The following is a 55,710-nucleotide window of genomic DNA, read 5'->3' as shown; positions in this document are numbered from 1 at the left end:
TTCGGGCGGGTGGCATTCTGAGAGAACCTCATGTTTGCCGATATCATCAGACCGATCAGCTTGAGTTTTTCGCTGCTGCGGCGGTTCTGGCCGCAGCTCGTCGTGCTGGTGCTGGCCGGTGTTCTGGCCGGCGATCTCTTGCTGCAACTGGCGGCCAAGGTGGCGCTCGCAAATCATTTCGCCGGGCTCGCCATGCTGACGCTGGTGGCACTGGCGCAACTGGTGGTGACGGTGGCGATGTTCCATGTGCTGCGTCCCGGCTTGCCCCATGTGCTGGCCGCGCAGCGTGGCGCGGAAAAGGCCACGGTCGCCGAGGGGCAGGGAACCGCGGACCGGCGCGGTTCGCGGCTGGTGCGCATGATCACCATCGCGCTGTTACCCTTCTTCGCCTATTACGCGGCCTGGGGGTTCCTCGGCGACATCGTGCGGCAATATTCGCGCGAAACGCTCGACCAGGCCGGCTTCGGCCAGAGCGCCAATGTTCTGGACGTGCTGGATTCGCGCTGGCTGCTGGTCTCGGTGGCGGTGTCCTGGCTGGTGCGCCGGCTGGCCAAGTTCATGCAGGCGAAAACGGGCGCCGCCTCGTTCTGGCAGATCGTGGTGGTGATCTGCGAGACCAACTGGATCTTCGTCGGCCTCTACGTCATCAGCCGCTGGAAGGACAGCGCGCTGCAATGGCTGATGAGCCGCAATTTCTGGTCGGTTCTGCAGGCGTCGGCCGACGGGCTGGCGAGCCCGGTGCCGGCGGCGACGGCCGCGCCGATGGTGCCGGTCGAGATCACCTCGATCGCGCCCTCGACGATCGCCGTCAACCTGTTCTTCTACATGCTCTTGCCGCTGATCTGGCTGGTGATGGCGGCGCTGATCTATGGCTATGATGTGCGCGACGACACGGCACTGATGCGCGTGCACGGCCGGCTGGAACGCGTCGGCAAGCGCTATGCCGGCCTGCCGAAATTCCTGCGCGATTTCGTCGAGCATTTCGTCGCCGGCTACCGCTCGCGCTATCTGCCGATCGCCAATGGCGTGCGGCTGACGGTGAGTTCCAGCCTCGTATTGCTGTGTACGCTGATCGTCGGCTATCGCCTGCTCGACTGGGGCGCGGCCTGGCTGTGGCTCGGCGCGACGCGGCTGATCGGCCCGCACGAGCTCGACGTCTGGCAGATCCTGTCGCATGGCGTGACGCTGTTGTTCGGCAGCCCGTTCCAGGATTCCTCCACCGGCATCCTCATCGAGCCGCTGCGCATCTGCTTCCTCGCCGCCGTCCTGGAGACGGCGTTCTCGCTTTCCAAGGGGACGGGTGAGGCGGGCGGTCGTTCCCGGTAGCGACGGGAACGGCCGTAGCGTATCCTTGTCGCGCCTTGCCATGTACGTGTGATGGGGCGAAAGTGCGATCTTTCCTGGTCTCGTAAACAGACCGCCTGTTTGCACTCGCAAGATCGAAGAGAATGGCATGACTTACTTCTTCCGCCGTCGAAGTGAGGCAATGACCTTCGGCCTGCCTGTGGTCTGCTGCGCGCTGGCGTTGATATTGCAATCGAACATAGAGCCGATCGAAGATCGGACGGCGATTGTGGTGATCGTTGCCGGCATATCGATCATCCTTACCTTGGCAACCGTCTTTGCCGTGGTGCGACATGCGGAGGCGATAGCCCGACGTGTCGGACAGCCGTACGGCACCCTAGTTCTTACCTTGGCTGTAACGACCATCGAAGTGTCGATTATCGTTTCGATGATGCGGCATGGCGCCAACAATCCGACCTTGGCGCGAGAGTCCGTGTTCTCCACGGTCATGATCGTTTGCACCGGCATCGTGGGGCTGTGCCTGACACTTGGCGGGTGGCGGCACCGCCACCAGGACATCCGAAGGCAAGGGACAAGTTCCTTTCTCTCGGTGCTGACCGCGATCACGGTGCTGACGATGGTGCTGCCGAACTACACGCTTGCCACCAGCCCCGGGACATTTTCTCCCACGCAACTGGCCTTCGTCGCACTGCTGTCGCTCTTGCTCTACGGCAGTTTCGTTTTCGCCCAGAGCTACAGCCAGAAAGAGGACTTCCTAGAGGTGCAGGTGCGTGAAAGCGCTCCGGAAAGCCATTCTCCGCAGGTCCACGGCGTGCCAACGCATTTCGTCTTCCTGCTTCTGGGACTGGTCGGGATCGTCCTGCTGACCGAACGGGTCGCGGCTGGCGTTGAAGATGGCCTTACCTACCTGCAGATCCCGCAATCGGATGCGATCGTCGGCGCGATGATTGCGTTTGTCGTGCTGCTCCCCGAGGCGATCTCCGCCATCAAGGCATCGTGGGGGAATGAGCTCCAGCGCGCATTGAACGTCGCTTTGGGCTCGGCGTGCGCGACCATCGGACTGACGATCCCGGCAGTGGCGGCGGCCAGCCTCATCACCGGAAAGTCGCTCAACCTCGGTCTCGGTCCGAGCGACGTGATTTTGCTGGTTCTGGCCCTTGCGGTGAGTGTCGTAAGTTTCAGTACCGGACGCACGACGGTTCTCACCGGACTTGCTCACCTCGTCGTCTTTGTTGCCTACGTCCTGTTGATCGCCGTGCCGTGACTCCGGACTGCCGGCGCTGTCGCTACTTCGGCGGCCGTTGAAACCGCAGGTACCACGGCCGCCCGCTTCCCAGCCCAATGGCGGGACGGATGGTCTTGATGGCATCCTCCGGCACGATGAAGGTGTCGCCGATGGTGATGACGTCGCCTGTCTTGGCGCCGGAGAAGATCGCCGAGGTGCAGTTCATCACGCCGTCCGGCAGTCTGACGCCCGAAATCATGTCGGGGAGCCAGCGGCGGCCGGCGGCATCGGTCAGCATCAGCCTGCAGCCCAGCCATTGCTTCTGCAAGTCGGGATCGCCGACGGTGACGGAGAAGGTGGCGATGACGGCGAAGGCCTGATCGGGCAAGCGGCCGGCCTTGCCGCCGCGCAGGTCCGCCAGCTTCCAGTCGCTGCCGCCGAAGTGCGCGGACTGGCCAAACTCGACATCCCTGGCGATGAGGTCTTCGCCGCCCAGCCATTCGCGCAAGCTGTCATGGCTGGTTTCTGCCAGCGCCAGCGGCAGCAGGATGACAAGCGCCGCCAGGCTGCGCCTGCGCCATTTTTTCTCGACCTGCCGCTCGGCGGCCGGCCCCATGTCGGTCGCGACGGCGCTCATGGCTTGCCCTGCGGTGTCTGGCCCGGAGAAGTCTGGCCCGGTGGTGCATCCAGATCGTATTGCGGCAGGATGCCGGCCGGTTGTCCATCGGCGCCGGCAGACAACCCGTCGAAGCTGATGCGGGCCTGCGCGTCGAGCGCGCCGAATTGGCGTTCCGAGACCAGCAGCCTGGCGCCGCCGATCTGGTCGGGCGGTACTTCGAAGACGAACAGGCCGCGTTTTTGCAAGCCGGGATCGACGCCGTGCGGCGGCATGTCCTGGCGATAGCCCAGCCGCTCCGTCTGGCGGTAGCGCAGACCGGTCGGACCTTGCCAGGTGCCGTCCGCGACCGTGATGGAGGCGTCGGTCGCGGTGAGGCTGGTCGTCACCACCGCCCACACGCCGCTCGTCGTCAAAAGCTTTTGCTGCCCGAACTGGTTGGTCTTCAGCGCGCGGGCAAAGACAACCTCGTCAAGCCGCACGTCGAAGCTGCGTGCCCGCACCGTGTCGTGCATGGCGCCGTCGACCGGGATGGGCGCGGTGAGGTCGGCATAATGCGGCTTGGAAAGCTGCATACCGTAGCTCAGCGCCACGGTGGCGGCGAGAATCGCGAGATTGCCGAGGACCCGCATCCTCATGAGCCGGCTCCCGGCGTGTCCGTTGCCGGCATATCGGCGAGCGGCAAGGTCACGGTGCCGAGACGGTAGGGATTGTACCAGCCGGGCGTGCCGTAGAGATTGTCGCGCGGCTTGAAGATCTCCGCGGTGACGCCGAAGGCGAGCGTCGGCGGCACGGCGGCGTCGCCGGCCAGCGGCCAGACATAGGCCAGGCGCTCGGTCATGCCGGGGTGCAGTTCCGGCGCCAGGGTCGAATCGCGTATCAGGGCGATCATCGGCATCGAGTCCGGCAGGGTGATTCCCTCCGGCTTGAAGACAGCGAAGTAGGCCTTGTTGGATTCGGCCGTGCGGTTGGTCATGTCGGCCTCCAGCACCAGTGCCTTCTGGCCCGGTTTCAGCGGCACGCCATGGATGTCGGCATGGCTGACATAGGCACGCACCGGTTTGATGCGCCAGCGGCCGGCATCGATGGCGGCATCGGACGGCAGTTGCGGCGGAGGGTGAGCGGGCAGGGCGCCAAAGGCGCCCATGAGGCCGGCCGCCAACAGCGCGGCGATGGTTCCCGCGCCTGCCGTCATCCAGGCCTGGACTCTTGAACGGGCAGTCTTGAACATTCCCTGATATGCACGTCGAACGATCAGCCACCCGCAGGCAATCTAGGAAGAAAACGCGCGGATGGGAACCCGCAAATGGCGGCATTGCCCAGTCCTTCTCGTGGCTGCGTCTCTCTCGTGGCGCAGTGTGGTCGCCGACGGCTTAGCGAGCCCGCCTATGCCGCCTGCAAGGCCCAAATGCGGTGGCCGTAGCGGCGAAAGAAGCGCGCCAGCAGGCGTTGTTGCCTCGCCCTGGCGAGGTCCGCCAGGCGCCGTTCCTGGCGCCAGCGCGGCATGTTGCGCCAGAAGGAGATGAAGCGGGCGGCGTCCTCGATGGCTTCCTGTGCCGATAGCGCCGGGCCGATCGCCGCCAGGAAAAGCGCTTCCGATTGTTTCAGCGCGTCGACGACCACCTTGCGCCTGAAATGGCCGAGGCGCGCCTGGCGGATGCCGTGTTCGCGGATTCTCGCGAAGGCCTCGATGAGAGCGTGACTGTCGCCGCCATAGCCGCAGGCATGAGCGAAATCGGCGGCAAGGGCGTCCATCGTCTCTCCCGGGGTGCTGCACGCGCGCCGACTCGGCTTTGCAAGCGATATAGAAGCATAACTCAAAAATTGGCGAAAGAGAAACTTTTGCGGAGCCCTGAAAGATGCGACTCGACTCTCGTTTCAAAACACAGGAATATGCGAACAAACAAGGAACAAAGAGGCGAGCCGCGATGGCATTGACGGGCAAGGGATCAGTGATTGCGGATGTCGTTTCGATATCGGTCGAATGCGCCGATTGCGGCCGCAACAGGTGGTGGAAGCCCGATCAGCTGCGGCGCTTCGGCGTGACTGGCAATACGCCGCTGGCAGCGCTTTCGGGCCGGCTGGTCTGCTCGGCCTGCCGCGCCGACGGGCTGCCGGGCACGGCGATCCAGATCCGGGCGGCGTTTATCGACGAGCGCCAGCGCGTGCGCAGCGAGGCGCTGATGCTGAGCGAGCGCGAGATGCCGCTGGAGGGATCGGGGCGGGCGTGAGGGTGGCATCGACGCTGGGTTTTGCCTGCTCTCCTTGTGGGAGGAAGAATTGCCCCGTCGCCCTCAATAGCCCAGCAATTCCTTCAACGGAATGACCCGCCAGACCTGCTTGATGGCGTAGCGGTTGAAGGTCAACGTCTTCGGCGGATTGTACTGTTCGACCACCAGTTCGGCGGCGGTGCGCTTGACCAATTTCTTGATGAAGGCCTTGCCGTTGCGTTCGTTCTCTTCCGGGAAGGTTTCGATCACCACGTGATCGCCCGGGACGGCATCGCGGCCGCCGCAATAGATCAGGTCTCCGGGCTCGTAACGGGGTACCATGGAATCCGAGAGCACATGCAGCGCGAACACCTTGGCCAGGTTGCGGATGCCGGGTGGGCGCTGGACGTAGCCGGCGGGCTCGCCGTTGAAGGTGAAATCGCCGTCGTCGCCGCCAACGGCGGCGCCCAGCACCTGGATGTCCATCGGCCCGGCGGGGGGCGGCCCGGCGTCGGTGACGATCTCGGCGTCGTTGACCGGTCCGGCATCGTCGAGGAAAACCACCTCGCCCTTGCCGAGCGCCACCGGGTCGACACGCAGAAAGGCGGCAGTCTTCAGGAGGTTTTCCGTCTTGGGCAGGTTGCGACCGGTTTCCCAATTGCCGACGGCGGCGACGTCGGTGTCGTTGTGCTCGGCGATGTGGCGCATGACCAGGCCGCGCTGCTTGCGCGCCTGGCGGATTGCCGCCCCGACCTTGATCGACAGTTGCGTTTTCACCATGGCGCCCATGTGACCAACAAGCGCTGCTTTCGTCCATGAAAGAATGGCTTGCATAAACTTTTGAGTTATGCTTATATCCATTCATGCAAAAGCTCAACCCCTTCCGAGTCGAAAGCGCCCTCAGGCCAGCTTCACGCGAGCCGGCCAGCGCTCATTCCCTTTCGCCCCGGCTGTCCTCCTCCCCGGCCAGGGCGAAGCGTGAGGCTGATTGCCCCGATGCATCAGCCGCACGTCCGGTCCGCCCGTCACCGGCGGCCGGAACGGCCGGAGCCGCCGCTCCCCGCGGCTCCGGCCCCCAATTCAGCGCGGTGCGGATCCGCTCCCTGATCCGCACCGAGGACGGCACCGTGATCCTGCTTGACAGGCTGACGGGCAGGGCGGTTTCCGCACCCGACCGGGTGACGGCAGAGACGCGGCTGGCGCGCCTCGCCGCGCTGGACGGCCGGCCGGGCTGAGGCCGCCAATCCAACGGCCGACAGGCCGGATCGAACCCGACAATGCCCACCGCCTGCGGCGGGCCGACACTCGCCGGCCGCGTCGCGCGCTGCCGCGGCCGCGCAATGGACGGAGACCAGGACATGGCACTTTACGGCGACAAGGAATTGCAGGCGATCGCCGGCTGGCTGACGGACGGACTTTCCGCCTCGCGCATCGCGGCTCGGTTCAGCGCGTCGCGAGGCAGCCCGGTGTCGCGCGACGCCATCATCGGCATCGTTCACCGCAACGCCATGCTGAGTTCTATCGGCTTTGCCAACAGCAAGCGGATCGCGGCAGCCGAGAGGGCGAATGACAAAGCCGCGGACCGCGCCGCCAAGGCCGGACACAAGCGCGTGCCGAAGGGTGAAGGTGCGGAACGCCTCGCAGCGCGCGAGGCCGGCGTGCTGATCGCGGACGGGCAAGCCTACCGCCTCGAGGTACCGGTGCCGCACCGAAGCCCGATCGGCCGCCAGCCGCATGGCGTGGCAATGCGCTTCGTCGACTGCCTGTTCGGCCGCTGCCGCGCTCCGCTCGACCTGGCGCTGGAGCAAAATCCGGAAAACGACGCGCCCGGCGGCCGGCCGGGCGTCCACATGCTGTGCTGCGGCATGCGCACAAGGGCGATGAAAAGCTACTGCACCTATCACCAGGCGCGCTTCCGCCGGCGTGTCTGCGAGGCGGGGTGAGCTTCCTCCCGTTCTGGAGAGAAGCTAACGGCAGGCGGGCGGCGCCGGGTGCAGGATTGGGAACGGCATGAATTCGGGAGGGAGATTGGGTCAGATGCAAGGTATCGAAACGGTGGCGCCGCCCCTCATTGCCCTGCCGGGCATTTCTCCCCGTAAAACGGGGAGAAAGAGACTAGCTGCAACGCTGGCTTTTCTTCTGCAATGGTGGCGATCTGGCGGGAACGGCGGCCACGCAACGCCTTTATTTTGGCAGATCGTGGCCCTGCTTTGGCATTCGCACGCTCATTGCATCAGGCATCGCTGGCCGGCCGTCGTCGCCGGCCAATATACGGGTAACCCGGGCGAAGCCGGTGAACGCTTTCATCGCGTCGGCGTGCGAAATCTGCGCCGCGATGGCTGCGCTGCACGCGTTGAGCGCACTGCGGTAGACATGACCACGCCGTTCAATCGGCCAGCGCTGCAGGAAGTCGGCTGCCTCAGCGACGCCGTCGATCACCTCGACATGCCCGTCCAGGCATACTTTGAGCGGAGATCCTGTTTTCATGGTACCCACGGCGGTTACCTTGGCGTTGCGCGCGGCTCGGAAGCCAGCCCCTATCAACGTGCAAGGCGGCGGCGCGGTTGCATCACGTTTTCAGCCGCCTCACGGGCCCGCGGCGGCGTCGAGCCACTCATGGGCGCGGCTACGCGGCTTCGCCACCAGCAGCCCCTGCTGTCCGGCCGCCTTGGTGAAAGCCTCGAAGGCGACGCGCTGGCGGCAGCTGCCGTCGATGGCAAGCCTGACCAGCCTTGCCGCATCCAGATAGGCGGTGGCCGTCTTGTCAGGCCATTGCCGGCGAAGCGCGGTCGCCGCCTGGGCGATAGAGCCCACCAGCATGGTCTTGTTGTCGCAGAAGCGCAAGGTCACCGGCATGAAGGCGGTCATGGGCATACCTCCTGTTGGTTTGGTGCGGCACAACGCCCAGCCTCGCCGCTGGTTCCGGCGCACGCAGCCAATTTCGCCAGGGATCGCTGCCGCGCCAGCCAGCACCTCAATCCACTCCCCACAAGGACGCAGCCATGAGCAAGAAAGCCGCCAGATCAGCTAAACCGCAGACGCCGAAGCTGCCGAAGGGCGAGGCCGAGCAGGTGCGCATCCGCCGCGAGGTCGGCCATGATTTCGCGTTGCGGGACGATGAGTTCGGCCGCAAGCGGCTCGCAACCGGCACGTCGGAGGCGCGGCGCGTCTATGAGGTGTCCAATGACGGCCATACCTCCACCGGTGGTATCGTGCGGGTGCGCAGCATCGATCCGCTGCTGGGCATCACCTCGCTGTCGCGCCAGCAGCGCGAGGCCGGTCTGCGCTACCGCGAGGATTTCCGCGCCAGCCAGCAGGCTGATATCAAGCCGATGCGCTGGAGCGAACGCGTCGACGGCGACAGGATAAGCGGCGGCATCACCGACAGCGTGCTCAATGCCGGACGGTCGCACGCCGCAGCGACCCGCGCGCTCGGCCATTGGGAGGTGGTCGACGTGGTGCGGAAGATCGTGTGCCTGGAGCAGTCGGTCAGAGGCGTGGCGGGAGAGATGAGCGAGGGCAGGGACGTGGCGGCAAAGCTGTTGAGAATCGGGCTCGATCTGCTGGCGATGCACTACGGGATGATGATGCGAAAATAGTAGCCGGATGACAGGCGTAGCGCGCACGGCAGTGGCGCCATTCCTGGGCATGGGCTGGGCACGACAATCCGGCCGGCGCGATGCCGGCCGGATTGTTGTCAGGTCAACGCCTGCAGACGCGGACTCTCTCGATGACCCGATGGTGATGACGCCAGTGCTTGATCACCTCGGTGTGGCAGCGACGATGACCGTAATAACGCGGACGGTAGCTCTCGTCATACATGCTGTAGCGGCGATAGTAGCCGTCATCGTCGGAATAATCGCGATAGTGGTGACGATATCTGGGAACATAATAATCGTCGTCATAGCCGTTGCCGATGCCAAGGGTGATGCTGGCGGCATTTGCCGGGGCGATCACGGCCACCGCCGAAGCGACGGCAATCACGGATGCGAGCAAGAGTTTCTTCATGGCAACCTCCTCTTTAAGGCTCATCTAATAAACGCTGCCCTCGCGGCCCTGTTCCCATAAAGCCGGTAAACCAATGTTTCGTGCCCGCGCGCGCTGTGAGGGGGCGGCGCCTTGGCAGCGCGCCTTTGAAGAAGGGACGCTAACCCCTTCTAAAACAGCGCTTTCTCCAGCGGCTTCTCCAGCGTCTCGGCGAAAGCGGTCGCCAGATGGTGGCGGTCGCGGAAGGCGATCTTGCCGCCGATGAAGACATGGCAGGTGGTCTGGTTGCAGAACTGGTCGGTCATATCGACATAGCGGGCGTTCGGAATGCTGCGCACGACGTCGCGCTCCACCGCGGCCATGGCGTCGTTGGCGGCATAGGCGCGCGTCTGATCACAGAGCGAGGGCGTGTCGCCGCGCCACAGCGCACGCGCCACGCAGGTGTCGACCTGCTCGTCGTTGAAGGGCACGTCGCGGATGAAGGCGACTTTCAGCCCGGCCTTGCTGAACGTCTCCAGTGTCGAACGCAGGCCAGCCTTCCACTCCGCGTCCTGACTGTCGGGCTCATCCTTGCCGGCGGCCATCTTGCGCGAACTGGTCAGGGCGATTTCCGAGATCACCACCAGGGCCGGCCTCAGCGCCAGGATCTCCTTGATCGACTGCTCGCGCCACTGGTCGCATTCGGCGTAGTCGCGCTTCAGCTTGCTCGACCATGTCGACAGCCGGGACGCCCGGCACGAGGATTTGAGCCAGGTAACCACCCGGTAATCGCGCTTTTCGGCCGCCTCGATCAGCGGCGTCGACCAGTGGTCGGCATGTGAATCGCCGAACAGCGCGATCGTGCCTTTCGCATCCTTGGCGCCAAACACGCAGGGCTTCGGAGTGACGGTCTCGTAGTCGAGCACGCAGCCGCCCCTGGCACGCGCGGTGGACGGACGCGCCGCACTTTGGGCGATGACGCGCTGCTCCGGATCGAGTTCGTGAACGGCAAACTTGGCATTGGCGTAGGCCGCGACCACGCCGGCGCCGGTCAGCAGCGCCGCGGGCACGAGCGCGCGGGCGGCGCTTGCCATCAGCCAGCCGTTGCGGCGCACGGGGTTTTCGATGACGTGATAGGTGAAGATGGAGAGCATCAGCGTCAGTGCCAGGCAGGCAAACCTGTCCAGCCCGGAAAGCTCCGCGGTGACCATTCCCGCATAGACGATGACCGGCCAGTGCCAGAGATAGAGCGAATAGGAGAGCCTGCCAATCGATTGCATGGGCGGCAGCGACAGGACAGCCGTGGGGCCGCCGGCCAGCTTGCCACCCGCTTGGCGCTCGCCTGCCCCGCTGACCAGCAGCAGCACCGTGCCGACGACCGGCAGCAGCGCCAGCAGGCCGGGGAAGGGCAGCGCCTCGTCCAGCAGCAGATAGGCGGGCACGATCAGCGCCAGGCCGAGCCAGCCTTGCGCGGCGCGCAGCCGCGGGTGGTACTGGAGGAAATTCGCCGGCACCATCGTAGCAAGCCCGCCGGCGGCGAACTCCCAGGCCCTCAGCGGCGAGAAATAGAAAGCCCAGGGCGGCGAAACGCTGGTCAGCCAGGCGCAGGCCACGAACGAAACCAGGCCGGTGACGCCGATGACCACGATAGCCGCGCGCCGTCCCGGCCGCAGCCATGCGGCGAGAACAAGCAGCGCCGGCCATGCGAGGTAGAACTGCTCCTCCACCGACAGCGACCAGAAATGGATGAACGGGTTGTTGGCGGCATCGGAGGCGAAATAGTCGAACGACCAGCGGATCAGCCACAGATTGATCATATAGGCCGAGGCAAACATCGCGCCCTTCGAATAGAGCGCCTGTTCCTCCGGCGACAGGATGAAGGCGCCGGCCAGCAGCGTGGCGAGGATGACGAACAGCGAGGCCGGCAGCAACCGCCGGGCGCGGCGGGCATAGAAGCGCCACAGGTTCAGCCGGCCGCTCTCGCCGATCTCCTGCAAAAGGTGTCTTGTGATGAGATAACCGGAGAGAACGAAGAAGATGTCGACCCCGGCAAAGCCGCCGGGCAGGGCGGCGAGGCCGAAATGATAGGCGACGACGCCTGCTACCGCCAGTGCGCGCATTCCCTCGATATCGGGTCGGAACGATGCTGCCACGACAAATCCTTCGTGCAAGCCCAACCCGCGACCATTGTTAGTCGGGGCGGATCGTATCGCAATGCAACAAATCTTTCGCAACGCAACATGGCAGGAAAAAGGACAGCGGCAGAAACGGAGATGACGGTGACGCGAGGCATGGATGACGCCTGCCGCCGGACGCCTCACATCTTATGTTTCCGGTAAATGGTGCCCGCCCTATTTACGACTAACATGTTAGCGTGATATCACTACCTGCGAACTGCTCTTTTGGAGGCTCGCTGGTGACATCGCGTTTTGGTCTTTCGGTTGCTCTGGCCACGCCTTTCGATGCGTCGGGGCAAATCCTCATTCCACCCATGGTGACGTGGGCCCGAAGCTGCCTGGCGCAGGGCTGCACCAGTGTGACGCTTTTCGGCACCACCGGGGAGGGCGCTTCGGTCGGCACCGAGGAGCGGCGGGCTGTCACCGAGGCGATGCTGGCGGCCGGCATCGCGCCGCATCAGCTTGTCGCAGGCGTGCTGGTCGATGCGGCCGAGGATGCAGCCGAGCAGGCTCGGCATGCCTTGCAGCGCGGCGCCCGCAACATCCTCCTTGCCCCTCCCAGCTATTTCAAGAATATCGGCGACGATGGCCTTTTCGGCTGGTTTTCCGCTGTCTTTGCCGCTCTCGGTCCGCTGGCCCGCGGCGTGCTGCTCTACAACATTCCCTCGGTCACCACGGTGCAGCTTTCGCTGGGGCTGATCGGCCGGCTGCGCCAGGCGTTTCCGGACGTGGTCGCCGGCGTCAAGGATTCCGGCGGCGACTGGACCTATAGCGAGGCGCTGCTCGGCGCCCATGGCGATCTGGTGATCCTGATCGGTGACGAGCGGCATCTGGCGCGGGCGGTCAGGATCGGTGGCCAGGGCGCGATTTCGGGCATGGCCAATTTCGCCGCCGGCGAGGTCCTCGCCATGGCGCAGATGGGGCAGGACGATGCGCGGGTCGAGCGTTTCGTGCTCGAGCTGCTCAAGCACCCGGTCATTCCGGCGGTCAAGGTGATGGTGGCGCGCAAAACCGGCGACGAGCGCTGGCTGGCGGTGCGGCCGCCGCTCGAGCCGATCGCGGCGCCGGGGCGCCAGCAGCTTGGCGCTGCCTACGACACTCTTTTCGCGGCCGCGGCGGCCTGACGGGAAGGGAAGCGCTGAAATGGCCAATGGCGGCGACCAGACAAATCTGCGGGAGCAGGCCTATGCCAGCTTCACGCGGCATTTGCTGGCACGCGACCTCAAGCCGGGCCAGTTCGTGTCGCAGCGCGAACTCGTCGCCTTCACCGGCCTGCCGCTTGGCGCCATCCGCGAGATCGTGCCGCGCCTGGAAGCCGAGGGGCTGCTGACGACGATCCCGCAGCGCGGCATGCAGATTGCGCATATCGACATCAGCCTGATCCGCGAGGCCTTCCAGTTCCGCCTGTTCATGGAGCGCGAGGCGGTGGCGCTGTTCACCGTCAGCGCCTCCGACGACGAACTCGCGCGCTTGCGCCGCGAGCATGAGGACATGCTTGCGCAGGCGCTGGCGCAGACCCCGACGCCGGAGATGGAGGCCAGGGCTCAGACCATCGACTGGGCCATGCACGATACTTTCATCGATGCGCTCGGCAACGAGATCATTGCCAAGGCCTATCTGGTCAATTCGGTGAAGATCCGCCTGATCCACCAGGAACGGTTCCGCATCGACGGGCGCGTGGTGCCGGTGATGCGCGAGCATCTGAGCGTGATCGAAGCCCTCGAAAGCCGCAATCCACAAAAGGCGGTAGAGGCGATCAGCCAGCATATCGACAATGCGCGCCGGCTGGCGCTCCATATCTGAGGAAGCAGGCCGCGCCGTGCCTGTCGCGGCGCAATCGACAACGACAGCAACCGGGAGGAAGAAATGCCGTCCAATCCATTCAACCCAACCAGAAGGCAGCTCCTTGCGGGCGCCGCCATGCTCGCCGGCGCCGGCCTTGCCGGTATCCGCCCGAGCCTTGCCGCCGGCGTCGACTGGAAGCGCTTCGCGGGCACGACGCTCGACGTCAATCTGGTGAAAAGCCCGCGCAGCGACACGCTGATCAAATATCTCGCCGAGTTCGAGGATCTGACGGGCATCAAGGTCAATGCCGAGGCGACGCCCGAGCAGCAGCAGCGCCAGAAGACGGTGATCGAGCTCAGCTCCGGCAAACCCAGCTTCGACGTCGTGCATCTGAGCTACCATGTGCAGAAGCGGCAGTTCGAGAAGGGCGGCTGGCTGGCCGACATATCGGGCTACCTTGCCGACCCGACGCTGACCGATCCGAGCCTGGTCGAAAAGGACTTTGCCGATGCCGGCATGCTGTTCGCCAAGGACGGCCAGGGCGTGCTGCGCTCGCTGCCGTTCTCGGTCGACTACTGGATAATCTACTGGAACAAGGAGCTGTTCGAGGCCAAGGGCCTCAAATACCCCGAAACCTTCGATCAGCTCGTTTCAGCCGCGGAGGCTCTGACCGACCCGTCGACCAACACCTACGGTTTCGTCGCGCGCGGCCTCAAGAACGCCAACACGCCGGTCTGGACCTCGCTGATGCTCGGCTACGACATGACGCCGCTCGACGACAAGGGCAAGCTGCGCACCACCGCGCCCGAGGCGGTGGAGGCGGCCGCCCTCTACCAGCGGCTGATGACCAAATCCGCGCCGCCCGGCGTCACCGGATTCAACTGGGCCGAAGCGCAATCCGCCTTCCTGCAAGGCAAGATCGGCATGTGGTTCGACGGCGTCGGTTTCGCGCCGCCGATGGAAAATCCGGAGAAGTCGAGGGTGGTCGGCAAGGTCGGCTACGGCGTCATGCCCAAGGGCCCCAAGGCGCATGCCTCGGGTACGTTCGGCGACGGGCTCGGCGTGACAACGGCCAGCGAGAAGAAGGAAGCCGCCTATCTCTTCTGCCAATGGGCGGTGTCGGCCGGCATGGGCGCGCGGCTGCTGCAGGCAGGTGCCGGCGTGCCGTTCCGCAAATCGGTGCTGGAAGACCCCAAGGTGCGCGAAGGCGTGACCATGCCGGCGAGTTGGCTCGATGCCGTGGTCGGCTCCGGCAATGTCAGCCGGCTGGCGCTGCCGGTCATCATCCCGGTCACCGAATTCCGCGACATCTACGGCGTGGCGCTCAGCAACCTGCTCGCCGGGGCCGACCCGGCGGAGGAACTGAAGAAGGCGACGGAACAGTTCCAGCCGGTCCTCGACAGGAGCGAGCAAGGCTGATGTCCGCAACTGCCCCAGAGCGCGCCGAGGCGACGACGAGTCGCGCCGGGGCGACGACGGATCGCGCCGGGGCGACGACCGATCGTACCGGGGTGACGAAACAGGCAAGCGAGGGGGGCCGGCCCGTCAAGCTGGCTCCCAGCTACTGGCCCTTCGTCGTCCCCGCGCTGGTCGTCGTCGGCGCCGTCATCGTCTTTCCCTGGGCCTTCACGCTGTGGATGAGCGTCAACCGCTGGACGCTTGGCCAGTCGCGAAGCTTCGCGGGGATGGAGAACTATCTGCGACTGGTCGGCGATGGGCGGTTCTGGGAATCGCTCGCGCACACTTTGTCCTACACTTTCCTCTCGGTGGCCGCGCCGATGCTGCTCGGCACGGTCGCGGCGCTGATCTTCGATGCCCGGTTCCCGCTGCGCGGCGTGCTGCGCGGTATTTTCGTGATGCCGATGATGGCCACGCCCGTCGCCGTGGCGCTGGTCTGGACGATGATGTTCCATCCGCAACTCGGCGTGCTCAACTACCTTCTGTCGCTGGTCGGCATTCCGGCGCAGGAATGGATATTCAACGCCAGGACGGTCATCCCCTCGCTGGTCGCTGTCGAGACCTGGCAGTGGACGCCGCTGGTGATGCTGATCGTGCTGGGCGGGCTGGCCTCGGTGCCGCGCGAACCCTTCGAGAGCGCCGAGATCGACGGCGCCAATGCCTGGCAGCAGTTCCGGTACCTGACCTTGCCGATGATCGCGCCGTTCCTGATGATCGCGGTGATCATCCGCACGATCGACGCGCTGAAGAGCTTCGACATCATCTATGCGATGACCCAGGGTGGACCGGGCACGGCCTCCGAGACCATCAACATCTATCTCTACAACATCGCCTTCTCCTATTACGACGTCGGCTACGGCTCGGCCATGGCGGTGGTGTTCTTCGTTCTTATCGTAGCGCTGTCCTTCGTCCTGCTGATGCTGCGCCAGCGCAGCCGCTGGACCGACGCGGAGGGCAAATAGATGCGTTCGCGACTGCTCAACCGGATCGGCCTGTTCTTCGCCGCCCTGGTCTTCGTCTCGCCGGCGATCCTGTTCTTCCTCTGGATGATCTCGCTGTCCCTGAAATTCGAGATCGACAACGGCGCCTCGCCGCCGGTCTTCATCCCCGAGCACGTGGCCTGGTCGAACTATGCCAAGGTGTTCGAGGAGAACAATTTCCTGCTCTACTTCTGGAACTCGGTGCTGGTGACCGGCACGGCGACGCTCTTGGCGCTGCTGATCGGCGTGCCTGCCGGCTACGGCATAGCGCGGCTCAAGGCCGAACGGTCGGCGGTCGTCATCATGATCGCGCGCATGACGCCGGGGCTGTCCTATCTCATCCCGCTGTTCCTGCTGTTCCAGTGGGCGGGCATATTGGGCACGCTGTGGCCGCAGATCATCATCCATCTCGTGGTCACGGTGCCGATCGTGGTCTGGGTGATGATCGGCTATTTCGAAACCACGCCGATGGAGCTGGAGGAGGCCGCCAGCATGGACGGCGCCTCCTCATGGCAGGTGTTCCGGCTGGTCGCGTTGCCCATCGCCCGGCCAGGCATCGTGGTGGCCTTCATCCTGTCCATCATCTTCTCCTGGAACAATTTCGTCTTTGGCGTGGTGCTGGCCAGCCGCGAGACGCGGACCTTGCCGGTCGCGGTCTACAACATGCTCTCCTACGAGCAGGTGAGCTGGGGGCCGTTGGCCGCCGCCGCACTGGTGGTGACGCTGCCGGTGCTGGTGCTGACCATGTTCGCGCAAAGGCAGATCGTCGCCGGGCTGACCGCCGGCGCGGTCAAGGGCGGCTGAAGCCGACGACACTCTTTCCAGGTGAGGACATGAAATGGCAGCGGTGACCATCAACAATGTGCAGAAGGCATTCGGAGCGACCAGGATCATTCACGACGTCAGCGTCGACATCGCCGATGGCGAGTTCGTGATCCTGGTCGGACCTTCGGGCTGCGGAAAGTCGACGCTGCTGCGCATGATCGCGGGGCTGGAGACGATCTCGGCCGGCAGGATCGCCATCGGCGAGCGGGTCGTCAACGATCTCAGGGCGCGAGACCGCAACATCGCCATGGTGTTCCAGAACTACGCGCTCTACCCGCATATGACGGTGGCCGACAATATGGGTTTCGCGCTCAAGATCAAGAAAGCCGATCCGGCCGATACCGCCGGCCGCGTCAACAGGGCGGCGAGTATCCTCGGCCTGGAAAAGCTGCTCGACCGCTTCCCGCGCCAGCTTTCGGGCGGCCAGCGCCAGCGTGTCGCCATGGGGCGCGCCATCGTGCGCGACCCGCAAGTCTTCCTGTTCGACGAACCGCTCTCCAACCTGGACGCCAAGCTGCGCGTGCAGATGCGAGGCGAGATCAAGGCGCTGCACCAGCGGCTGGGCACCACCACCATCTATGTCACGCATGACCAGATCGAGGCCATGACCATGGCCGACAAGATCGTGGTGCTGCATGACGGCCTGGTCGAGCAGGTCGGCGCGCCGCTCGACCTCTACGACCAGCCGGCCAATCTCTTCGTCGCCGGCTTCATCGGTTCGCCCGCCATGAATTTCATTCGCGGCCGCATCGAGGAAGGCGTCTTCCGCAGCGCAGGCGGGCTGACCTTGCCGCTGCCGGCGCCGCTTCATCCGGCACAGGTCCCGGGCGGAGAGCTGGTCTACGGCATCCGCCCCGAACACATCCGCGCCAGCAGCCAAGGCATACCCGGCAGCGTCACGCTGCTGGAAGCCACCGGTTCGGAGATCTTCGCCAAGGTCGACTGCGGCGGCGAGGAGATAGACTGCCTTTTCCGCGAGCGGCTGGCGCTCAAGCAGGGCCAGCTGGTGCGCATCGAGGTCGACCGCGCCTGCGCGCATCTGTTCGACGCCGAAACCGGCCGGCGCGTCGGCGCATGACAACAGCCCCGCGGGACGGGGCTGTCTTCAGGGTGCGGGCTACAAAAGCCTGCTTCTAGGCCGGTCTATTTGCTGCCGCCATTCGCCTTGACGCTGCTGCAGAATTCTGGATGGCTGTTGGCGGCGTTGGCGTCCTTGGCCTCGTCGTCGCAGGCCGTCATCATCATCTTCTGGTCTTCCGGAGTGAGCGCTTTCCACGCTTTCGTGAACTCGTCGCTGCTGCGCATCTTCTTCATGCTGGAGTCGGTGTAGAAGGGCTGCATCTTGGCCGGGTCGTCGAGTGCCGACGTGCCCTTGTTCGCGGCGGCGAGGGCCGAGCCCGCGAGCATCGAAAGCGTCATCGCGCCGACGCAGATCATCTTGATGTTCATGATAGGATCCTTCCCTGTTGCTCTTCGACCGTCGAAGCAACGATCTTCAAAGAAACGGAAGGTTTGGAGGAAAGTTCCGGTTCGCCATGTCAGCTGAGGCCCGGTCTGAACAAATATATTGTTCAACGGCGGCGAAACTTTCCGCTTTTTTCTTCGTTTGGCTGCATCGTTAGATTTGCAGCGGGGGCACATCGCACGGGATAGCGCCTTCCTCTTCACCCTAGCGCGGCTGGACCAGAGTCCGCGCCGCCTCCGCTCCCGCCGTCAGCATGCGATCGGACAATTCAGTTCCCTCCACCGCGCGGGACAGTTGAAGGGCACCGATGAGCGCCGCGAAAACGCCCAATGCAACGCCCTCCGGATCACGGGTTGCAGGCGGCAATTGCGCCGATAGCTGGCGCACCAGAGTCATTAATCGTTCGGTGTAGAGCGCGCGGGTCTCGGATGGCTGACGCGCGATTTCGGGCAACAGCGCCGCCGAAGCACAGCCGGTCTCCGGATGATCCCGGTGCTCGGGCGACAGATACATCGCGAGGGCCAACTCCAACCCTCCCGAGGCCAACGCCTCCTGCAATTGCTGCGACTGAGCCTCCAGTGCCGCGACCATGCTCTCGCGGACGAGTTCGGCCTTGGATTGAAAGTGTGGATAGAAGGCGCCGTTCGTCATGCCGGCGTCGCTCATGATGCTTGCCAGTCCGGACGCGGCGATGCCGTCACCGCGAAACCGTTCGGCGGCGACCTCCATGATCCGGCTGCGTGATGCGTCCTTCCGGCCTTTTTCGTAGCGCATGGCGCTCCTTCCGCTTCCCTATTGCATTACACCCGTAATGTGATATTACGATCATAATTCAATCATCGCCGAGAGGCAAGACCTCTCGAGTTCGGAGTCACCAGATGAACCGGAATTCAGGAAAGACGGCGATCGTGACCGGCGCCTCCTCCGGCATCGGCCGCGCCAGCGCGGAGGCTTTGGCGCGGGCGGGTTTCACCGTCTTCGGCACCAGCCGCAAAATATCAGGCCAGGGCTCGGACGGGATATCGATGCTGGTTTGTGACGTGACCGATGACGCGTCGGTCGCAGCTCTGGTTTCAGATGTCCTCGCCAGGACCGGCCGGATAGACCTTCTGGTCAACAATGCCGGCGTCGGGCTGCTGGGAGGCGCGGAGGAATCCTCGGTTTCCCAGTCCAAGGCCCTGTTCGATGTCAATCTGTTCGGCGTCATGCGGATGATCAACGCGGTGCTGCCGTCGATGCGGCGGCGCGGCGAGGGGCGCATCGTCAATATCGGCTCGATCCTGGGATTGGTCCCCGCGCCGTACTCGGCCCACTATTCCGCCGTCAAGCACGCGCTCGAAGGCTATTCGGAATCGCTCGACCACGAGGTTCGCGCTTTCAACATCCGGGTTTCGGTCATCGAACCTGCCTTCGTGCGCACCGTGTTCGACCAGAACGGGCTCGAGCCCGATTCCGTCATGAAGGAATACGATCAGGCCCGCGCCGGTATCGACGCATTGCTTCGCGACGTGATGCCGAAAGCAGACCCTCCGGAAGCGGTGGCGAATGTGGTACTCAGGGCCGCCACCGAGAAGCGTCAGCGCCGACGCTACACCGCCGGCAAGACAGCCCGGCTGGTCAGCACGCTGCGGCGGTTCGCGCCCGCCGCGACGTTCGACAAGACCTTGCGCAAGCAGTTCCGCCTGCCTGCCTGAACGGAGCGTGCCAAGTCGGTGCCCGCACAAGCAGTTTCGCTGCCCCGAAAGCCCAGCCTGTCCGATATCGGGATTCATTTCAAGAAAGCGAATATGATGAAAGCCTTTGTCGTCGACAAATATCAGAAGAAGGGCGCCCTGCGGCTTGCAGAGATGCCTGAGCCGGAACCGCGCGACAACGATGTCCTGATCGAGGTCCACGCCGCTGGCGTAAACCTTCTCGATTCCAAACTCCGGGACGGGGAGTTCAAACTCATATTGCCTTACCGCCCGCCATTCATCCTTGGCCATGACGTGGCTGGCATCGTCATTCGCGTCGGGTCGAAAGTACGCAAATTCAAGACCGGCGACGAAGTCTATGCGCGGGCGCGCGACGGACGGATCGGGACATTCGCCGAATTCATCGCCGTCGAAGAAGCCGACGTGGCCTTGAAGCCCGACAGTCTCAGCATGGAGGAGGCGGCCTCCATTCCGCTGGTCGGCCTGACCGCCTGGCAGGTGCTCGTCGACAGGGCAGGGCTGAAGAAAGGGCAGAGGGTGTTCATCCAGGCCGGCTCGGGCGGTGTGGGGACATTCGCCATCCAACTGGCAAAACATCTCGGCGCCACCGCGGCGACGACGGCCAGTGCCGCGAGCGCCGATCTGGTGAGACGTCTCGGAGCCGATGTCGTCATCGACTACAAGAAGGAGGACTTCGAGAAGGTCCTGCACGGCTACGACGTCGTCCTGAACAGCCAGGACGCCAAGACGCTCGAGAAATCCCTGCATGTGCTGAAGCCGGGTGGAAAGCTCATCTCCATCTCCGGTCCACCGGATCCCGAATTCGCCAGGGACAAAGGCCTCAACATTGTCCTGAAACTGGTCCTGCGCCTGCTGAGCCGCGGCATACGCGGCAGGGCCAGACGCGCCGGGGTCGGATATTCGTTCCTGTTCATGTGGGCGCAGGGCGATCAGCTGAACAGGATCACGTCACTTATCCAATCCGGCGTCATACACCCTGTCATGGATCAGGTATTCCCATTCGAAAAGACCAACGAGGCGCTGGCCTATGTCGAGACGGGGCGCGCCAAGGGCAAGGTGGTCGTGAAGGTGAGATAGAAGGCGCCGGCGCCGCTCGGCCTGTTATCAGTCTTGCGCCTTTTAGCCAGGGCGGTCTCAGCCGCTCTCGATCTCCTGGAGATAGAACGCCTTGCTGGGCTGCAAATGGTCGACGCAGAGCTGCGCCAGCACCCAATTGTCCCGGCGCTTCAGCGCCTCGATCATCATCGCGTGGTGCTGGCGCGAGATGTCGAGCTTTTCCCTGTCGGCCAGCGAGTTAGCCCGCACCGGCAGGCTGAGGCGCATGTAATGCTCGATCGAGGCCACCAGATAGGCATTGCCGCAGGCCGAGAACATGGTGAGATGGAAACGATCATTGGCCTCGTGGATGCCGCGCAGGTAGCCGCTCTCGACATGGCCGTTATAGATGCGGAGGATCTGCGTCAGCTCTTCGATCAGCGCATCGCTCGCCGGCAGGCGGATCATCAGCGCCGCCTGGCGCTGCAGCATCTCGCGCACCTCGTAGATCTGCCGTACCTCGTCGGGCGACAGCCGCCGCACCATGGCGCCCTTGTTGCGCTCGCGCGTGACGACGCCTAGCCTTTCGAGCTGATAGAGCGCCTGTCGAATGGTATGGCGCGACACCGGGAAGCGGGCGAGCAGCACGTCCTCGACCAGGCGCGCGCCGGGCGCCAGCCTGCCGAAGATGATGTCTTCCTCCAGCGCGTGGACGATATCGGCTTCCTTGCCGCCATAATCGATCGTGTTGAGCATCGCGCTCCGTCGCGTTTTCGACAGCCTCATGGCGAGGGCCGCTCTTGCCGCCTTGCCATGGCGAAAAAAGAGAACCGGACCGCTTGGCCGGCCGGACCGATTGGCCTTGAGCCCGCCAGCTGCGCCATTACCGCCGACGGTCCCTGCCGCTTGCCGAGCCCCCAGATGGGCCGGGCGAGGGTCGTCGCTGGCCATGCTTTTGTCAAGCGACGCGAGGGACGTCGCCGCCCTGTCAGTTCCTGTCCACCGGCTTTGAGCGCATGCGCGAGACCGTTTCGCGCTCGGCGCGCTTGGAGCGCAGCGGCGGCAGGCCGCGGTCGATCAGGTCCATGTCCTCCAGCACCATGTCGCCCATGCGCTTGAAGGCGATGTCGAGCGCCCCGGCGCGGTGGGCCGAGCGCAGGAAGCCGGGCAAGGCGCGCACCGGGTGGTCCCGCGCCAGCGGCTCCTCGGGGAAGACGTCGCTGGCGGCGAGGATGTGGCCGCCCTTCACCGCCGCCATCAAAGCGGGGAAGTCGACCACGCCGGCGCGGCTGAGCAGGATGAAGGCCGCGCCTTTGCGCATCCTGGCGAAGGCGTCGGCGCCGAGGAAGCCCTGGTTCTCGCTGGTCACCGAGGCGACGACGAAGACGAAGTCGCTGGCGGACAGCACCTCGTCCATCGAGGCCGGCTCGACGCCATTGTCGATCAGGATCGACGGCGGCAGCCAGGGATCGAAGACTTTTGTCCTGGTGCGGAAACCCGACAGCAGCCGGTTCAGCGCGCGGCCGAGATCGCCGAAGCCGATGATGCCGACATCGGCGCCTGACAACAGCCGCGCCGTCCGGTTGCCGTCGCCGCCCCACAATTCCTCGCCCTTGCGGAAGGCAAGGTCGGCATCGACGATGCCGCGGGCGAGGTTGAGCGCCATGGCAAGGCCGAGCTCGGCCACCGGCTCGGCGAAGACCAGGCCCGTTGTGACGACATGGATGCCGCGCGCGAACAGCGTTTCATAGGGCATGTTGTCGATGAGGTTGCTCTCGACATTGAAGACGCAGCGCAGCGCCTTCATCTTCTCCAGCGTCTCGGCCGCGATCGGCGGCTGGCCGACGATGTAGCGGGCCTCGGCCAGCACATCGGCCGGCAGTTTCGCCACGCCGTCCGGCGTCGTCTCGACGATGCGATATTTCGCCTTGAAGCGCGCCAGCTGCGGCGGCGTGAAGATGAGGTCGAGCGTGCGCGGTTCGGGCGCGCTGATGACCAGCGGCAGGGCGCTGTCGGACATGGCGAATTCCTCCCGGCGCGATCGTTTTGGCGCCCTTCTGGATCCAATCTATCCCGGATTAAACGACTTACAACATGCATACGGAGGAGGAAAATTTCGCGACAAGAAAGGCGGGATTGCGGCTGGGGCGAGGGGCCGTTCTTGCACAAGGGCCCAAAAAAGGGAAAGGGAATGCGCTTCTGGCGCCGCAACCAACCACCGCTCCATACGTTGATCCATGCCGGACCGATTCCGGCTTACTCCAGAGCCTCACCCCGCCGGCCATGACTGGCGGGGGCTTTTTGCCGGAGGGCCGTATCGACCTTATGCGCAGGCCGTCGTCAGCGCCCGCCGCTCGTTTGCTTCCAGCGCGGCGCGATCGCGGAACCGTCGATGAATTCAAGGCCGCCCGCCTCGTTGAGCGTGTGCAGCTTGCGCCCGCTCCATAACGCGCCAGGCGTCAAGATGGTCTCGACAACCTGGCTCATGCCGTCCAAGTCCAGGTGAACAATGCGTGCGATGCCGAGCGCCGCGCCATAGCTCCTGCGGCAGTCCTGCACGGGGCGCAGCAATTGGCCCTCCCGTTCTACCATGCGGCCCGCCGGTCGCGCCGAGGCGATGTCGATCAGGACGGGGTTTTTGGGGTGCGGCGTCCACGGTCCGCGAAAGTCCGGCGCCGACCACAGATGCAGCGCGTCGGAAAAGGCGCCGCCGCCGTCCCTGACGGTGGCGAACAGCCACCATCGTCCGCCATGCTCGACCAGGGTGGCGTCGCTGGCGACGATGTCTGACAGCAGCGTCGCTTCCTTGACCCAGCCGCCAGGGAAGGCGGTGGCGCGGTAGAGGTCGACCGTGCGGTTGGCGCAGCTCTCCGGCACCATCCAGACTTCGCCGTCGCGCTCGAAGACGAACGGATAGGACAGGTGATAGGGCAGGTCGAGCACCGGTTCCGGGCGGCCGATCGGCCCCGACGGGCCGAACGGCACGGCGGAGATGATGGCCCGGCCCAGACGGTGGATATAGTCCTCGACGAACAGGGTCACCTTGCCCTGATACAGGATCGGGAATGGGTCGGCGTAGAAGCGGCTGCCGTCGTCGGGAAGCACCTGCCAGCCCGTTGCCGGATGCGCCCGCAGGTCGAGCAGGTCCTGCCCCTGCGTTTGCCGCCAGCCGACCTTCCAGTGCGGGGCGTTGTAGCAGAGATGGTAGATCTTCTGGACGATGCGCCGCGCCAGCGCCTTGCCGGCCCTGACGCCAAGCTTGGCGGAGGACGGCAGGGCGGGCGCGGCATTGCCGTGCGCCGGCTCCGGCAGGACGGAGAGGGCGTGCCGCGCGGCGCCGGTCATCGCCGCCAGGATCAGGCTCGCGGTGCGCGCCAGCATATCCTGGAACGAGGCAAGCGCGATGCCGCCATATTCGGTGCCCAAGCGGCCTTCGGCGAGGTACGCACCGTTTTCCTCTATACGGGCGATCGGCGTTCGCCCATCGAGGATCAGCGCCAGCAGGGCTGCTTCGCCCGCCGCGCCGTCATAGGTCACGCGCCAGACCCGCGTTTCTTCGCGCTGCACGTCGCCGCAGAGGTCGATCACCAGATCGGGCGCTGCCGGCGGCCGCGCTTGATAGGGCGCCAGCGCCGAAAGCGGCAGGCGTTTCGCCAGCCCGTTCGCGGACAGGCCATGGATGGCCGTTTCCAGCTGAAACAGCGCCGCGGCGCTGGGTGGTATGCCGCCCTCGGCCGGCCTGAGATCGACAGAGACCTCGACATGCGCCAGCGCCGCCAGGCGCTCCAGCAGCGTCAGGTGAAAGGCACGCGGGCATTCGCTGTCCAGGCGCAGGCTCACCTGCATGTCGCATCCTCATCGTTGTGATGTTCGGTATTGGGCCGGTGTTTGGACGCGGGAAACGGCCGGACGGATGAAGTGTTGCCCCATTCCATGTCATTCCCCCGTTGCCCGCGCCGTATCAACACCCGCGCCTCTTCTAGGCAAACCCCGTGCCAAAATTCACAAGAGCTCTCAATATAATTAACAGTGTTTTAACAGTTGGAAGCATAGCTAAGACAAAGCCGCAATTCGATCTTTGCAGGCGCATGGAGTGTTGTCGGAGCGACCCTTGCAATCATCCCTGCTCTCGTTGCCGCAACAATACGCTCCGGAGGCGATGCAATACGCGCCCGAAGCGGTGCCGTTGGCGCCATCCTACCCGGCCTCGACCGTCGAGCTCGGCGACGTGAAGCGCATATTGATGCGCCGCCGTTCCCTCATCTTTGCCATCACCGCGCTGCTGACCCTCGGCGCCCTGCTCTATGGGCTTTTGACGCCGGCGCTCTACAGCTCGGCGGCGGAAATCATCATCGATCCGCAAGACCTGCAGGTGGTCAGCAACGACGTCAATCCGAGCCAGGTGCCGCCCGACGGCGGCATAACCCGTGTGGAAAGCCAGGTCAGCGTCGTCCAGTCGACGGGGGTGCTGCTCAGGGCCATCAAGGCGACCAACCTGACCGAGGATCCTGAATTCAACGGGCAGGGCATGCTGGGACGCTTACTCGGCGGATTGCTGGGTTCGGGGTCGGGCGAAGCCGACAAGACTGCCAAGACGCTCGATGCGTTGCGCGCACGCCTGGCGGTGCGGCGAGCGGACAAAGTGCTGGTCATCGAGGTGATCATCACCACCAAGAACGCCGAGAAGTCGGCGATGCTGGCCAATGCGATCGCGCAGGCCTATCTGGCGGATCAGGCGAGCTCACGCGCGCGGATGGCCAAGGACGCTTCGGACGCCATCGCCGCGCGACTGGATGAGCAGCGCAAGCGCGTCCAGCAGGCCGAGAATGCCGTCGAGGCCTACAGGTCCGCCAACAACATGGTGATGGCGGCAGGCAATCTGGTCAGCGACCAGGAACTGACCGAGCTGAATACGCAGCTTTCGGCAGCGCAAAGCCGCACCGCGGCGCTGAAGGCGCAGGTCGACCAGTTGCGCAGGTCGGGCGGGGCGCCGGACGCGACCTCGGAAGCGATGCGCTCCTCGGTGATTTCGAGCCTCAGGGCGCAGGAGGCGACGCTTGTCGACAAGGTATCGCAGTTCGGCACGGAACTTGGGCCACGCCATCCCTCGATGATCGCGGCGCAGCAGCAGCTGCGCGACACGCGTGCGCTGATCGGGCGCGAGCTCGGCCGCATCGGGGCGGCTGCCGAGACCGACTACGAGCGAGCGCTGGCCAACCAGCAGGCGCTGGAGGCCAAGGTCGCCGGCATGAAGACCAAGTCGCTCGATACGGACCAGGCTTCGGTCAAGCTGCGCGAGTTGCAGCGCGATCTCGAGGCCGTCCGCTCCGTCTATGCCAACTATCTGCAGCGTGTGCAGGAGACGCGCGAGCAGATCAACGTCGACAGCACCAATGCGCGGATCATCTCCAGCGCCATGCCGGCCCTGAAGAAGAGCTGGCCGCCGCTGTCGCTGCTTGTCCTGGGCGCGCTCTTCGGGGGCCTGGGGCTCGGCACCGGCCTGGCGCTGATCGCGGAATATTCCTCGCCCACGGTGCTTTCCAGCGCGCAGATGCAATCGGCCATCGACGCGCCGGTGCTTGGCGTGGTGCCGGCAAAATCGGGCAACACCCGTCGCTGGTGGCCTTTCGGCGCCGCGGCCGCCGCGGCCAGCCAGAAGACGGACGCGGTCGTCGGGCTGGCGCTGAGGCGCATGTTCTCGTCGGGCCGGCGTCCGCCGGACTGGCCGCTGGTGCCGTCCATACTGGTGACGTCGCCGCCCGAGGACGCCGCGCATCGCGGCAGGGTGGCGCGCTTGCTGGCCAATGCCGCGGCCGCCCGGGGCGGCCGTATCCTGTTCATCGATACCAATGCCGGCGGCGGCCAGAAAGATCAGCAGCCGGGCGTGCTCGACGTGCTTCGCGGTGAGTACGGTATCGAGGCGTTGAGCCAGTATACGCCCGGCAGCAATGTCGCGCTTTTGGGCAGGGGCCGGTCAAAGGCCGTCTTCCAGGAAGCGCAGGGCGTCTATTTTGCCCAGCAGATGTTGGCCCAGGCGGGCCGCAACTTCGAACTCGTCGTCATCGATGGCGGCGCGCTGGCCGACAACCTCAATGCCTCGCCGCTGGTAGCGATGGCCGACGAAATCCTGCTCGTCGCCACGCTGAACTCGACGCCGATGCGCGATGTCGCGGCGGCCTCGCAGGCCATTTCCGTCATGGGGCGGTTGCCGACCGGCGCCTTGCTGGTCGACGAGGCGGCCTGACATGGCCGCCGTCCGGCCCGCCAGCCCGGCAGCCGGCTGGGCCGCGCCGGGTCAAGCCGCCGCCGCATCCCGCGCCGGCAATTCCATCGACTGGGTGACCCGCTTCGGCCTGGTCGTCACGGTGGCGGTGCTGTTCGCCGTTTCCGGCGGCATGCTATGGCTGGTGGGCTACAATTACGACGGCCTGCTCGGCAGTCCGGCCACCAAGATCCATCCGTCGACCTATCTCCTGGTGCTGGTGTTTGCCTGGCGTTCATGCACGTTCGGCAATCCGGTCGGCTATATGGCTGCCGTTGCCGACCGGCGGCCGGCCAGCGCGCTGATGGCGGTCATCTCGGTCGTGCTCCTGGTGGTGGTCGTCGTCAGGCATCGCCCGGGCATGGCGGGCATGGTCGATACGTTCGTGACGGCGGCGCTGCTGGTGCTGATGCTGGCCGAGGACGACGACCGGACCTTCGCGCGGCTGCAGACGGTCGTTCACGCGGTGATGTCGGCGAATGCGGTGCTGGCGCTGTTCGAGTTCGCGACCAAGACGCTGGTGTTTCCCTACCGGCTCGACGGCGAGGTGTTCACGGACCTGCGCTCGACCGCGCTTCAGGGCCATCCGCTGGCCAATGCCACGATCACCGCGGTCTATGTGCTGGCGCTGCTCTCCGGCTCACGGTCGCTGTCGATGCCGCTGCGGCTTTCGCTGATCGGCCTGCAAACCGCGGCGCTGGTCGCCTTCGGCGGACGTTCGGCGATGGTGATCACGCTCGCGCTCGGCGGCATCTATCTGCTTTTCAGGGGCGTGGCCTATCTGCGGCATGGACGCGTCAGCCTGCTGGGCGCGGCCCTTGCGGTCCTGCTCGCCACGCTGCTGCCGGTGGCGGTCGCCCTTCTCTTTTCCTATGGCTTCTTCGACGCGCTGCTGGAACGCTTCGTGTCCGACAGCGGCAGCGCCAATGCCCGCGTCGAAATGTTCGACCTCTTCAAGAATCTAGGGCTGGGCGACCTGATCGTGGGGCCTGATATCGATCTGATCGAAAGCATGCGCCGCATCAACGGCTTGGAACAAGGCATCGAGAACCCGATCATACGCATGGTGCTCTATCAGGGCGCCTTCTTTACCCTGCTGATGCTGTTCGGCTTCGTGCTGTTCATGCATGAGGTGGCACGCCGCTGCCATCCCGGCATCTGGCTGCCCATGCTGGGCTGGCTGATCCTGCTCAACACCTCCGAGACCCTCGCCTCCAAGACGACGCTGTTGACCAAATTCGTGGTGCTGGCGCTGGTGCTGTACCGGCCGGCGCGGGCCGTGGCGCGGCAAGAGGCGCAAGCAGTGCGCGCAATTGGAGACGACCGGCGAAGAGCGCAGCCTCTCCGCCGTTAGCGGCTGATCCCCTGTGTTTCGCAAAGACGGATCGCATGTGACATGGGGCTCAGCCATGACGCCGGGAAAGCGCTTCTTAGGACTTTCCACGCCCGAAAGCGGGCACGGTCGTCACCTGCCAATATAGGCAGCCAGTTCGTCGGGCGTCCCGTTTGGGAAGGCCTGTTTTAGAAAGTCCATGAACGCCGACACTCGCGCGCTGAGCAGCCGTCGAGAGGGGTAGAGCGTCCATAGAGCGATCTCGGGGCCGTCGATCTCCCCCCAACTTACCAGTGTGCCGTCAGCCAGGTCGTGGCTCACCAACGAAATGGGAAGACGTGCCGCACCGACGCCGGCCCGCACCGCGTCCCGGACCATGATGAGCGTCGACAAAGCGACGACCGGCTCGATCGTGATCGTTGACCGGCCGCCTTGTGTCTTCACGTGCAATGTCTGCAGATCGCCTGCCCCGCGCGCAACGCCAGGAGCGGCGAGTCCACCGGTCGGGCGAGGAAGGTCGGGGCGAGCCACCACGACCAGGCGATCGCGCAGAAACGCCCGTCCGACCAGGCTTTCGTCGGGATCCGGATTGACCCGGATCACCAGGTCGTAGCCTTCCTCGATCATGTCCACGGCCCGGTCCTCGGTCGTGACCTCCAGCCTCACCTCCGGATATTTGAGGGCGAAACCCGCAGCGATCCTTCCCATTGCGGTCTGAGAAAAATGCAAAGGCGCGCTGATCCGCAGCTTCCCCTTCGGTCTCTGACCGCCCGAGGCAATCGCCGAAGCGGTCTCGTCGAGTTCGGCGAGCAACGCTCCCGTCCGCTCGAAGAGCGCCCGTCCTTCTTCGGTGAGCTTGAGGTTACGCGCACCCCGTTCAAACAGGCGCAGATCAAGACTGCTTTCCAGTTCGCCAACGCGCCGGGACAGGGTTGCCTTGGGCCGGCCGGTGGCCCTTGCCGCTTTGCCGAAGCCGCCATGACGGGCAACGAGATTGAAATCGGCGAGGGCAAGGAGGTCCATGTGTGTTCCACCAGTGAGACGACGTGTCTAAAATTTCCGCCTATTGGGCTGCTAGTGAGCCACACATATTGGAGGTGTCAAGCAATCCAACAGGAGAAATATCATGACCATTCTCGTTACCGGCGCCACGGGCAATATTGGGCGCCAAGTCGTCGAACATCTCGTCAAGCGCGACGCCGATGTGCGTGCTCTCGTCCGCGATGCGTCGAAAGCCAACTTCCCGGCAGGTGTCTCCGTCGTGCAAGGCGATTTTCTCGATGTCGATTCGCTGCGGAAAGCCATGTCCGGAATCTCCACTCTGTTCCTCTTGAACGCCGTGGTACCGGACGAATTCACCCAAGCTTTGGTCGCGCTCAACGTCGCCCGATCTACCGGCATCGAGCGGATCGTCTATCTGTCTGTGGTCCACGCTGACGTCTATGTGAACGTACCCCATTTCGCGGGCAAGTTCGGCGTCGAGCGGATGATCGAGGAGATGGACTTCAAGGCTACGATCTTGCGCCCGGCCTACTTCATCCAGAACGATCTGATGATCGAAGACGTCATCACCGGCTACGGCACCTACCCAATGCCGATCGGCGCCAAAGGGCTCGCCATGATCGACGTGCGTGATATCGCGGAGATCGCCGCCCTCGAGCTGCTGCGCCGCGAACAGTCTGCGGAGCCGCTTGTGCTCGACCGGATCAACCTCGTCGGCCCGGAGACACTGACCGGGACGGATATCGCCGCAATCTGGTCAGAGGTGCTTGGCCGCCCGATCAACTACGGCGGCGACAATACCGAAGGCTTCGAGCAAAATCTCAAGCAGCTCTTGCCCGCCTGGATGGCCTACGACATGCGCCTGATGGGCGAGCGGTTCTTGACCGACGGGATGCTGCCTGAGGCCGGCGACGTCGAGCGCCTGACTGCCTTGCTCGGACGCCCACTGCGCCCATATCGCGACTTCGCCTCGGCAATCGCTGCCTCCGCTTGACGGAAGCAAGGACAAGCAACGGGGATAGGCCGTCTAGCCCGGCATCTCCAGCCCAAGCGCCTCGATCATCGCCGGGTCCAGGGCGCGCGTGGTGTCGTCCATCATGCCCATGCCGTCGAAGAGGGCCCAGAAGGCCCAGGCAAAGCCGAACGACTCTGCGCTTTGCCTGACGTCGGCGATGTAGCGGGCGCGGTCGGGATCGGGCGCGGCGACGTAGCGGGCGTCGGTGCGCAGCGCGCCGAACTCGCCCATGATGATGCGTTCGGGCGCGATGTCATGGCTATCCGCCCAATCGCGCGCCTGGCTAAGGTATCTGTCGATGAACCAGCGGCCGGGCTGGGCGTCAAAATAGACCTTCAGCACGCGCTCGGTTTCCGCGTAGGCGGCTTTCTTGTCCGCTTCGGAGGTTTCGGCGTCCTCGGCCATGCGCGCCCGCACCGAAGCTAGCGTCGCCTCGAGCGAACCGGCCGAGGCGGGCCACGGCACGTTGTTGAGCGAACGGTAGACGGGTTCGCTCATCCACGGCGCGCCCTGGTGGCTGAACAGGTAGGGCTCATAGAAGTGGAAGGTGAACAGGATCGGTTCGAAGCGCGAGAGCGGCGCCGGATCGAGCGCGGTCAGCCCGCTCACCATGGAGCCGCAGCCACCGGTCACGACCAGCGGCAGGGTAACGGACGATGCCCTGGCTTCGGTCAGGAGCGCGAACTGGACCTGCGACCAGACGTTGGACTCGCAGGATTGCTGCGGCTCGTTGACCGGCTCCAGCGCGACCTTGCCCGATGGAAACCGCGCCAGCCGGCCGGCAAGCTCGCCGATCAGCGTCCGATAGAGATCGAAGGCGGGCGCGGCAGTGCTGGAGACCATGCGGTCCGGATTCCAATAGTGGGTCGCGCTATTGGCCTGCACGTTGACGATGATGCCGAGGTCGGCGTCGAGAGCGGCGGTGACCGCCCGATCGAGCATCGCCAGCAAACGGCCGCGCGTGCCGGCATCGCCGGCCAGGAACGGGCCAGGATCGACCGGCAGGCGGATGAAATCGAGACCCGTCGCGCGCAGCCTGCGCAGATCGGCCGCCGTCGGGACCGGCCGCTGCTGGAATGGAGGCCAGTCGTAGTCGGTACGGGGTGCGGGGAATTCGCGCGTCAGCGAAAACCAGGGGAAGGCGTTGACGCCGCGCCGGAAGCGCCATTCGCCGGTGGCGGCCAGGCTGGACGACACGGGAGAAAGCGGCGCGAACAACGCCGCCGTGGACAGCGCCGCTCCGAGAACCCGCCGGCGCGACCACGTCGTCATGCGTGCGAGGGATGGTCGACCGGGATGGCCTCGCCGGCGACGACGCCGAGCAGCCGGAAGGCTTCATTCTCGTAGGCCAGCAGCACGTCTTCCCAGCGGAAGGCTTCGCGGGCGCGCGCCCTGGCGGCCTCACCGCAACTCTCGACCAGGGCGTCGTCTTCGATGGCCCGATCGATCCGGCCGGCGCAAGTGCCGGTATCGGTGAAATAGAGGGCGGCGGCGCCCGCGGTCCACCTGTTGTAGGGATTGTCGTGGGCGATCACCATGTTGCCGGCCGCCAGCGCCTCGACCAATGACGGGTTGGTGCCGCCGACCGTGTGGCCATGCATATAGGCGCGCGCGTGGTACCGCAGCGCCTTCACGGTCGCCTGGTCATAGATGGCCCCGGGCAGAACCACCGAGCCGTTCGCGGCCTTGCGGATGGCGGCGTGATAGGGGATTTCATCTGAGAGCGTTCCAAGCACCACCAGCTTCATGTCGCGCTTTTTGCTGCAAAAGGCTTCGACGATCGGCAGGATGTTGTTGTCGGGCTCGATGCGCGCGATCGAGATCAGGTACTTTCCAGGTTCGAGCCCGAGCGCCCTGACCGGTGCCTCCGGCGCCGTCGTCACCGGATCGCCGCCATAGGGGATGGTGACGATCGCGCTGCGCGGCCGGCGTGTCGCCAGATGATCGGCGATGACAGGATGATCGGCGACGAGGCGATGCGAGGTCCAGGCGCCGATCCATTCGTTGAGCCAGAACCAGCTTCGCGCCGACAGGCCCCATTTGGGGCGGCGCCATTCGATGCCGTCCATGTTGGTCATGATCTTGCGCCGCATCAGCCTGAGCCAGGTCAGGAAAAGCGCGCCATTGTAACCCAGCACGAGGCACACGCCGGGCCGCCGCACGGCATCGCGCACGCATTGCCAGTCGAATTCCAGCGTCGCGCGCGGACCTTTCGAGGCGACCTGGATGTGGATGAGTTCGATGCCGCGCCAGGTTTCGCTGCGCACCCTGTGCTCGACTTGATCGACCTCGTCCTGGCAGTAAACGCCGACCTTCCAGCCGCGTCCGGCGAGGAAAAGCGCCAGCTTCTCGGCGAAGGTTTCAAAACCGCCGTGGGCCGCGGGTATGCCGCGCGTTCCCAGGATCAGGATGGAAGGCTTTGATGTCATGGCCGACGGGACTTTCCGGAATGTTCATTGCACCAGAACCCACCCTGCGACTTCCAGCCGGGCAAGAGTGGGAGCAACTGTCGCAGAACGTCGTAAAAAATTCTTACCAAACGCCGGAGTTGTTTCATTATCGGTCAACTTTCCGGGCGTATCTGTATCGAAACGAGGCGTTGCCGGGGTTCCTCGGCCTAACCGCCTGGGAAGCGGACCGGGCATGATCCTTGCTCCTGGACTTCGGCAGCCATCCGCCTCGCGCGATGCTGGATGGGGTATGAACCTGGCGGGATATTAAGATGCGGATTGCCTGCGTTCATCAGGGCTACGAACTCTATGGCTCCGACCGAAGCTTCGCGGAAAGCGTCGCAGCCCTGCGCGCCGCGTTTCCGTCCGCCGACATCGAAGTCGTGCTGCCGCGCAGCGGGCCGATCGTGCAGATCCTCGAACCGCATGCCAGCCGGATCGTCTTCGAGCCGCTCTGGGTGTTGCGGCGCCAAGCCATCCTGCGCCTCGCGACCGTCGAGATGGCGCGCCTGCCGCTGGCCTTATGGCGGGCATGGCGACGTTTGAGGCAATGCGATCTGGTCTATGTCAACACCTCGATCGTGGCCGACTATGCGCTGGCCGCCCGCCTGCTGCCTCACAAGGCTGTCCTGCATATCCACGAGATCCCCGAAGGTTTCATGCGCACGATCCTGGTCGCCTTGATGCGCTGGAGCCATGCCGACCTGATCTTCAATTCACGCGCCACGCGCGCCGCTTTCGGCATTGCCGGACGTTCACGCACGCATGTGGTCTATAATGGCGTTGCCGGCCCGCCTGCGGTCGAGCCGATGCACTATGACGGCAGCCGGCCGTTGCGGGTGCTGCTGCTCGGCCGCATCAACAGGATCAAGGGCCAGGAGGTGCTGCTCGAGGCGGTCGCCTCGATGCCGCCGGAATTGCGCTCGCGCATAGAAGTGCGGCTGGTGGGCGGCGCTTTCGAAAGCACCGAGCGCGAACTGGCCTTGGCCGAGCTGGTGAACACCATGGGATTGGCCGATCGCGTCAGCGTGCTGCCGTTCATATCGGACCCCTCGCAACACTACCGCTGGGCCGACATCGTCACCGTTCCGTCGCGGCGCCCGGAATCGCTGGGCCGCGTCGCCATCGAGGCGATGGCCTATGGTCGGCCGCCACTGGTATCGGCGATCGGCGGGCTGGTCGAGGTGGTCAGCGACGGGGAGACCGGCTGGCATGTTCCGCCGAACAACGCCGCCGCCCTTGCCGCGAAATTGCAGGCGATCATCCTGCGGCCCGAGGCCTGGCGCGGTTTTATTGCCGCCGGCCGTGCGCGCTACGAGACAGTCTTCAGCGAACCGGTCGCAGCGGCCGCGATCGCGGCGATCGCCGCCGACAAGCTGAAAGTGACGATGGCGAGGCCGGGCAGGCCGGCAACCGCCCGCCAGGCGGAGACCCGGCCGTGAAATTCCCGGTCCATCTGCTGCGACGCCTCGTGCTGATGGTCGGCGGCGAGGCGATGCAGAGCGGCTTTCACTTTGCCCTCAACATCGCGCTGCTGCACATACTGTCGGCGCAAGGTTACGGTCTCTTCGCCATCGGCATGGTGATGGGCGGCGTCGGCCTGTCGTACATCCGCTCGCTCACTGCCGTCCCCGCCTCGATATGGATGGGCAAGAGCACCAACAGTGCCGGCGTCGATGCCCATGACGTGGCCTTCGGAACAGCGGCTTTGGTAGTGTCGCTGCTGATGGCGGTCGGCACGGCGATCCTAATGCATCTGCTGGGCGATCCGAGCGGCATCGCCGCGGGCTGCTTCGTCGGCGCATGGTCGCTGCGCAGCCACATGCGCACGGCATTGTTCGCTCGGCGCCAGCAGGTGAGCGTCTCCATCAGCGACGCCGCTTTCACGATTACCGGCATCATCCTGACCGGACTGACCATGTGGTTGGCGAAGGACGCGCTGCAAACCGTGTTTTATGCGCTTGCGGCCGCAAATCTGCTCGGCATCGTCGTCCTGGTTCGGCTGGCGCGCCGCACACCTCGCATCAGCTTCCGCATGCCGACGCGCCGCCGCTATACAAGGCTCTGGCCGCAGCTGCGCTGGTCGGCGTTCAGCGCGACCACCACAAACATCCAGGGTCAATGCCTGGCCCTGCTGGTCGCGGGCATTGCCGGACCCGCCGCTTACGCACCGCTGGCGGCGGTCCTCGTGCTGTTTGCCCCACTGCGCATCATCAGCCTTGCTCTCTTCAACATGACGCAGCCGGAGCTGGCGAAGCTGATGCGCAACAACGAAACAGGTCGTGTCTGGGCGCAAGCGAAGATCTGGTCGCTGGTCATGGGGATCGGTGGCCTCGTCTATGGATGTGCCATCCTATTCGTCCTGCCGATGATAAAATCCCAGGCCCTCCAGGATGCCTCGGTCGGATTCATCGGACTTTTCGTGATCGCGAATTTCATCCCGGTCATGCTTTATGTCATGCCTCGCATCATCCTTGAGATCCTCGGCGATTTCCGGACCGTCGCCTTCATCACGACCGGTGGCGCAGTCGTGGGGCTGGCGCTGATCGCAATCCTGCTGGCAATCGCGCCTCCGCCGTGGTCGCTGTTGGGTTCCGCGGTCTCCGAAATCTTCGTCCTTGCCGCATCATGGTATTTCGCGCGTCACCGCATATGGAACATCGAGCACCCGGACCAGCGGCGCGACAGCTGGTTGGGCGGGTGGCGGCGGTCGGTCCCGTTCGCCCCGGTAAAACGGTAGCAGAGACCGGTGGCAGGCGAGGCAGTGAGGGTGTAACGGACGCACGCGGCGGGAAGGCCCCGTTTGTCGTCGGCGTGGTCTCACGAATGGCCCCGACGTGGCACGACCGATCGGTGCAATTTCTGAGTGTCCATCAACGCACCGTTCATGCTTTGATGCTAGCGATCGACCTGAGCGCAAGTGCCCAACGTCTCACCGGGCCTCATGGCAGGTCGACGAGCTGGGCACGCGGGCAAAGGTTCGACTAGTTCGGCCATCGGCCGGTAGGCGAAAGCAACGAACATAATGGCGCCAAAGGTCTGGTCCTGACCGAACTTTGCCGTGGTTTACGATGCGGGGGTATCGCAAGCGCTGCCATTGGTCCGCAACCGTGGCTTTCGTGCGCTCCAACGCACGGCTGCCCGGGGCGGTCCTGAGTTGGCGGGATTTACACTGCTTGCGCGGACGATGTTTATGGCCGGCCGGGAGGACAGGAGAAGCATGTGGCAAGCCACGGGAACGGCTCCCAAGACGGATCTATCCGACGGGTTATTGTCCCCGACTGCCGCCAGCGCCGGTACAGCCGCGCGCTTCAAAGCCCGGCTGCACACCAGCCTCGACACTGTAAAGCCGCTCTGGCTGCGATTTCAGGCCGATGGCGTGTGCACCGCGCATCAGCATTATGCGTGGGTCGAGGGGATCGCCAAACGGCTGATGCCCAAGGGTGCGGAACTGCTTGTCGTCGAGGTCAACGACGCCGCCACGGGCGCGCCGGTCATGCTTTTGCCGCTGATGCGGCGCCGGGCGCTGGGCCACTCCGTGATCGAATGGTTGAGCTGCGGCGTCTGCGACTATTCGGCACCGCTGCTGGCGGATGACAGGGCATGGACCAGGCAAGGCGCCGACGCCGCATGGGCGGCAGTCCGCGCCGTGCTGCCACCGGCGGATCGCATCCATATCTTGGGAATCCCGCAACAGATCCAACGAGTCGCCAATCCTCTGGCGCTGCTTTCGGCGGCGCACGATTCCCTCCAGATCACCTCCGGCCTTGTCCTGCACGGCGAACCGGAAACGCTTATCAAGCGCATCTGCAGGCCCTCCTTCGCCAAGAGCTTTCACAAGCATTGCCGCCGCCTCGAAAAGCTCGGCGGCCTGAGCCTGGTCGAGGCCGACACGCCGGCGCTTACGGAAACGCTCTTTGACACGCTCCTTGAACTGCGACTGAAGCGGTTTCGCGAGCTCGGCCGTTTCGACCTTTTGACGCAGGAACCCGTCGTCGACTTCTACCGAGATGCCGCGCTGCATGGCCTGGCCGACGGCTCGGTGCGCATCTTCGGACTACGCGGAGGGGAAGCCTGGCTCGCCGTCATCTATGTACTGGTCAGGAAAGGCACGCTCCATACCCTGTTGCTCGGGATCGACCAGAATGCCGTCGCCCCGCCGGGACTGACGATGTTCGGCAAGCTGATGATGTGGGGGCGCGGGCACGGGTTCGACTATTTCGACCTTTCGGTTGGCAGCCAGGGCTATAAGGAGCACATCGGCGCCACCAGTTCGGTCCTGGCCGAACTGTGCCAGTCGATGACGCTGCGGGGATGGGGCGCCACCGCCTATATTTCGCTGCGCTGCCGGATCGAGCTTTTCATTCGCTCCAAACCGCGGCTGCTCAAGGCCGGCCAAGGCCTGGTACGCGGCCTGCGCCGCTTGCGCTGACAGGCAACCGAGCCGATCCGCAATGAACCGTAAAACGTACAGCATCGATTTGCAGGACCGCTCGAGGGGACGCATCGCAAGGGCGCTGCGGTTCGTCCGGCAGCAAGGAATCCTCGAACCGTTCCGGCTCGTGCGGCGGCATGGCCTCGGTGACAGCGGCCGCTTCGTCGCACGCAACATCCGCCATCTCGTTGCCGACCGGCTGGCGCGCCAGTGGGATCGCGACAATGGCGTCGATACGGCGGGTTCGATCCGGCTCGACGCGCTCGATGTCGTCGGACCGCACCGGGACCAGGGCAATGAATGCGTCTGCACGTCGCCCAGATCCTTCGCCTTCATCATGGACAGGCTGGCGGACGATCTCGCAGACTACACCTTCATCGATATCGGTTCGGGCAAGTCGCGCACGCTCCTGCTGGCCTCGCACTATCCGTTCGCCGCGATTGTCGGTGTGGAGTTCGCGCGGGAGCTCGTCGCAATCGCCCGGCGCAACATCGAGCGATACAAGAGCCCGGCCCAGAAATGCCGCCAGATTGCAGTCATCGAAGCGGATGCCGCGACGTATGAGTTCCCGCCGACGCCGCTGCTGGTCTATTTCTACAATCCCTTTTCCAGGGACGTGTTCGAAATCGTGCTGGGCAATCTCATGTCGTCGCTGGAACGGCACCCGCGGCCCTGCCTCGTCGTTTACGGCAGTTCGAGCCACAGAGCCATCGAATGGGCGAAGCCCGCCATCCACGATGCCGGGTCTTTCCAGCAACGCGTGACGCCGCCCATGCCGCGTTTCCTCGACGCGGTGCGGACCATCGATTACGCGATCTTCGACTACCGGCCGTCATAAAGAGCGATCTTGTCAGCGCCGGCGGCCGGCCGGGTTCAGCAGCCGTCTCGTCAGCACCCGCCATGCCGTCAGCGGCAGCTCGATCAGCCCCGGCAGCAGATCGTTTGAGGCGAACGCCGCCCAGGATCGAACCGTCGCGAAGGAGTTGACATAGGCCGCGATGCCAAGCCTGCCGCCCAGCATCAGCGTCACGGATGAAACAGCGTCGCGGGCCAGATACATCCATGCCGTTCCCGGGCGAGCGGTAGCGGCTGCGGTGGCCCGGCCGTTCACTGTCTCCCACAGCATCGCCCCCAGGTCGACGCCGGCAGGCGCGCAAAGTCCGAACCACGACCAGGGGCGCGGATTGACGTCGAGAAGCCTGAGCGTGCCGTCGCGACAATCGTGCTTGAATTCGACCTCGACCAGGCCGCTATGGCCGATCGACGACAGCAATGTGCGCGCGGCAGCGACGGCGCGGGGCTCGTCGACGATCTCGACGAAGGTGCTGGTATAGCCGAAGTCGACCGGATACTGCCGCGAGCGGCGCGCGGTGAACTCCGCGATCGGCTTGCCCTCGTTCCAGAGCGCGGCGTAAGAGAATTGGCTTTCTCCCCCGCCCGGCACGCGCTCCTGCACGACGACGTTTTGGCCGCCGATCTGTTCGGCCGCGTCGCGATAGGCGGCAAGAAACGAGGCCCTGTCGTCGGCCTGGACGACCTTGGCCCTGGCGATGCGGGTGTTGCCGCCGCCCATGTGAGGCTTGAGAACGACCGGAAAAACCATGTCCAGGGATGAGGCCTGCGCCATGGACGCGATGTCATAGGTCCTTGGAATGGACAGCCGCAACTCGGTTGCCCGCCTGTAGAGGAACGGCTTGTCGCAGACCCACTGCAACGCATCCCAGGAAGGCAGCAAGATCTTATAGATCGCCGACAGGGCGGCGAGGTTTTCCGAGACCAGGCGAACCTCTGGATCGGCGGCCGGGATCAGGAGGCATCCCTCCAGCCGGTGTTTAGGCGCCGCTTCCAGCAGAAACGGCAGTGCCCGCTCATCGTTTGGGCCGGGCCAGCGGATGGTGGCTCCGACAAATCGCGACCAGCCCGGCAGCGGCGAATCATTGGTGATGTAGGTGAGGGGCACTTTTTGCGCGCCGAGGCTGCGCGCCAGGGCAAGCGTGCCGTGCGCGCCCCCAAGAAACACTGCGCCTGACGTCGCCAAGCCTACATCCTCACATGCTGTCCGGCACGGCCGGTTGCCCAGCTCTTCCGCTTTGACAGGCGAGAGCCCCGCCTGATCGCGCTGATACATGGCGGGGCCCGCGATGCTCAACGCGGCTTCGGGCCGGCGGGAACCGAGGCTTCGCCCAGTCTCACGGTGGAGCGCCGTGCGTTCTGCCCCTTGCTTCTGGCAGTGCGTATGAAACGGGTGACGGCCTGCGCCGCATACGGGGTGGCGGCGGTGAAACGCATCAACGGGCCAAAACTCGCGACCGCGCTGGCGCCGACAAAATGCAGGCCGGGAATGTTCGATTCCAGTCCCGTGGAAAGGACAGGCGATCCGTCGCGGCAGGCGATCGCATCGAGGAAATCGGGGGCGAAGAGCCCGAGCTTGCCGATGTCTATGCGATAGCCGGTCGCGAGCAGGACGTGATCGTAAGCGGTCGAGCCGTTCTCGAACCGCAAGTCTAGTCCGGAGTTGCTGGCGGAGGCGCCGACGATCACGCGGCCGGCCTTGACCTCGATGCCGCCGAAGTCCGGCCGCAGCCAGCCTGACGCGCCGGCCCTGAGGCCACGCGCATTGACCCAGCGTCGCGCCGCCGCCGGCAAACCATGCACGAGACCCGGCGCCTCGATCAGCCAGGACAGCGGGAACGGGCCGACGCGCGAGGGCGACGCCAGGAGTTCCTCGGCGGCGCCGAGCACATTGCGGCCCCGGCTGCTGGACGGCGCGCCCAGCCAATGGATGTCGCCCCGGCAGACGAGTTCGACGTCGGCTCCCGCCTTTCTCAGCAGGACGGCGGATTCGCAGGCGCTCTGTCCGCGTCCGACAACGGCGACATGCTTGCCGGCAAAGGCTTCGAATCCAATGTGCGCGCTGGTGTGGCTGACCAGTTCGGAGGGCAGGCCGGTGAAGGCGGCGGGCACCAGTTCCTGGTTCTTCAGGCCCATGGCGACGACGACGCGGCCGGCGCGAACCGCATCGCCGTCGGCAAGGATCAGCCGGAATCCCGCATTGGTCCGTTCGACACGGCTCACCATGCGCGTGTCGAGATCCGGAACCGCCTGAGCCTGAACCCACATTCCATAGTCGACGAAATCTTGCCGCAGCAATGGCTCGCGCAATTGGACGCGCTGGCCGCTGGCGTAGGAATCGAGGGAGAGCGGGCCGTTCGGGTTGCCGATAAAGGTTGCGCGCCAGGGCGAGCGAAGCCGCATGCCCCGAGGCATGTTCTCGCGCCAAAAGCCCATCGGGCTGCCAAAGGCAAGCACGTCTACATCAGCTGCCCTGAGCGCCGTGGCGACGCCAAGTCCGAAAGGTCCGGCGCCGACAACAGCCACTTCACAGTCATTGCTTCGCACGGAAGCGGTCATGAACCTTGTTCTCCTGGATGGCCGCGCCATCCCCGCGCCGCTCTGACGCATTGGCGCCGCGGCCGGAGCCCGCCCTATTCCTAGGCGCGCCGAGGTTAACAATGCGGAAAGCAGAAGCGCCGAGCCGCCTCGGCGCATATGCCAAACAAGATGTCATATTGTTCCAGCCCACAGGTTCGCGGACATAATCGAGCCAATGCCGTCGGCTATGCTTGCGTCTTGCAGGGAAGCCGCCGCGGCGAAGAAATTGACACCCGCGCCGCTCTCCGCCATCCTTGGGGCCAGTCGCCGGACCGCGAAGAGCGGTCGAGTTCCGTGTCAGGGCGACCGAGGGCGAAGCGCATGTCCAGTGCCGTGAGCAGCCAGAACTCCAAGCGTGCCGCGGTGCGCAAGGCGCTCGACCGCCACAAGGTCTACATCACTGCGCAGAGTTTTTCAGGCGGCACCTATAGGGCGCGCGTGCTGGTCGATGGCGAGGCCTACTGGGTCGACGAATTCCGCTTGAGCCAGCTGCGGCAGGGCCTGTCGCCCGCTGAGCTCGAACTGACGCCGGCGGCCGACGATTGAGCGTGGTGACTGGTTGGCAGCGACGTTTCGGCTAGTCACCCTGATACATGCCGCATCGGACCGTTCGAGCAGGCATGGCGCTCTGTTGTTGCAATTGGCTGGCTTGCGACGGTCGATGCCATGACGACGCCCTCCAAGCTCAAACCTTACCGCGCCAAGCGCGAATTCTCGAAGACGCCGGAACCGGCGGGTGGGTTGATCGCCGAGGAGGGCAACCGCTTCGTCGTCCACAAGCACCATGCCACGGCGGATCACTACGACCTGCGCCTTGAGGTCGGCGGCGTGCTGAAGAGCTGGGCGGTGCCGCGCGGACCTTCGCTCAATCCGGCCGACAAAAGGCTGGCGGTCGAGACCGAGGACCATCCGCTCGAATATATCGACTTCGAGGGCGTCATTCCCGAAGGCGAGTATGGCGGCGGGCCGATGATCGTCTGGGACACGGGCAGCTGGGCGCCGATGGAGGATGTCGAGAAGAGCTTGCGCACCGGCGCCTTCAAGTTCCGGCTGGCCGGGAAAAAGCTCAATGGCGGCTGGATGTTGACCAGGCTGAAGCCGAAGCCCGGCGAAGAGGAGGGCAAGAAGAATTGGCTTCTGTTCAAGGAGCGTGATCTCGCTTCCAATCCCACGCTCGACATCCTCGAAGAGCGGCCGGAGAGCGTGAAATCCGGCCGCCGTATCGAGGAGCTGGTGGCGCCGCCGCCGGCCAAGGCTGCGCCAAGGCCCGGCACGCTGAAGCCCGGCGCCTTGCCCGGCGCGGTCAAGGCCTCTCCCGCCGCCCGCATAGAGCCGCAGCTGGCGACACAGGTGCCGAAACCGCCGGGCGGTGACGATCCTTGCGACCGCACCGGCGAGTCCTGGCTGCATGAGATCAAGTTCGACGGCTACCGCACCATGGCGCATATGACAGGTGGCGAGGTCAGGCTGATCACCCGCGGCGGCATCGACTGGACCAAGCGTTATGGCGATCTGCCGCATGCCTTCGCCAAGCTGCCGTGCCGGGAGGCCATCATCGACGGCGAGATCGTCGTGCTCGACGGCAAGGGCATTTCCCGCTTCGCGCTTCTGCAGGACGCGCTGGCGGAGGGCGCCGGCAGCAAGCTGCATTTCTACGCCTTCGATCTCCTGCATCTCGACGGCTGGGATTTGCGCAAGGCGCCGCTGGAAAGGCGCAAGGCGCTGCTGGCCGAACTGCTCGCCGGCCTGCGCGCCAACTCCGCGATCCAGTACAGCGATCACGTGGGCGGCGACGGGCAGGGGCTTTACGACCAGGCCTCGGAGCTTGGCCTGGAAGGCGTCGTCTCCAAGCGCGCAACCGCGGCCTACCAGAGCGGCCGCACGAAGAGCTGGACCAAGACCAAGGCGCTGCAAACCGGCGATTTCGTCATCGCCGGCTACACGGTTTCGGATGCAGCCGAGGGGCTGGCGGCGCTTGGCCTTGCCGAATTCGAGGACGGCGAGCTTCACTATCGCGGCAAGGTCGGCACCGGCTTCGACGCCGAGACCGCGGCCGATCTTCTGGCCCGGCTGGAGCCGCTCACATCAGGCGCCATGGCGCCCGAAGGCGCGCCGCGCGAAATCATGCGCGAGATGCATTGGGTGAAGCCGCTGTTTTCAGCCCATATCCATTACGCCAACCGCACGGCGGACAATGCTCTGCGCCATGCGGTGTTTCGCGGCCTCAGGGATGTCGGCCTCTCGACGCCGGTTTCGGCCAAGCGCAAGCGGCTGATCGCGGAGGCTGACCTCGCCACGATCTGGGTCACCAACCCGACCAGGCGGCTGTTCGGCAAGACCGGGCCGACCAAGCTCGACATCGCCGTCTACTACGCGCTGGTCGGCGATTTCATGCTGCCGCATATTCTCGGGCGCCCGGTATCGCTGGTGCGCTGCCCGACCGGCCTGCCGAAGGACTGCTTCTTCCAGCGCCACGCCTTCACCGGCATGCCGCCTTCGGTTGCCACCTTCGAGGCGACCAATTCCGAGGGTGAGACCAAATCCTACCTCTCGGTCGAGGGCGCAAAGGGCTATCTGGCGCTGGCGCAGTTCGGCGTGGTCGAGTTCCACACCTGGGGTACGCATCGCACCAGCCTCGACAGGCCCGACCAAATCGTCTTCGATCTCGATCCGGGCGAAGGGATCTCCTGGCGCGAAGTGGTGGAGGCCGCCGTGCACATCAAGGGCGAACTGGAGGAGCTGGGGCTGGTGCCCTTCGCCAAAACCTCGGGCGGCAAGGGCATCCATATCACCGTGCCGGTGACCGCCAGGCAGAACTGGAAGACGCTGCACCAGGCGACCAGCGCTATTTCCACGCATCTGGCGGCAAGCGCGCCTGACACCTTCACCACCACAATGGGCAAGGACAACCGCAAGAAGCGCATCTTCATCGACTATCACCGCAACGCGCGCGGCCACACCTCCGCCGCACCCTATTCGCTGCGCGCCCGCACCAACCTGCCGGCCTCGACGCCGGTGAGCTGGGCGGATCTGGAGACGATCGACGCGCCGCAGGACCTGAACTATGCGTCGCTGCCGGGACTCTTGGAAACGTCGGGCGATCCGTGGGCTGAGATCGACGAGTTTGCTCGGGATTTGCCCACGTTCAAATAAATTGGTTTCCTCTCCCCCGCTTCGCGGGGGCGAGGAAACCCAAGTCCATCGACGCTTTTGACAATTTGAATTATTCTCTACTCGCGGCCCTTTCGGCGTCCTAAAACATTTCGTCAGGATTTGCCGGTAAGGTGCGGGGTCGGTGTAGGATTTGCGCAGCCTTGTTCGTCCTTCGGACGAAAGCGCTGCGAAAAGTTTCAGTGCATGGCCGCGTAGGAGTTCATCATGGCGCCCAGGGCAAGTTGGAAAGGTTACCTCAAGCTCAGTCTGGTGAGCTGTCCGGTGCGGCTATACCCCGCCACCAGCGCCAGCGAGCGCATCTCGTTCAACCAGTTGCACAAGAAGACCCACAACCGCATCAACATGAAGCCGGTCGATCCGGAGCTCGGATTGGTCGAGCGTTCGGACCTGGTCAAGGGCTACGAGTACGAGGACAAGCAGTACATCATCATCGACGATAGCGACCTCGACGCGGTGCGCATCGAATCCAACCACACGATGAACATCGAGGCCTTCGTCGACGAGGACGAGGTCGACGTCATCTACCAGGATGCGCCCTATTACATGGCGCCGGACGGCGCGATGGCGGAGGAGACTTTCGCCGTGCTGCGCGAAGCCATGCGCAAATCCGGCAAGCTGGCGATCGCCCGGCTGGTCCTGTCCAGCCGCGAGCGCGTGGTGACGATCGGCGCGCGCGAAAACGGCATGTTCGTGTGTACGTTGAGGAACCCGAACGAAGTGCGCGGCACGGCTGAATATTTCGGCAACATCCCTGCGGGCAACCCGGATCCTGAAATGCTGCAACTGGCCGAAGCGCTGATCAAGCAGAAGGAAACCACCTTCGATCCGAAGAACTACGAGGACCGCTACGAGATCGCGCTGATGGCCATGATCCGCGAGAAGCTGAAGGGCCACAAGCCTATCATCGCGGCGGCACCCGAGCGCGGCAACGTCATCAATTTGATGGATGCGCTGAAGGCGAGCCTGTCGCAGTCGCAGTCGAAGCCGCCGGCCAAGTCGAAGAGCAAGGCCGACGAGAAGCCCGCCGCCAAGGCCAAGGCGGCCGCGGGCGGCGCTGCTGAGAATCCGCTGAAAGCCAACCTGCTGAAGGCGGTCGGCAAGAGCAAGAAGTGACGGCACCAGCCGGCGCCATATTCGGCACGATCGGCGCGCTGGCGGCGTTTCCGCTCAGGCTGGCGGCGCGCGAGGTCGCGCGCCAGCATGGCGAACTCAGGCGCGGTGTCATCCGGCGCACCACGCATGTCGTGTTCGGTCGCGGTCTGCTGGTCAAGGCCGGTCTGGTCAAAGCCGGGCTCACGAAGACCGGCGATGCCGACATCGAACGCCGCGTCGCCGCCGAGCGTGGCGCCGGGCGTGCATTGCTCAGCGAGAACGGTTTTCTGCGCCTGCTCGGACTGATGAAGGCGCCTGAGGCCTCCTCGCTGTCGCGGCAATCGCTGATCGATCAGTCGCGGCTATCCGGCGCCGACCTCGATCTCCTGTCGCTGTTCGATGCCTTCGAACATGACTCGGAACCCTACTCCTTCCGCGACCTGATCCTGGCGCGCAAATATGCCGGGCTGGTCGCCGGTGGCGCGACATGGGGCGCCATCGCGCGCTCGGTGCATCGTTCCGGCCCGGTGGCTTCGCTCACCGCCAAGTCGCTCGCGGTCGGCTCGGCATCCGGGCGGCCCGATGCGATCTATCTGGACGGCGGCGAGAGCGAGCTCGACGGGCAATTGCTGTTCGATCTCGGCGCCTCCGACGACGATCCGCTGGAAGAGCTGTTCGCCGAGGCCGAAGCGGCGGAGGAGGGCGGCGACCATGATGGTGCCGCCGCGCTCTACCAGCGCTGCCTTGCCATCGATCCAGGCGACGCGATCGCCGCCTTCAACCGCGCCAACTGCCTGCGCGCCGGCGGCCACCCGGCGGAAGCGGCCCATGACTATGCCCGCGCGATCAAGCTCGATCCGGCTTTCGTCGAGGCCTGGTTCAATCTCGCCGGGCTGATGAGCGAGGAGGGCAAGACGGCGTCGGCGCGAAGGCACTTGTGGAAGGCGATCTCGCTCGACGGCAGTTACGCCGATCCGGTTTTCAATCTCGCCCGGCTCGAATTCGACGCCGGCAATTTGCTGGAAGCGCGGCGGCTGTGGGCGCGGTATCTGGAGCTCGACGCGGAGTCGGAGTGGGCTGGAGTTGCGGCCAAGGGCGTGCAGTTCGTGGACATGCAGCTGGCGCGGACGGCGGGCTAAGGCTCTTTCCTTCTCCCCTGTGGGAGAAGGTGGATCGGCGCGCAGCGCCGAGACGGTTGAGGGGTGCGTGTCGGAATGAGGCGTTTGCGTTTCCTGGAACACCCGTCATCCGGCCGAGCTTCGCGAGACCACCCCCGGGGCGAGCCAACGGTCTCGCCCGCCCTTCGGGTCCCACAAGGGGAGAAGGGGTCACCAACGCCGAGCCACGGGAGCCCTATTCCATGACCACCTTCCTCTTCGACGGCGACGACACAGCTCCCGTCACCATCCTGCTCGCGCATGGCGCCGGCGCGTCGATGGATTCTCCTTCGATGACCGCCACCGCCAAGGCGGTGGCGGCAGTAGGCTTTCAGGTCGCGCGGTTCGAGTTCCACTATATGGCGTCCCGCCGCTATGGCCACCGCAAGCCGCCGCCGCGCGCCGAGGCAGTGAACCCGGAATACATCAAGGCGATCGCCGACCTCAGGGCGAGGGGCGTGACCGGGACGTTGATCATCGGCGGCAAATCGATGGGCGGGCGCGTCGCCTCGATGGTGGCGGACGAGATGTTTGCCAGGGGCGAAATCTCGGGCCTGCTTTGCCTCGGCTATCCCTTCCACCCGCCCGGCAAGCCCGAGCAGTTGCGGACCAAGCATCTGGCCGGGTTGACGATACCGACGCTGATCTTCCAGGGCACGCGCGACGAGTTCGGCACGCCCGACGAGGTTGCCGGCTATGGGCTCTCCGACAGCATCGAGATCGTATGGTTGGAGGATGGCGATCACGATCTGAAGCCGCGCAAGAGCATCTCGCGGTTTTCGACCGCCGATCATCTGAAGACGCTGGCCGAAACGGTGAAGGCTTGGACGGGCAAGCTCGTCTCTTGACCCGCCGATGAAAATCGCCTCCTTCAACATCAATAACGTCAACAGCCGACTGAAGAATCTGCTGACCTGGCTGGCGGCGGCAAGACCCGATGTCGTCTGCCTGCAGGAGTTGAAGGCGCGCGATATGCAGTTTCCGCGCACTGCCCTGGCCGATGCCGGCTACGGCGCGGTGTGGAAGGGGGAGCCGACCTGGAACGGCGTCGCCATACTGGCGCGGGGCGCCGAGCCGGTGCTGACGCGCGATGTGCTGCCCGGCGACGATGCCGACAGGCAGAGCCGCTACATCGAGGCGGCGGTGAACGGAATCGTCATCGGCTGCCTGTACGCGCCGAACGGCAACCCGCGACCGGGACCGAAATTCCAGTACAAGCTCGCCTGGCATGACAGGTTCGCCGCGCATGCGGCACAACTGCTCGACACCGGCCTGCCGGTGGTGCTGGCGGGCGACTACAACATCGTGCCCGAGCCGCGCGATATCTATGCCACACGCTCCTATGACGATAACGCGCTGGTACAGCCGGAAAGCCGGGCAGCCTTTGCGGCGCTCATCGAGCAAGGCTGGACGGACGCACTGCGCAAGGTGTACCCCAAAGAGACGCTCTACACCTTCTGGGATTACCGGCGGAACCGCTGGCCGCGCGATGCGGGCTTGCGGCTCGACCATATCCTCCTGTCGAAGAAGCTCGCCCGCAAGCTCAAGGCTGCCGGCATCGACCGCGACGTGCGCGGTGAGGACGGCGCCAGCGACCACGCGCCGGTGTGGGTGGAGTTGCGGTGAGGGGCGGCGTTTGGCGAAGCAGAATGCCCGCTCTCTTTTTCTCCGCCCTTCGGCGACAGCGACCATACAGTATACGGCGCAGAGTAAAATACGGCTCCCTAGCAGTAGACAGTCATTCTGATGGAATTGCCGTGCTTTTGCGTCCGCAAAAGCTCCACTTTCGATTGGGCGAAACTCGTTGAAGAATCCGGAGCTTACCGCTAGCCTCGATCCGGGTGGTCGGAAGAGTGTACGTGGGGTGGAATGTTCGGGTCACTGGAAAAGCTCAAGCAACGGCTGTTGCGGCCGCCGCATGCCTATAGGCCGACGACAGAGTCATTCCCCGACATTGACGTCCAGCGCATTGCAACGGATATGCGGCTTGCGGAGAAAGGCGAGAAGCGGGGCAGGGAGAATCTGCCTCAAAGCGACGACCTACCTTACGATGCCGTTGAAAACGATATCATCGAATTGGTCGGAGCCGCCCAGAAACAATCCCACGATCATCTGGAGAACCAACTTGCGGGGTTCAGGCAGCGTCTCATCGACCTCGACTTTGAATCGCGCTTTGCCAATATAAAAGCGGCATCCACGGCTGGTCTCTCCGACTTGAAAGCCGAATTGCAGATGGGAATCGATGATCTGCATGGGCTGCGTCGCGATCTGAAGGAGGCAGAGTCCTGGCATCGTGATTTCAAGGATCAGAACGGGCTTCGCCGGCCCTGCAAGAAGACCACCGCCATCGGTACGACGTTGAAATGGCTCTTTGTGGTGGCGCTGGTGATGGCAGAGCTCGTCATCAATGGCGAACTGCTTGCAAAGCGAAACGAGCTCGGGCTGGTCGGCGGCATCGTCGAGGCGCTGATCTTCGCGATTCTCAATGTCGGCGTCGCGCTGATGTTCGCCCTCTATGGCGTGCGCGAGATCGCGCATCGCTCGATTTTCCGTAAGTTTGTCGGCATTCTCGCCATCGCGGCCTATATCGGCGCAGCGATTGCCATCAATCTTGGTCTGGCGCATTACCGCGAGGTTGCCGGAACGATCGCGACCAATGGCGACGAGGTGATGCGACGCTTGCTAAGCGCGCCATTCGCGCTGAACGAATTTCGCTCCTGGATACTCTTCTTCCTCGGTGTGATGTTTTCACTCTTTGCCCTGATCGATGGGCTCAGCATGCGTGACACTTATCCAGGCTACGCCACGGTTGATCACCGGCTTGACGAGGCGCGGGCAAATTATCGAAACAAGCGGCAAGGCCTGATCGGCGAGCTTTCCGATGTTCGCAGTGGTTATGAGGACGAACTCGCCGATGCGCGCGCCGACCTCAGCAAGCAGCGGACAGAACACGATGCGATCGTGGCCCATCGCTCTCGGTTGGTTGGGCTGTTCGACGCCCACCAAGCTCAGCTTGAACGTGCGGCAAACAGCCTGTTCCGAATCTACAGGGACGCCAATATCGCTGTACGCACGACACCCGCGCCGGAGCGCTTTTCGCGGCCATACCAACTCGGCCGCATCGGCGTCCAGTATTTCCGCGACGGGGAATGGAACAGCGACGAATTGCAAGCTTCCATCAAGGATGCGCAAGGCGACCTCGACAAGATGCTGGTCGCCCTGGGTGAACAGTTCGAGGCTGCGTTGAAGCAGTATCGCGAACTGGATGTGCTGGTGCCTGAAGCCCAATGAGCGGTCGACGGTCCCGGCGCTCGCCTTCCAACCTTGTCAACTGGGGCTGGATTATTCTATTCGCGCTCGGCCTCATTGCCGCCGCGATAGGCTTTACCTACGTCTATGTCTCGGCGCGCTCGCAACTCGTCGAACTTGACGATCGGCTTTGCCCGGTCGTCGGAGCTGCGTCGCAAACCATCATCCTGATCGATACCACGGATGCAATCGCTGACGTCACCAAACTGAACATCCAGACCCTGCTGCGCGATACCGCCTCCGGCATCCAGCGCGGTGGCTTGCTCGAGATCAGGGCCCTTACATCAGCGGTACCCTATACGAAAGAACTCTTCTCGCTGTGCAACCCCGGTAATGGCGGCGACCTCAGTGCTTTCACCGGCAATGCGGCGCTGGCGCGAGAGCGTTGGCAAGCGGGATTCGGCCAGCCGCTGCTGGTTGCGCTTGAAAAAGCGGTCGAGGCAAACAAGGCCGACAGCTCGCCGATCATGGCCGGCATTCAGTCGATAGCCGTCAGCCATCTGGTCGCCCAGAAAACGCGTGCGGTCCCCTCGCGGCTGATTGTCGTTTCGGACATGTTCGAGAATACCGAATTCTTCTCTCACTACCGCGGCGCCACAGATTTCGATGCCTTCAAAAAGTCGCCCGCGGCAAACCGCTTCGCTACGGATCTCGCTGGCAGCGATGTGTCGATCTGGCTCATACGCCGGGCGAAGTCGCCCGTCGACAGCGTCGCGTTGATGGCATTCTGGCAGCAGTGGATTGATTACAATCACGGCGTTTTCAGCTCTGCCAAGTCGTTGCAAGGAGTTGAAGGGTGAGGCGGCCGCGCGTGGCCAGCCGGCAGTTGGACGCTGCGGCGCCACTGGTCTTTATCGTTTTTACCGGCCTGGGCGCCGCCTACATAGTCGTGGCCAAATCGCTTTCCGTGTCGGCATTCGTCGTTACCTTCGTGCCGATCGCGCTGATGATGGGCTACGCGGCGATGATCATGATCGCGCGCGGGCTCCGGCTGCGCGACGACCAAACCGGGGACAACTTCTACTATATGGGCTTCATCTTCACGCTCACCAGCCTCGCCGTTTCGCTTTACCAGTATGGAGGCGGTGGCGCAGTCGACGAGATCGTGCGCAATTTCGGCATCGCGGTTGCCTCCACCATCGCCGGCATTGCATTTCGCATCGTCTTCAATCAGCTCCGACGCGACCCCATGGAAGTGGAACGCGTGTCACGTCTCGAGCTCGCAGAAGCATCCCGCAAGGTGCGCCGGGAACTCGATGGCATCCTGAGCGAGATGAACCATTTCCAACGCTCCAACCAGCAGATGCTGCAAGAGGGCTATCACGAGATACGAACGCAAGTGGAAACCTCGGCGAAATCCCTGGTCCAGTCTCTGGACCTGCTCGCCAAGGAAGCTTCCGAGCACATCAGGGCATCCTCGCTGGCTATGCAGAGCGGAATAGACACCAAGGAGCTGCGGGGCGGCATCGACCAGACAGCCAAGGCAGTTCACGATATCAACGCCATCCTGACCAGCGCCAGCACGCAGATTGCGACCGCGACACAGATGATGGCCGACAAGCTCGCTGGCATGTCGACACCCGACAAGGTCATCGAGGTTCGGCTGGAGCCGGTCGTGGCCGGTTTGCAGCGGGCGATCGAAACCGCCATGAGCGATTTCTCTTCCCGTCTTGGCGATGTGGCGGAGCTTCGGCGCGGGCTGGAACAGTCCGCGGCGGAAGCGCTTCGGGCCAGCGATGTGCTCGACAAACTTGCGGCGACATTTGAGGGTTATGATCGAGCGCCGACGCGGCAGGGTCTATTCAGACGGCTCTGGCGTGGCGGCTAAAGCGCGTTGCATGGTCAGTGTGGGACGATGTCGATGAAGATGCCTTCCTCGCTTATCGCCGAAGGGGAACGCGGCCATCGCCGAGGCGTGGTGCTTGGGCTCACAATGGCCGAGCTTCTCCTCCTTCTGCTTTTCTGCCTCCTTCTGGTCTCGGCCAGCATCGCACAGCGAAAAGATGAGAGGATCGCCGAGCTGCAGGCCTCCGCGAACCTGGACATCACGGTGGGCCAGCTTGCCGACATGCGTGCCGAACTGGCGCGCCTGCAGGCGCTGTTTCCAAAAGCGGCGCTTCCTTTGCCGCCAGCCAACTGGACCGAGCTCGTTGCGGCCAAAGCGGTGATCGACGGGCTTACGGAAAAGGGCATCGATGCCGCGCCGACGTCAGATCCGACGCTGCGGAAATTGCTGCTCGAAATCAGCGAAGCCAAAGCCGCCGACCCCCGTCTGCTGGACCGACTTGAAAAGACGCTCTCGGCCTCCAACGACAGGAGCGCGGACGCTGAATCGTCGATGCAGTGGCCGCCGATGATAACGTTGAGCGACGACGGCTATACATTTGAACGTGGCAGCGCTGCTCTCACCGACGCGTTCCGGGCTCGTTTGCAGACCAAGGTCACGGACGACGTTCTGTCTTTGCTGACACGCTACAAAGTCGATGTCGTCGAGATCGTCGGTCACACGGATGAGCAGAAAATCAATCCGGCCAAGCCGTCCAACCTCGATGCGGTTGCGATCTCGGCGATGAACGGAGCCAGCGCTATCAGCGATTTGACCCCGGCCGACAATGCGGGGCTGGGGCTCTCGCGCGCTATCGCGGTAGCGAACGCGCTGATCCAGACGGGACGGCTGGGCAGTGTGAAGATCATTCCGTTGTCAGCGGCACAGCTCGTAATGCCGGGAGACATTATCGCCGACGGCAGCCACGTTGGCGATGTTCGGGAACGCCGGCGTATCGAGATTCGGGTACGACGGTCCTCGGACGGCGGCACCAATTAACGCGGTGATCGCGCGATTCAGCCTGCTTGGCGGTATCGACAACGACGCCCTTGTTTTGACCGCAGCGCTTTTTCGCAATCGCGTGGCCTGGATCGCAAAGCCTTCGTCGCTTCGCTCCCGCTGCACCGAGGGATCGACGAACGGCGCCCAACTACCCCAGCCACCACCATAGCGCCGCGATCACCGCGATAACGGCCGCCACGCTTAGCGCCAGCATGATGTAGGAGCCCTTGATGATGTCGGCGATGATCTTCTTGATGGCCTCGCGGTCGTTGAGATTGGGGAAGGGCTCGTTCGGTTGCGCCACGTCGAGGAAGTGGCAGAGCGGGGCCCAGCCTTCGCTGACCTTGAACACCAGCAGCTTTTCCGGCGGCACCGCCGCCTTCACTTCCTCGACATATGCGTTGTAGCGCTCCACGGCCTTGGCGCGGTTGCCCATGACGCCGGCTAGCGTGCGGCCCCAGATCAGCCTGCGTGACATGTCGCCGAATTTCCGGCCGAACGGCGTCAGCCATTCCAGGATCTTGAACTGCCAGACATTCTCGGTGAAGTAGATCGTGTCGATGGTGCTCTCGTACCAGGCTTCCGCGCCGCGCGGGTGCAAGGTGAGCAGCACCTTGGCGTCGGGATAGGCGGCCATCAGTTCGCGCCACACGCAGCAGCCTGGATTGTCGACCGTCGCCTTGTAATTGCCGAATACCCGGCTCCAGTCCTGCTGCGTGCCGGGCGGGCTGTTGGCCACCTTGCGCCAGAAATCGAGATGGCCCTTGTTGGCCTTGTTCAGGATCACTTCCTGCATGTGGTAGCAGGGCAGGCCGAGCCTGTTCAGCGCGACGAAGGTCGACCATGTACCGGTGCGCCCGAAGCCGGCCCCGATCAGCGTGAGCGTCATTTGTTCCCCCGACCAAACCAAGGCCGCGTGCTCGCGCCAAAAAAGGACGCCGCGGCAACCCTAGGCATACTCTGCGCGACAAGGACGCCGCGCCGCAGGATCGATTTGCTCCCTTGCATCGATCTTCTGGCAACACGTTGCGCCCCGGCCGGCATTTGCGCAACAGATTTCTATGGGGCCTGTGTGAGAGGACCGCTGTTGACGTCGGACGATGATAGAAGAAGACGCATTGCCGTCTTGAACGGCGCGGAGCGGATCGGCGTGATGTCCACGCCTCCAGGTGAGACGTTGCCGTCATCGACGCTTTCGCAAAATCAAACGGAGGGCGGGCAGCGCCGCTGCCCGCCCTCGCAGCTCACTCAGCCGCGAGCTTGTCCTGCGTGTTCGTGTCGAAATCGCTGGCGTCGTGGCGTTCGTGCAGCTGCATCGCGGGTTCGCCGAAGGCGCGGTTGACCATGCGTCCGCGCTTGACCGCGGGGCGCTCGTCGATCGCCTTCGCCCACCGCTGCACGCTCTTGTAATCCTGCACCGAAAGGAACTCGCCGGAATCATTGTACATGCGGCCGAGCGCCAGTCCGCCATACCAGGGCCAGACCGCCATGTCGGCGATCGAGTAGCCGGCGCCGGAAAGATATTCGGTTTCGGCCAGGCGGCGGTCGAGCACGTCGAGCTGGCGCTTGGTTTCCATGGCAAAGCGGTCGATGGCGTATTCGATCTTGGTCGGCGCGTACGCATAGAAATGACCGAAGCCGCCGCCGAGATAAGGGGCAGAGCCCATCTGCCAGAACAGCCAGGACAGGGTCTCGGCGCGCGCCGGCTGGTCGGTCGGCAGGAACTCGCCGAACTTTTCGGCGAGATAGGTGAGGATCGAACCGGACTCGAAGACGCGGATGGGCGTGGCGCCGCTGCGGTCCATCAGTGCGGGGATCTTGGAGTTCGGATTGACCTCGACGAAGCCGCTGCCGAACTGGTCGCCATCGTTGATCCTGATCAGCCAGGCGTCGTATTCGGCGCCCTTGTGGCCAAGCGCCAGCAGTTCCTCCAGCATGATCGTCACCTTGACGCCGTTCGGCGTCGCCAGCGAATAGAGCTGCAACGGGTGCTTGCCCACCGGCAGCACCTTGTCATGCGTCGGGCCGGCGATCGGGCGGTTGATGCTGGCGAAGGCGCCGCCGCTCGGCTTATTCCAGGTCCATACTTTCGGCGGATTGTATTCGGTCATCGCAGGGCCTCGTATTGTGGGGAGAGACAGGTTGGAAGCGGGACTGGCAGTTGCACCTACAGCTAGGGCTGCAAACGGGAAAGTTCAACTTGCGTTGAACTATTGTCAATGACCATGCCTCTCATCTTCCCTTCGGGCTTCGAAAGGATGGAGGGGATGCCCCCAACCCCTTGCGCCTTGGTTCGCGTGCCATACCTATAGGAACGTGACCCCCAAGCCCGTCCAGGACAAGAGCATGCCCATCAATCCCAACAGACGCTCCGTCGTGGCGGTGCGCGCCACCATTCCAGACGATGCCTTTACTGCCGGGGCATTAGGCACGCTGCGCGAAGGCAGCGGCGTCGTTATCCGCGACAATGGGTTGGTGCTGACCATCGGCTATCTCATTACCGAGGCGGAAGAGGTGTGGCTTACGACCCATGACGGCCGCGTCGTGCCTGCGCATGCGCTGGCCTACGACCAGGAATCGGGCTTTGGCCTGGTTCAGGCGCTGGCGCCGCTTGGCCTGCCGGCGGTGGCGCTGGGCGACGCCGGCAGGGCCAGGATCGGGGACAGCGTGGTGCTCGCCGACGGCATCGGCCAGTCGGTTCAGGCCAGGATCGTCACCAAGCAGGAATTCGCCGGCTATTGGGAATACCTGCTCGAGGAAGCGATCTTCATCGCGCCGGCGCATCCTTCCTGGGGCGGCGCGGCGCTGTTCGATGCAAAGGGCGCGCTGCTCGGCGTCGGGTCGCTGCGCCTGCAGATGAGCCGCAACGGCGAGGTCGCCGATATCAACATGGTGGTGCCGATCGACCTGTTGCCGCCGATCCTCGACGATCTCCTGACGCGCGGCCAGGTGGCGCGGCCGCCACGGCCATGGCTCGGCGCCCTCTCGGCCGAAAGCGACGGCCGGGTGGTGGTGATGAGCGTGACCGAAGGCGGTCCGGCCGCCAAGGCGGGCCTGCGCGAGGGCGACGTCATCTCAGACATACGCGACGGCGCGGTCGACGGGCTGGCCGATTTCTATCGCAAGCTATGGGACAGCGGTTCGGCCGGCGCCGAGATCCCGATGCGGGTCCTGCGCGACGGCCGCGAAACCTGGCTGCGCGTCAAATCCGCCGACCGCGACAGTTTCCTGAAGAAGCCGCAATTGCAGTGAGCGCGTTACCTTCTCGACAGCAGAGAAGGAAAGCTCACAGCCCAGTCTAAAAGAAAAAGCCGCCGTCGCTTGCGCGAGGGCGGCTTTTTCCTGGAGGACGTCAGGAAGGTAAGCGGTCAAAGAGAATCAAGATGCGGCTCTATCTCGTTGTTCGGGCTTGAGAAGATCAAGCCGCGGCCTTGTGCTTCCTGACGGCGTGCTTGTGGCT

General features: G+C 64.4%; 54 protein-coding genes (1 of these 54 only partly in view). 32 read left to right on the top strand and 22 right to left on the bottom strand.

Going from position 1 to position 55,710, the window contains the following annotated elements:
- Positions 1 to 30 precede the first annotated feature (30 nt).
- Together FJ951_RS17270 and FJ951_RS17265 are read left to right on the top strand one after the other, a co-directional pair.
- The gene (locus FJ951_RS17270) at positions 31 to 1,326 is read left to right on the top strand and encodes a hypothetical protein (RefSeq protein ID WP_140516197.1); all 1,296 of its coding nucleotides are present in this window, start codon (positions 31 to 33) and stop codon (positions 1,324 to 1,326) included.
- A 127-nt stretch (positions 1,327 to 1,453) separates the two neighbouring features.
- Complete coding sequence (locus tag FJ951_RS17265; protein WP_140516195.1) at positions 1,454 to 2,569, top strand: ionic transporter; 1,116 nt, start codon at positions 1,454 to 1,456, stop codon at positions 2,567 to 2,569.
- Between the two features lie 22 nt (positions 2,570 to 2,591).
- Here the strand turns inward: FJ951_RS17265 and FJ951_RS17260 are convergent, their stop codons facing one another.
- The 4 genes from FJ951_RS17260 to FJ951_RS17245 form a co-directional block, all read right to left on the bottom strand.
- Complete coding sequence (locus tag FJ951_RS17260) at positions 2,592 to 3,167, bottom strand: hypothetical protein (protein ID WP_140516193.1); 576 nt, start codon at positions 3,165 to 3,167, stop codon at positions 2,592 to 2,594.
- Complete coding sequence (locus tag FJ951_RS17255; protein WP_140516191.1) at positions 3,164 to 3,784, bottom strand: hypothetical protein; 621 nt, start codon at positions 3,782 to 3,784, stop codon at positions 3,164 to 3,166. Before FJ951_RS17255 ends, FJ951_RS17260 begins: the two co-directional genes overlap by 4 nt.
- A complete protein-coding gene (locus FJ951_RS17250) occupies positions 3,781 to 4,377 on the bottom strand; it encodes a hypothetical protein (protein WP_140499124.1) in 597 nt (198 codons plus the stop codon). The genes FJ951_RS17255 and FJ951_RS17250 overlap by 4 nt, the downstream gene beginning before the upstream one ends.
- Before the next feature lie 155 nt (positions 4,378 to 4,532).
- Positions 4,533 to 4,901 (bottom strand): hypothetical protein, encoded by a 369-nt coding sequence (locus FJ951_RS17245; protein ID WP_140516189.1) that lies wholly within the window; start codon positions 4,899 to 4,901, stop codon positions 4,533 to 4,535.
- A gap of 173 nt (positions 4,902 to 5,074) precedes the next feature.
- Here FJ951_RS17245 and FJ951_RS17240 point away from each other — a divergent pair, with 173 nt between their 5' ends.
- Positions 5,075 to 5,377, top strand: coding sequence for a hypothetical protein (locus tag FJ951_RS17240; RefSeq protein WP_140516187.1), 303 nt, complete (start codon positions 5,075 to 5,077; stop codon positions 5,375 to 5,377).
- A gap of 63 nt (positions 5,378 to 5,440) precedes the next feature.
- Here the strand turns inward: FJ951_RS17240 and FJ951_RS17235 are convergent, their stop codons facing one another.
- Positions 5,441 to 6,145: a helix-turn-helix transcriptional regulator gene (locus FJ951_RS17235; RefSeq protein ID WP_140499435.1), complete on the bottom strand. Its 705-nt coding sequence runs from the start codon at positions 6,143 to 6,145 to the stop codon at positions 5,441 to 5,443.
- Positions 6,146 to 6,444: 299 nt separating this feature from the next.
- Between FJ951_RS17235 and FJ951_RS28835 the strand changes: the two genes are divergently transcribed.
- Both FJ951_RS28835 and FJ951_RS17225 read left to right on the top strand, forming a co-directional pair.
- Positions 6,445 to 6,591, top strand: coding sequence for a hypothetical protein (locus FJ951_RS28835; RefSeq protein WP_246671744.1), 147 nt, complete (start codon positions 6,445 to 6,447; stop codon positions 6,589 to 6,591).
- Between the two features lie 123 nt (positions 6,592 to 6,714).
- Positions 6,715 to 7,299, top strand: coding sequence for a GcrA cell cycle regulator (locus FJ951_RS17225; protein WP_140499116.1), 585 nt, complete (start codon positions 6,715 to 6,717; stop codon positions 7,297 to 7,299).
- A 241-nt stretch (positions 7,300 to 7,540) separates the two neighbouring features.
- Here FJ951_RS17225 and FJ951_RS17220 read toward each other — a convergent pair whose 3' ends face one another.
- Together FJ951_RS17220 and FJ951_RS17215 are read right to left on the bottom strand one after the other, a co-directional pair.
- Complete coding sequence (locus FJ951_RS17220; RefSeq protein WP_181165274.1) at positions 7,541 to 7,843, bottom strand: DUF982 domain-containing protein; 303 nt, start codon at positions 7,841 to 7,843, stop codon at positions 7,541 to 7,543.
- A gap of 99 nt (positions 7,844 to 7,942) precedes the next feature.
- A complete protein-coding gene (locus tag FJ951_RS17215; protein WP_140499114.1) occupies positions 7,943 to 8,224 on the bottom strand; it encodes a DUF982 domain-containing protein in 282 nt (93 codons plus the stop codon).
- Positions 8,225 to 8,358: 134 nt separating this feature from the next.
- Between FJ951_RS17215 and FJ951_RS17210 the strand changes: the two genes are divergently transcribed.
- Positions 8,359 to 8,955, top strand: a complete 597-nt coding sequence (locus FJ951_RS17210) for a DUF6456 domain-containing protein (RefSeq protein WP_140516183.1) — start codon at positions 8,359 to 8,361, stop codon at positions 8,953 to 8,955.
- A gap of 103 nt (positions 8,956 to 9,058) precedes the next feature.
- Here FJ951_RS17210 and FJ951_RS17205 read toward each other — a convergent pair whose 3' ends face one another.
- Both FJ951_RS17205 and FJ951_RS17200 read right to left on the bottom strand, forming a co-directional pair.
- Entirely contained in the window at positions 9,059 to 9,364 is a 306-nt protein-coding gene (locus FJ951_RS17205; protein WP_140499110.1) for a hypothetical protein, read from the bottom strand.
- Positions 9,365 to 9,513: 149 nt separating this feature from the next.
- Positions 9,514 to 11,475: an acyltransferase family protein gene (locus FJ951_RS17200; protein ID WP_140516181.1), complete on the bottom strand. Its 1,962-nt coding sequence runs from the start codon at positions 11,473 to 11,475 to the stop codon at positions 9,514 to 9,516.
- Positions 11,476 to 11,738: 263 nt separating this feature from the next.
- Between FJ951_RS17200 and FJ951_RS17195 the strand changes: the two genes are divergently transcribed.
- From FJ951_RS17195 to ugpC, 6 genes are all read left to right on the top strand, one after another.
- The gene (locus FJ951_RS17195; RefSeq protein WP_140516179.1) at positions 11,739 to 12,623 is read left to right on the top strand and encodes a dihydrodipicolinate synthase family protein; all 885 of its coding nucleotides are present in this window, start codon (positions 11,739 to 11,741) and stop codon (positions 12,621 to 12,623) included.
- 19 nt (positions 12,624 to 12,642) lie between these two features.
- Positions 12,643 to 13,302, top strand: a complete 660-nt coding sequence (locus tag FJ951_RS17190) for a GntR family transcriptional regulator (protein ID WP_140499104.1) — start codon at positions 12,643 to 12,645, stop codon at positions 13,300 to 13,302.
- Between the two features lie 63 nt (positions 13,303 to 13,365).
- Complete coding sequence (locus FJ951_RS17185) at positions 13,366 to 14,703, top strand: sugar ABC transporter substrate-binding protein (RefSeq protein WP_140516177.1); 1,338 nt, start codon at positions 13,366 to 13,368, stop codon at positions 14,701 to 14,703.
- A complete protein-coding gene (locus FJ951_RS17180; protein ID WP_224519032.1) occupies positions 14,703 to 15,704 on the top strand; it encodes a sugar ABC transporter permease in 1,002 nt (333 codons plus the stop codon). The genes FJ951_RS17185 and FJ951_RS17180 overlap by 1 nt, the downstream gene beginning before the upstream one ends.
- Entirely contained in the window at positions 15,705 to 16,526 is an 822-nt protein-coding gene (locus tag FJ951_RS17175; protein WP_140499101.1) for a carbohydrate ABC transporter permease, read from the top strand.
- A gap of 34 nt (positions 16,527 to 16,560) precedes the next feature.
- Positions 16,561 to 17,625, top strand: a complete 1,065-nt coding sequence (gene ugpC / locus FJ951_RS17170) for a sn-glycerol-3-phosphate ABC transporter ATP-binding protein UgpC (RefSeq protein WP_140516175.1) — start codon at positions 16,561 to 16,563, stop codon at positions 17,623 to 17,625.
- Between the two features lie 65 nt (positions 17,626 to 17,690).
- Here ugpC and FJ951_RS17165 read toward each other — a convergent pair whose 3' ends face one another.
- Complete coding sequence (locus tag FJ951_RS17165) at positions 17,691 to 17,996, bottom strand: hypothetical protein (protein ID WP_140499097.1); 306 nt, start codon at positions 17,994 to 17,996, stop codon at positions 17,691 to 17,693.
- A 220-nt stretch (positions 17,997 to 18,216) separates the two neighbouring features.
- A complete protein-coding gene (locus FJ951_RS17160; RefSeq protein WP_140516173.1) occupies positions 18,217 to 18,786 on the bottom strand; it encodes a TetR/AcrR family transcriptional regulator in 570 nt (189 codons plus the stop codon).
- Between the two features lie 104 nt (positions 18,787 to 18,890).
- On the opposite strand from FJ951_RS17160, the gene FJ951_RS17155 reads away from it, so the two are divergent.
- Both FJ951_RS17155 and FJ951_RS17150 read left to right on the top strand, forming a co-directional pair.
- Entirely contained in the window at positions 18,891 to 19,706 is an 816-nt protein-coding gene (locus FJ951_RS17155) for an oxidoreductase (protein ID WP_140516171.1), read from the top strand.
- A 96-nt stretch (positions 19,707 to 19,802) separates the two neighbouring features.
- Entirely contained in the window at positions 19,803 to 20,804 is a 1,002-nt protein-coding gene (locus tag FJ951_RS17150; protein ID WP_140516310.1) for an NADP-dependent oxidoreductase, read from the top strand.
- A 57-nt stretch (positions 20,805 to 20,861) separates the two neighbouring features.
- Here the strand turns inward: FJ951_RS17150 and FJ951_RS17145 are convergent, their stop codons facing one another.
- The 3 genes from FJ951_RS17145 to FJ951_RS17135 all read right to left on the bottom strand — a co-directional run bounded on the left by FJ951_RS17145 (position 20,862) and on the right by FJ951_RS17135 (position 24,608).
- Positions 20,862 to 21,518: a GntR family transcriptional regulator gene (locus FJ951_RS17145; protein ID WP_140516169.1), complete on the bottom strand. Its 657-nt coding sequence runs from the start codon at positions 21,516 to 21,518 to the stop codon at positions 20,862 to 20,864.
- Positions 21,519 to 21,750: 232 nt separating this feature from the next.
- Entirely contained in the window at positions 21,751 to 22,782 is a 1,032-nt protein-coding gene (locus tag FJ951_RS17140; protein ID WP_140516167.1) for a hydroxyacid dehydrogenase, read from the bottom strand.
- Between the two features lie 320 nt (positions 22,783 to 23,102).
- Complete coding sequence (locus tag FJ951_RS17135) at positions 23,103 to 24,608, bottom strand: formyl transferase (RefSeq protein ID WP_140516165.1); 1,506 nt, start codon at positions 24,606 to 24,608, stop codon at positions 23,103 to 23,105.
- A 265-nt stretch (positions 24,609 to 24,873) separates the two neighbouring features.
- Between FJ951_RS17135 and FJ951_RS17130 the strand changes: the two genes are divergently transcribed.
- Complete coding sequence (locus tag FJ951_RS17130; protein ID WP_140516163.1) at positions 24,874 to 27,006, top strand: exopolysaccharide transport family protein; 2,133 nt, start codon at positions 24,874 to 24,876, stop codon at positions 27,004 to 27,006.
- A gap of 1 nt (position 27,007) precedes the next feature.
- Positions 27,008 to 28,378: a VpsF family polysaccharide biosynthesis protein gene (locus FJ951_RS17125; RefSeq protein ID WP_210239746.1), complete on the top strand. Its 1,371-nt coding sequence runs from the start codon at positions 27,008 to 27,010 to the stop codon at positions 28,376 to 28,378.
- Between the two features lie 111 nt (positions 28,379 to 28,489).
- Here the strand turns inward: FJ951_RS17125 and FJ951_RS17120 are convergent, their stop codons facing one another.
- Positions 28,490 to 29,380 carry a LysR family transcriptional regulator gene (locus FJ951_RS17120; RefSeq protein ID WP_140516161.1) on the bottom strand — a complete coding sequence of 297 codons (891 nt, stop codon included), beginning with the start codon at positions 29,378 to 29,380 and terminating at the stop codon, positions 28,490 to 28,492.
- 103 nt (positions 29,381 to 29,483) lie between these two features.
- Here FJ951_RS17120 and FJ951_RS17115 point away from each other — a divergent pair, with 103 nt between their 5' ends.
- Positions 29,484 to 30,353: an NmrA/HSCARG family protein gene (locus tag FJ951_RS17115; RefSeq protein WP_140516159.1), complete on the top strand. Its 870-nt coding sequence runs from the start codon at positions 29,484 to 29,486 to the stop codon at positions 30,351 to 30,353.
- A 33-nt stretch (positions 30,354 to 30,386) separates the two neighbouring features.
- On the opposite strand, the gene FJ951_RS17110 is transcribed toward FJ951_RS17115, so the two are convergent.
- Together FJ951_RS17110 and FJ951_RS17105 are read right to left on the bottom strand one after the other, a co-directional pair.
- Entirely contained in the window at positions 30,387 to 31,646 is a 1,260-nt protein-coding gene (locus FJ951_RS17110; RefSeq protein WP_140516157.1) for a cellulase family glycosylhydrolase, read from the bottom strand.
- The gene (locus FJ951_RS17105) at positions 31,643 to 32,803 is read right to left on the bottom strand and encodes a DUF1972 domain-containing protein (RefSeq protein ID WP_140516155.1); all 1,161 of its coding nucleotides are present in this window, start codon (positions 32,801 to 32,803) and stop codon (positions 31,643 to 31,645) included. The genes FJ951_RS17110 and FJ951_RS17105 overlap by 4 nt, the downstream gene beginning before the upstream one ends.
- A 293-nt stretch (positions 32,804 to 33,096) precedes the next feature.
- Here FJ951_RS17105 and FJ951_RS17100 point away from each other — a divergent pair, with 293 nt between their 5' ends.
- From FJ951_RS17100 to FJ951_RS17085, 4 genes are all read left to right on the top strand, one after another.
- The gene (locus tag FJ951_RS17100) at positions 33,097 to 34,266 is read left to right on the top strand and encodes a glycosyltransferase (protein ID WP_140516153.1); all 1,170 of its coding nucleotides are present in this window, start codon (positions 33,097 to 33,099) and stop codon (positions 34,264 to 34,266) included.
- Positions 34,263 to 35,564: a hypothetical protein gene (locus FJ951_RS17095; protein WP_181172249.1), complete on the top strand. Its 1,302-nt coding sequence runs from the start codon at positions 34,263 to 34,265 to the stop codon at positions 35,562 to 35,564. Before FJ951_RS17100 ends, FJ951_RS17095 begins: the two co-directional genes overlap by 4 nt.
- A gap of 480 nt (positions 35,565 to 36,044) precedes the next feature.
- Positions 36,045 to 37,256: a GNAT family N-acetyltransferase gene (locus FJ951_RS17090; RefSeq protein WP_140516151.1), complete on the top strand. Its 1,212-nt coding sequence runs from the start codon at positions 36,045 to 36,047 to the stop codon at positions 37,254 to 37,256.
- 22 nt (positions 37,257 to 37,278) lie between these two features.
- A complete protein-coding gene (locus FJ951_RS17085) occupies positions 37,279 to 38,097 on the top strand; it encodes a class I SAM-dependent methyltransferase (RefSeq protein ID WP_140516149.1) in 819 nt (272 codons plus the stop codon).
- Positions 38,098 to 38,109: 12 nt separating this feature from the next.
- On the opposite strand, the gene FJ951_RS17080 is transcribed toward FJ951_RS17085, so the two are convergent.
- Together FJ951_RS17080 and FJ951_RS17075 are read right to left on the bottom strand one after the other, a co-directional pair.
- Entirely contained in the window at positions 38,110 to 39,297 is a 1,188-nt protein-coding gene (locus tag FJ951_RS17080) for an ATP-grasp domain-containing protein (protein ID WP_140516147.1), read from the bottom strand.
- A 107-nt stretch (positions 39,298 to 39,404) separates the two neighbouring features.
- A complete protein-coding gene (locus FJ951_RS17075) occupies positions 39,405 to 40,670 on the bottom strand; it encodes an NAD(P)/FAD-dependent oxidoreductase (RefSeq protein ID WP_140516145.1) in 1,266 nt (421 codons plus the stop codon).
- 342 nt (positions 40,671 to 41,012) lie between these two features.
- Between FJ951_RS17075 and FJ951_RS17070 the strand changes: the two genes are divergently transcribed.
- The 10 genes from FJ951_RS17070 (at position 41,013) to FJ951_RS17025 (ending at position 52,247) form a co-directional block, all read left to right on the top strand.
- Complete coding sequence (locus FJ951_RS17070; protein ID WP_140516143.1) at positions 41,013 to 41,237, top strand: hypothetical protein; 225 nt, start codon at positions 41,013 to 41,015, stop codon at positions 41,235 to 41,237.
- Positions 41,238 to 41,357: 120 nt separating this feature from the next.
- Positions 41,358 to 43,844, top strand: a complete 2,487-nt coding sequence (gene ligD / locus FJ951_RS17065) for a DNA ligase D (protein WP_140516141.1) — start codon at positions 41,358 to 41,360, stop codon at positions 43,842 to 43,844.
- Positions 43,845 to 44,069: 225 nt separating this feature from the next.
- Positions 44,070 to 44,978 carry a Ku protein gene (locus FJ951_RS17060; RefSeq protein ID WP_140499057.1) on the top strand — a complete coding sequence of 303 codons (909 nt, stop codon included), beginning with the start codon at positions 44,070 to 44,072 and terminating at the stop codon, positions 44,976 to 44,978.
- Positions 44,975 to 46,096: a tetratricopeptide repeat protein gene (locus FJ951_RS17055; protein WP_140516139.1), complete on the top strand. Its 1,122-nt coding sequence runs from the start codon at positions 44,975 to 44,977 to the stop codon at positions 46,094 to 46,096. Before FJ951_RS17060 ends, FJ951_RS17055 begins: the two co-directional genes overlap by 4 nt.
- A 221-nt stretch (positions 46,097 to 46,317) precedes the next feature.
- The gene (locus FJ951_RS17050; protein WP_140516137.1) at positions 46,318 to 46,962 is read left to right on the top strand and encodes an alpha/beta family hydrolase; all 645 of its coding nucleotides are present in this window, start codon (positions 46,318 to 46,320) and stop codon (positions 46,960 to 46,962) included.
- Between the two features lie 7 nt (positions 46,963 to 46,969).
- Complete coding sequence (locus FJ951_RS17045) at positions 46,970 to 47,740, top strand: exodeoxyribonuclease III (protein ID WP_140516135.1); 771 nt, start codon at positions 46,970 to 46,972, stop codon at positions 47,738 to 47,740.
- A 243-nt stretch (positions 47,741 to 47,983) separates the two neighbouring features.
- The gene (locus FJ951_RS17040; protein ID WP_140499050.1) at positions 47,984 to 49,405 is read left to right on the top strand and encodes a hypothetical protein; all 1,422 of its coding nucleotides are present in this window, start codon (positions 47,984 to 47,986) and stop codon (positions 49,403 to 49,405) included.
- Complete coding sequence (locus FJ951_RS17035; RefSeq protein WP_140499048.1) at positions 49,402 to 50,223, top strand: hypothetical protein; 822 nt, start codon at positions 49,402 to 49,404, stop codon at positions 50,221 to 50,223. The genes FJ951_RS17040 and FJ951_RS17035 overlap by 4 nt, the downstream gene beginning before the upstream one ends.
- The gene (locus tag FJ951_RS17030) at positions 50,220 to 51,251 is read left to right on the top strand and encodes a hypothetical protein (RefSeq protein WP_140516133.1); all 1,032 of its coding nucleotides are present in this window, start codon (positions 50,220 to 50,222) and stop codon (positions 51,249 to 51,251) included. The genes FJ951_RS17035 and FJ951_RS17030 overlap by 4 nt, the downstream gene beginning before the upstream one ends.
- A 33-nt stretch (positions 51,252 to 51,284) precedes the next feature.
- On the top strand, positions 51,285 to 52,247 hold the full coding sequence (locus tag FJ951_RS17025) for a hypothetical protein (protein WP_181167220.1): 963 nt from the start codon (positions 51,285 to 51,287) through the stop codon (positions 52,245 to 52,247).
- A gap of 151 nt (positions 52,248 to 52,398) precedes the next feature.
- Here FJ951_RS17025 and FJ951_RS17020 read toward each other — a convergent pair whose 3' ends face one another.
- Together FJ951_RS17020 and yghU are read right to left on the bottom strand one after the other, a co-directional pair.
- Positions 52,399 to 53,139 carry a sulfotransferase family protein gene (locus tag FJ951_RS17020; RefSeq protein WP_140499042.1) on the bottom strand — a complete coding sequence of 247 codons (741 nt, stop codon included), beginning with the start codon at positions 53,137 to 53,139 and terminating at the stop codon, positions 52,399 to 52,401.
- A 355-nt stretch (positions 53,140 to 53,494) separates the two neighbouring features.
- Entirely contained in the window at positions 53,495 to 54,361 is an 867-nt protein-coding gene (yghU, locus tag FJ951_RS17015; protein WP_140516131.1) for a glutathione-dependent disulfide-bond oxidoreductase, read from the bottom strand.
- 235 nt (positions 54,362 to 54,596) lie between these two features.
- Between yghU and FJ951_RS17010 the strand changes: the two genes are divergently transcribed.
- Positions 54,597 to 55,502: a S1C family serine protease gene (locus tag FJ951_RS17010; RefSeq protein ID WP_140516129.1), complete on the top strand. Its 906-nt coding sequence runs from the start codon at positions 54,597 to 54,599 to the stop codon at positions 55,500 to 55,502.
- A gap of 166 nt (positions 55,503 to 55,668) precedes the next feature.
- On the opposite strand, the gene FJ951_RS17005 is transcribed toward FJ951_RS17010, so the two are convergent.
- Positions 55,669 to 55,710, bottom strand: partial view of a hypothetical protein gene (locus FJ951_RS17005; RefSeq protein ID WP_140516127.1) — the 3' end only. 225 nt of this gene lie beyond the right edge of the window; only the last 42 of its 267 coding nucleotides appear in the window; its start codon lies beyond the right edge, outside the window — the gene reads right to left on this strand; its stop codon occupies positions 55,669 to 55,671.

The sequence above is a fragment of the Mesorhizobium sp. B2-2-3 genome (assembly GCF_006442405.1).
Taxonomy (GTDB): Bacteria; Pseudomonadota; Alphaproteobacteria; order Rhizobiales; family Rhizobiaceae; genus Mesorhizobium.
The sequence above is the reverse complement of the archived record's forward strand: the minus strand, read 5'-3'. Positions and strand labels throughout refer to the sequence as shown.

Excerpts from the sequence above, each read along its gene's own strand:
- FJ951_RS17270 (WP_140516197.1), top strand. The coding sequence starts at position 31 with ATGTTTGCCGATATCATCAGACCGATCAGCTTGAGTTTTTCGCTGCTG.
- FJ951_RS17265 (WP_140516195.1), top strand. The coding sequence starts at position 1,454 with ATGACTTACTTCTTCCGCCGTCGAAGTGAGGCAATGACCTTCGGCCTG.
- FJ951_RS17260 (WP_140516193.1), bottom strand. The coding sequence starts at position 3,167 with ATGAGCGCCGTCGCGACCGACATGGGGCCGGCCGCCGAGCGGCAGGTC.
- FJ951_RS17255 (WP_140516191.1), bottom strand. The coding sequence starts at position 3,784 with ATGAGGATGCGGGTCCTCGGCAATCTCGCGATTCTCGCCGCCACCGTG.
- FJ951_RS17250 (WP_140499124.1), bottom strand. The coding sequence starts at position 4,377 with ATGTTCAAGACTGCCCGTTCAAGAGTCCAGGCCTGGATGACGGCAGGC.
- FJ951_RS17245 (WP_140516189.1), bottom strand. The coding sequence starts at position 4,901 with ATGGACGCCCTTGCCGCCGATTTCGCTCATGCCTGCGGCTATGGCGGC.
- FJ951_RS17240 (WP_140516187.1), top strand. The coding sequence starts at position 5,075 with ATGGCATTGACGGGCAAGGGATCAGTGATTGCGGATGTCGTTTCGATA.
- FJ951_RS17235 (WP_140499435.1), bottom strand. The coding sequence starts at position 6,145 with ATGGGCGCCATGGTGAAAACGCAACTGTCGATCAAGGTCGGGGCGGCA.
- FJ951_RS17225 (WP_140499116.1), top strand. The coding sequence starts at position 6,715 with ATGGCACTTTACGGCGACAAGGAATTGCAGGCGATCGCCGGCTGGCTG.
- FJ951_RS17220 (WP_181165274.1), bottom strand. The coding sequence starts at position 7,843 with ATGAAAACAGGATCTCCGCTCAAAGTATGCCTGGACGGGCATGTCGAG.
- FJ951_RS17215 (WP_140499114.1), bottom strand. The coding sequence starts at position 8,224 with ATGACCGCCTTCATGCCGGTGACCTTGCGCTTCTGCGACAACAAGACC.
- FJ951_RS17210 (WP_140516183.1), top strand. The coding sequence starts at position 8,359 with ATGAGCAAGAAAGCCGCCAGATCAGCTAAACCGCAGACGCCGAAGCTG.
- FJ951_RS17205 (WP_140499110.1), bottom strand. The coding sequence starts at position 9,364 with ATGAAGAAACTCTTGCTCGCATCCGTGATTGCCGTCGCTTCGGCGGTG.
- FJ951_RS17190 (WP_140499104.1), top strand. The coding sequence starts at position 12,643 with ATGGCCAATGGCGGCGACCAGACAAATCTGCGGGAGCAGGCCTATGCC.
- FJ951_RS17185 (WP_140516177.1), top strand. The coding sequence starts at position 13,366 with ATGCCGTCCAATCCATTCAACCCAACCAGAAGGCAGCTCCTTGCGGGC.
- FJ951_RS17180 (WP_224519032.1), top strand. The coding sequence starts at position 14,703 with ATGTCCGCAACTGCCCCAGAGCGCGCCGAGGCGACGACGAGTCGCGCC.
- FJ951_RS17175 (WP_140499101.1), top strand. The coding sequence starts at position 15,705 with ATGCGTTCGCGACTGCTCAACCGGATCGGCCTGTTCTTCGCCGCCCTG.
- ugpC (WP_140516175.1), top strand. The coding sequence starts at position 16,561 with ATGGCAGCGGTGACCATCAACAATGTGCAGAAGGCATTCGGAGCGACC.
- FJ951_RS17165 (WP_140499097.1), bottom strand. The coding sequence starts at position 17,996 with ATGAACATCAAGATGATCTGCGTCGGCGCGATGACGCTTTCGATGCTC.
- FJ951_RS17160 (WP_140516173.1), bottom strand. The coding sequence starts at position 18,786 with ATGCGCTACGAAAAAGGCCGGAAGGACGCATCACGCAGCCGGATCATG.
- FJ951_RS17155 (WP_140516171.1), top strand. The coding sequence starts at position 18,891 with ATGAACCGGAATTCAGGAAAGACGGCGATCGTGACCGGCGCCTCCTCC.
- FJ951_RS17150 (WP_140516310.1), top strand. The coding sequence starts at position 19,803 with ATGAAAGCCTTTGTCGTCGACAAATATCAGAAGAAGGGCGCCCTGCGG.
- FJ951_RS17145 (WP_140516169.1), bottom strand. The coding sequence starts at position 21,518 with ATGCTCAACACGATCGATTATGGCGGCAAGGAAGCCGATATCGTCCAC.
- FJ951_RS17140 (WP_140516167.1), bottom strand. The coding sequence starts at position 22,782 with ATGTCCGACAGCGCCCTGCCGCTGGTCATCAGCGCGCCCGAACCGCGC.
- FJ951_RS17135 (WP_140516165.1), bottom strand. The coding sequence starts at position 24,608 with ATGCAGGTGAGCCTGCGCCTGGACAGCGAATGCCCGCGTGCCTTTCAC.
- FJ951_RS17125 (WP_210239746.1), top strand. The coding sequence starts at position 27,008 with ATGGCCGCCGTCCGGCCCGCCAGCCCGGCAGCCGGCTGGGCCGCGCCG.
- FJ951_RS17120 (WP_140516161.1), bottom strand. The coding sequence starts at position 29,380 with ATGGACCTCCTTGCCCTCGCCGATTTCAATCTCGTTGCCCGTCATGGC.
- FJ951_RS17115 (WP_140516159.1), top strand. The coding sequence starts at position 29,484 with ATGACCATTCTCGTTACCGGCGCCACGGGCAATATTGGGCGCCAAGTC.
- FJ951_RS17110 (WP_140516157.1), bottom strand. The coding sequence starts at position 31,646 with ATGACGACGTGGTCGCGCCGGCGGGTTCTCGGAGCGGCGCTGTCCACG.
- FJ951_RS17105 (WP_140516155.1), bottom strand. The coding sequence starts at position 32,803 with ATGACATCAAAGCCTTCCATCCTGATCCTGGGAACGCGCGGCATACCC.
- FJ951_RS17100 (WP_140516153.1), top strand. The coding sequence starts at position 33,097 with ATGCGGATTGCCTGCGTTCATCAGGGCTACGAACTCTATGGCTCCGAC.
- FJ951_RS17090 (WP_140516151.1), top strand. The coding sequence starts at position 36,045 with ATGTGGCAAGCCACGGGAACGGCTCCCAAGACGGATCTATCCGACGGG.
- FJ951_RS17085 (WP_140516149.1), top strand. The coding sequence starts at position 37,279 with ATGAACCGTAAAACGTACAGCATCGATTTGCAGGACCGCTCGAGGGGA.
- FJ951_RS17075 (WP_140516145.1), bottom strand. The coding sequence starts at position 40,670 with ATGACCGCTTCCGTGCGAAGCAATGACTGTGAAGTGGCTGTTGTCGGC.
- FJ951_RS17070 (WP_140516143.1), top strand. The coding sequence starts at position 41,013 with ATGTCCAGTGCCGTGAGCAGCCAGAACTCCAAGCGTGCCGCGGTGCGC.
- ligD (WP_140516141.1), top strand. The coding sequence starts at position 41,358 with ATGACGACGCCCTCCAAGCTCAAACCTTACCGCGCCAAGCGCGAATTC.
- FJ951_RS17060 (WP_140499057.1), top strand. The coding sequence starts at position 44,070 with ATGGCGCCCAGGGCAAGTTGGAAAGGTTACCTCAAGCTCAGTCTGGTG.
- FJ951_RS17050 (WP_140516137.1), top strand. The coding sequence starts at position 46,318 with ATGACCACCTTCCTCTTCGACGGCGACGACACAGCTCCCGTCACCATC.
- FJ951_RS17045 (WP_140516135.1), top strand. The coding sequence starts at position 46,970 with ATGAAAATCGCCTCCTTCAACATCAATAACGTCAACAGCCGACTGAAG.
- FJ951_RS17040 (WP_140499050.1), top strand. The coding sequence starts at position 47,984 with ATGTTCGGGTCACTGGAAAAGCTCAAGCAACGGCTGTTGCGGCCGCCG.
- FJ951_RS17035 (WP_140499048.1), top strand. The coding sequence starts at position 49,402 with ATGAGCGGTCGACGGTCCCGGCGCTCGCCTTCCAACCTTGTCAACTGG.
- FJ951_RS17025 (WP_181167220.1), top strand. The coding sequence starts at position 51,285 with ATGAAGATGCCTTCCTCGCTTATCGCCGAAGGGGAACGCGGCCATCGC.
- FJ951_RS17020 (WP_140499042.1), bottom strand. The coding sequence starts at position 53,139 with ATGACGCTCACGCTGATCGGGGCCGGCTTCGGGCGCACCGGTACATGG.
- yghU (WP_140516131.1), bottom strand. The coding sequence starts at position 54,361 with ATGACCGAATACAATCCGCCGAAAGTATGGACCTGGAATAAGCCGAGC.
- FJ951_RS17010 (WP_140516129.1), top strand. The coding sequence starts at position 54,597 with ATGCCCATCAATCCCAACAGACGCTCCGTCGTGGCGGTGCGCGCCACC.